The organism is Oceanicoccus sp. KOV_DT_Chl (assembly GCF_900120175.1).
Lineage (GTDB): Bacteria > Pseudomonadota > Gammaproteobacteria > Pseudomonadales > Dasaniaceae > Oceanicoccus.
On the sequence record NZ_FQLF01000002.1, the window covers coordinates 692,058 to 749,728 of the forward strand.

Genomic DNA, 57,671 nt, shown 5'->3' on the forward strand with positions numbered 1-57,671 from the left:
CACCTCAGCCAGTACTATCAACGGCAACATCACCGCCGTTGGCGGTCAGGTCTTTTTACTTAACAGCAACGGTATGATTTTTGGCGAAACGGCGAATATAAATGTGGGTAGCCTGGTAGCCAGTAGTTTAGACATTGGTGACGCAGATTTTTTGGATGGTGCTAACTACACCATGCAAGCCAGCGGCGAAGGTGCGATCATTAATAACGGTAATATCAATGCGTCCAGCGCCGGTGTTGCTTTAGTAGGTAATAGCGTAGCCAATAATGGTGTCATTGTTGCCAATCTCGGTTCTGCTAACCTGATTTCGGGCACAGTGGCCACCCTAAGTTTCGATAACGGCTTAATGTCATTTGCAGTAAACACTGGCGTTAGCAGCAATAATGCAGGTGCTACTGATGCTATTGCGAATACTGGCAATATTTCTGCGCAGAGAGTTTTGCTAAATGCCATCGATGCAGCTGACGTATTCACTAATACGATAAATAATAACGGCATCATTACTGCGACTAAAATCAGTAATATCGGTGGCACCATCCGCCTGACAGGAACCGGCGATATAGTACTTGGCGAAAACTCCGCACTGACTGCTAATGGCGCGATCGCTATCCAATCAGCTGACGGCAATGTGACGAATGCGGGCTCGATTACTACTGATAATGCCGTTCAAATCAAAAGCGGTGGCGATATTATTAACCGCGGTGAAATCAGTGGCGACAAACTAGTTTCTCTGGACGCCGGTGGTGACATTGATCAGTTCGGTGCTATTACTACGGCAAAAGAAGTGATGAAAGCCGGCGGTAATATCGAGTTTGACGCCGATGGTGATGGAGTCGGTGATGACAGCGATGCCTTCCCTAACGATCCCAATGAAAGCGTAGATACCGATGGTGATGGTGTTGGCGACAACAGTGATACCTTCCCTAACGACCCCACTGAAAGCGTAGACACAGATGGTGATGGTGTTGGCGACAATAGCGATGCCTTCCCTAATGACCCCACTGAAAGCGTAGACACAGATGGTGATGGTGTTGGCGACAATAGCGATGCCTTCCCTAATGATCCGACTCGATCAGAAGAGGAGCCTACTGAACCTGAAACACCTGCGCCAGAACCTGAAACTCCAGCACCTGAGCCTGAAACACCTGCGCCTGCGCCTGAACCTGAAACCCCAGCACCTGAACCTGAAACCCCAGCACCTGAGCCTGAAACGCCAGCGCCTGAGCCAGCACAAGTGCTACCTGAGTTTGACTCTACCCTCAATGCCAGCGCCAACACCGGCAATAGCCAGCAGGCTGCCATTGCAGGCACTAACAGCACCGCGCTAGGCTTATATGGTGTCGAAGGTACCGGTATCAAAATGCCAGCTGATCAACAGAGCGAAATGGAATTTATTAACAACTGATAACTCGCTTTATTCATAGCCATCCCCTACTAGCGACCTACGCTAGTAGGGGTTCTCTTATCAGCTCTCCCATATCACCAAAGTTTCAAATCGCTGTCATATCTCTGCAATATTTCATGGCGACAATAGCGGCCATGACAAACAGAGATGAAAAAGACAATGATGCTAGAAACTGAAAAAACTCAGCCCAATAACGCTCTACTGAACAACAAGCAGACGCTAAGGTTCGCCCCCTTTAAGCAAACCAGACGCGATAATATTCTTGACGTTAAAAATTTATGCAGTAGGAAATTACTGGAATTGTTAAGCGCTCATAGCGACGCCCCCCTCACTACGCAACAACAAAATAGCGTACAGCAAGAGCTACTTAACCGCCGGCACTACCTGCAAGAGCTGGAAAAAATTCTATTATCGAAGCATTTCCCAGTCGCCGACTCAGGCACTCACTAACAGTAATAAGCACAACACGGGTAGCAACGCATAAACCAGCAAGGGCAAAGTACTGGCCCAAAACCACAGCTGTGCTATATACGCGTGATAAACGGACTCGGTAATTAGCGCCTGAGCATCGCTAGCGGTAGCAGTCGATTTATCCAGCTGCGCTAACTCAACACCCGCAAGCATTCCGTTTTTTAACAGTGCCTGTGATAATTTATTACCGTTTGCAACCGCGTTATGCACTGCTAAAAAATCATCCACATAGTTCACATCAGGAATTTTTTTCGCGGCTAATTTTAATGACTGCAACAAGGGCAAGCCCGATTCAATACACTGACTCAAATTAGCCAGAAAATAATACCGCTGCGCCAGCGACAAGGTAGTCGCAATTGGAGGAATATAACGATAAAGCCCAAGCGGTTGATAGTGACGAAAGCGCGACACACCATGCTGAATTAACGCCCCCAGCAAATAAAATCCCGCCGCTGTTAGCGCCAAGCGTAAAACGGCACCACTCACAGAAAAATAATTTTGCTCAAGCAACCATAGTAATAAGCCCATCACGATTACCGTCAGTATCAACAACGGTAATTTCAAATGCTGCTTAACCCGAAAAGCTAGCTGCTGTTGCAATAAATAATGATCACGTAAACGCTGATAACTGCCACGAACATTACCGGTAGCCAAGCCCAGCTCGATTAATTTTAATTCCCATGGTAAAAACTGACCGGTTTTTTTTAACCCTTCCAGCACCACCGTCTGCCCTTGTTCCAATTGCTCGGCCAACTCCGGCAACTGTGCCTGCTCAGCCACCCGCTGCCCTTGATTTAACAACTGAAACACCTTATCCCAACCACCTTGCTGGTGATCAAGCTCCAGCAGTGCTGAAAATAATGTTGCCCGATGACTGGCGCTAAGTTCAAGCTTGGTCATTTTATTATCGTTAATAGTAGAAAGGTAAAAACATCATAGCAGAACTCACCGTCAGGTTTCCTATCACCTGCAAATCCCTCTACACTATATGCAAGCCCATACCGACACTCACAACCAGCTCTATTTTTATGGCCGACGATAAACTTCCAGACAAAGCTGCTTCCCGCCAAGTACTCAGTGCGTTCCTTGATTCGGCCAGCCAACTACCGCAGCGGGTGGACAGTGATAGCCGCCAAACCGGCCGCCTGATTTTTGCCTTGGACGCGACTGCCAGTCGTCAACCAAGCTGGGACCAGGCCTGCCAATTACAGAGTGAAATGTTTACTGCAACCGACAGCCTGGGCGGGCTGCAATTGCAGCTTTGTTATTATCAGGGTTTCCATGAATTTCATTACAGCCCATGGCTAAGCGAAAGCCGGTCACTTCGGCGCACCATGAATGCGGTGCAATGTCTGGGCGGATACACACAACTGGGACGAGTGTTAGAGCACAGTTTAAAACAACACAAGCAACAAGCGATTCAGGCGGTGATCATTATCGCCGACGCAATGGAAGAATCCGTAGATGTCTTATGCGACAAGGCCGGACAACTCGGATTGTTAGGCGTTCCCTTGTTTATGTTTCAGGAAGGTAATGATCCCGCAGTGCAACGCTGTTTTCAGCAAATGGCCACCTTGAGCAAAGGTGCCTACGCCACGTTTGATGCGCACAGCGCGCAACAACTGGCACACATGCTGGCCGCCGTAGCGACTTATGCCAGTGGTGGGTTTACTGCGCTGCAACAGTTACAATCGTCGGCAGCACGACAACTACTCACCCAACTTAAGAGCTAAGCCACCCGACCATGATCGTTCGCCTGATTTTATTAATCGCCTTTGTAGTGGTGGTATTGACGCTGATTAACAAAGTCAAAAAAACACCCAAAGCGCAAATGAAAAAAGTGTACTGGAGCTATGGCTTGGGGGCCGCGGCGATTTTACTCATTCTATTGGCCGCCACCGGGCGTATCCACTGGATAGGGGCGATGATTGGTGCCGCCATCCCGTTAGCCAAACAGGCCCTGCCTTATTTGATTCGGTATTTCCCCTACATTCAGCAACACCTGCGCAAACCGGCAGCCGCTAGCAGCAGTAACAATGGCAGCAATCAATCACAGGTGAAAACCGCTGTGTTAACCATGACCTTGAATCACGATACCCAACAGCTATCCGGTGAAGTCAACCAAGGGCCACTGGCCGGACAACAACTGGATGCACTGGAGTTATCGCAACTCCAGGCCTTGTTAGATTACTGTCATCAACAGGACAAAGACTCGGTTAAGTTATTGATGAGCTATCTCGACCACCGCTTTGGCAACCAGTGGCAAAGCCGCCCTCCGCCCAACAACTCCGGAGAAATGAATGAAGATAGCGCCTATGCCGTACTGGGGCTTCCCAAAGGCGCCAGCAAACAAGATGTGATTCAGGCTCATCGTAAAATGATGCAGAAAGTCCATCCTGACCGCGGCGGCAGTGATTATCTCGCCGCGCAAATCAATCAGGCCAAGGATCTCTTACTCAGTCGGCTTTCCTGAGTTTGTGCTAGCCTGCCCCAATAAATCACGTTAAAATCTTCGCGGTAATTTCAGCAACAACGGGTATTTTTTACAGATGAGTAAAGTTTTTGTCGTTCAAAATCAAGACGGTTATTTTGCCACCAAACACAAGGATTGGGAGTGCGGCCGCGACCCTAAACTATTATTTCGTAGCCCCACCGCGATGAAGCTATAAACCTGGTATTTGAACTGAGTTCTAAAGATATCTATCTACGAGCGGAAGCAATCAGCGTTGACATGGATGAGAAAAAAAATCCCATCGTCGAAGTCACCGCAGCGCCTAAACCCAAACCAGAATTGGTCGCTGAAGTCACTGGTGATGAGCCGCAGGCTGAAGACAGTGAAACGAATAGCGAAGCTCTGGCTGACTAGCCCCCGCAATCGCTTAGGGCAGGCGCTACTGCCCTTACTCCTTAAGCTCTTGAAACTTATTTCCCTCACCCCCATCTAATAGCCAGCTTTATCCGTATCAATGGTTGAACGGATAGCTCACTACAAAAGGTACTGCACATCATGCTACGCATCGGTTTATTTTTGATTACCAATATGGCGATTTTATTGGTTGCCAGCATTACCCTCAGCTTGCTCGGCTTTAACTCAATTATGGCGTCAAACGGCATCGACCTGAATTTATCAGCGCTGCTGGTGTTCTGCGCGGTATTCGGTATGGGCGGATCGTTGATTTCGCTAATGCTCTCCAAGTGGATGGCTAAACGCAGTATGGGGGTCAAGCTCATTGAGCAACCTGGCAACAGGCAGGAACAATGGCTGGTCGATACTGTTGCCGAACTGGCACAAAAAGCCGGTATTGGTATGCCTGAAGTGGGTATCTTCCCCTCGCCACAGGCCAATGCTTTTGCCACTGGCTCTAACCGTAACAAAGCACTGGTAGCCGTCAGCGCCGGCCTGCTTGACCGCTTTACACCTGAAGAAGCAAAAGCCGTCATGGCCCATGAAATTGGCCACGTCGCCAATGGCGATATGATTACGCTGACCCTGATTCAGGGTGTGGTGAACACCTTTGTTATGTTCTTCGCCCGTATTATCGGCCACGCCTTTGATCGCATCGTGCTAAAAAACGAGCGTGGTTTTGGCATCGGTGCCTGGGTTGCCACCATGGTGGCTGAAGTGATTTTAGGTATCCTCGCCTCCACTATCGTGTTCTGGTTTTCTCGCTGGCGGGAATATCGCGCCGATGATGCCGGCGCCACCCTAGCCAGCCGCAGCGGCATGATTGCCGCACTGCAAAGGCTGCGCAGTGAACAAGGTCTGCCTAGCGATATGCCCGGAGAAATGACCGCCTTTGGTATTAACGGCGAATTGAAAGAAGGTTTAGCAGCATTGTTTTTAACCCATCCGCCGCTAGAAAAACGTATTAGCGCATTACAAAACAAAGCCTAAGCACATTGCCACTGGATTAATTCAGTGGCAACTCCATATAAATATGGTCCACAACGTTGCCAAAGGCAGACTCTAACGAGCTTCGATAAGTGGCTCGCTCAACAAAGCCCATCTTCGTATACAAACTCTTAGCGCCTGGATTCGTTACTGCTACATCCAAACCCGCTATAGACAGGCCACGCTCTTTTACTTTCAGCAACAACTCTGCCACTAATCGCTTCCCGTAACCCTTGCCTTGGTGCTGCGGTGCAATGCCTAAATGATAAAGAATTCCGACATTTTGTTGCGGTGGTCGAATAACCCGCTCAATCGCCAGCCCTCTGGCAATGACACCGGCACAGGCCAGCAACGGATAAAATTGATAAAAAGAATGGACAGCTGCCAGCATAAAGCCGGTGGTTTGTTTAGCACTTCGCACCGCGCCAACACCAATCAACTCGCCATCTAACAGTACCGCTATATGTTGCTGAAAACCAAACTCCGACTTCCCCCGCACAAATTCCTGACGTAAATACGCCTGCGCCTGATCGGGTCGACGTTCACAAAACACATAATCAAAGGCTGCCGGACCGGAGCTGTATATCAGCGGTACCGCCAAATCTACATCTTCAGGCACACAATGTCGGAAGCTCAACTCAGGCATGTATCACTCTGTGGCCATTGCTTCAGCCCGCTTTTTAAGCGCCGCACCATTGGCAGTAAAACCCCGTAATATTTTTTTCCCGTAGGTCAATTTCAACAACCAACCTAACGGACCAGCAATGCGCTCATAGGTTTGATAACGGGTTTTGCCGTCGGCCTGCGAACAAATATATTGTGAACGCTCAGCCGCAAAATAGGGCTTTATATCGGCGTAGGATAAACAACAATTCTCCTCCCACACGGTTAATCGCTCTCTATTCACAAACCCCGCTTCCGGCAAGGGCTCTTCATACGGCCCCCAACTGGGGCCAAAGGTCACGCTCTCACCCGCTTTAGCTACCGTATCCAATTTGAAAAAACGGTTCATGGGGTTCCATTCCGGGTACTGATCAAAACCCGTCATGATTTGCCACACCAATTCAATGGGGCATCGATAATAACTGGCTCGGCCATAATAATTGACCCCATAAAACCCGGTATAGGCTCTGGCTGCTGGGGATTAAAATGACCAAACGGGTCAGAAAAAAGTGTTGGCGATTGAGTCGAATTCACTGCGTGTCCCTATAGTAAACAACAAAAGAAAACAGCATAACAAAAAAAAGCCCCGTCACCTTCGTACATTCGGGTGACGGGGCTGATGCTTTAACGCTAAAACTACTTGGTTAATTGCAGCATGTATTTAGCCACCGCTAACCGCGCCTCTTCATCCAGATAATTCTGTGGAGGCATTTCCGGATAGTCCTCACGCTTTTTCACTGGCTTGGCAATATAATCCGCCAGCCCTTGTGGATTATCCATATATAAAGCCTGAATCACCTGTACTGGCGGGCCAATCATCCGGCCAGTGTAAGTATGGCAACCGGTACAAATTCCCATATAAGTCAGTTTGCCCTGCTCTGATTTAACTATTTGCCGCGGCGGTACTGGCTCCGCTAACAAGTAATCCTTAACATCATCGGTATTGGTAAACGCACACTCGGCAAAGTCATCTACACCGACGGTGATGTACTGATGCCGATTGATAATACAGCTATCGCGACTTTTACCCACACGAATAATATCGGGGTTACCTTGTTTCAACTCCGTTAACATCAACGCTTTTATTTCATCAATGGTATCCCAACCATTGTTCAGCATAATGTTATTCAGAATTGAAATTTCATCGGCATTCGGTTCTGACTCAGGATCAATCGTTACATTACTCGCACTGTAATGATCCGTAACAAGAATCCCCGCCGTCTTATTATTACTAATAATATTATTCTCGATGATCACCTTATCAGCGGCCATCACCAGAATACCGGTACCTGCTGGAATACCGGCAACGGTAGAACCTGGCGCACCAAAGTTCTCAGTATTATTGTTGACCACAAAATTATTGCGAATAATAACGTCATAAGTCGTTTTAATCGGTAGGCCCGGGGTAATAAACGCCAGAATGCCGCCAGTATTATTGTGGGTGTAATTATTTTCTACGATCGCGTGACGGGAATTTTCAATTTCAATGCCGGCAACACTATCGAACACTTCATTGTGCGCCACATGAATATTGTCAGACATCCCCACATAAATTGCCGCGTCTTCAATACCGGAAATAACATTATGTTCAACCACGCCATTTTTACCCAGCTGCGGGAAGATACCGTAAACGCCAGTATCTACAATCAGGTTATTGCGGATAATAAAATTATTGCCCGCCTGCCCCATAATGCCATTGCCTTTATAGTGAGTGATTTTGAAATTCTCAATAATAATGCCATTACCGGAATACAAAATGGCATCGTTTAATCGAGTTTCACCTTCCAGAGTTGGCCACTTACCTTTTTCAATCACACCCAACATATGGATATTGTCTTTATCGATATAAACCGTTTCGACATAGGTGCCAGGCATCACCTGAATGGTATCGCCAGGCTGAGCTGCAGTGACTGCCGCCTGAATCGACTCACCATTTTTAACTACATGCACTGCACCTTTAACCACGGGTTGCGCTGAACCCGAGGCTGCTGCATCCGCATCGTCAGCGGCGTTATAACCGCCACTAAAACTAGCTCCATCACTACCGGTAATGACCGGCGCTGGACCCTCACCACTTTGGCCAATATAAATACCGGCGCCAAATGCGGCGAGTGCCACCACTATTGCTACCACTTTACCTGCGCTCATCTGCTTTCTCCTTCGTCAGGTGTGACTTTTTTGGTTTGTGTTAACTGTATTTTTTCTTCTGTTGTTACTGTATGACTGATAGGCGTTAAACCGGATGGCACCCGCGAAGGTGTTTGCGGTGTAAAACTTTCATCGGTCAGTGTTTTAAAAAGGCGACTAATAAATCCAATTCATGTTCGGCCAAATTGGGCTCCCAAATATGCCAATGCAAATTCATTTCGACACCATCCGGCACTGCATGACCTCGACCTTTGTTATAAAATTCCACCGTGTCGCGTAAATTATCAAAACGCCCTGAGTGCATATAAGGCGCTGTTTTTTCAATGTTGCGCAAGCTGGGAACTTTAAAACCGCCTTTTAATTTAGCGGCATTAAAGGTTTTTTCAGCACCAATATCCAATGGCAAACCCTCAGGCTCCGGCGCACCAATCACCGCAATTTGCTGATTAGTAAACAAAGGCGGCTGATGACATTCCGCGCAGCGCGCCACAAACGAACGAAACACATTTAAACCTTCAATTTCTGTTGCGGTTAATGCTTGGTGATAACCGTGTGCGTAGCGATCGTAGCGACTATTTAAAGAAATCAATGACGTTTGAAAAGCAGCAAGCGCTAAATAAATCTGATCCAGCGTAATATCGTTAGTTGCTTGAGCCGCAGGAAACGCTTGCTGAAACATATCGCGATAATCGGCATTAGCATTCAATGTTGCTAACAGCTGTACCGGTGTATTGCCCATTTCTTTCGGGTCATACAATGGGCCAAGCATTTGCTCTTCCAAACTACTGGCTCGTGCATCCCAAAAAAAACTGGTTAGAAATGCGCTATTCCATAACGTCGGTGCTGCCCTGCCTACATCCACTCCGGCGACACCGACACTGCGCGCGCGGCCATCACTCAAGCCCTTGTCAGGTTGATGGCAACTGGCGCAGGACATACTGCCATCGCCGGATAAGGCGGGATCAAAAAATAAATAGCGTCCCAAATCGATTTGTTCTGGGGTAAAGCCATCACGTCTTGGCGGTAATGACGATTGCAAACCACCCACTCCACGCCCCTGCACTGAATCATACTGGTCATATAGGGTATGTAATTTACACACACCCTCCCCGGTTTTTTCAAAACTGGGCGGGCAGCGATCTAACAAAACGAAACGATCATTTTCATTACTGTGAGCAACCGCAGAAAAACTTGTGATCAACAGAGCAGTAACAACGGAATAAACTAAGCGCTTCACAGCAACAACCTACCGCGCTATTTATTGTACTGGCAGCGCGTGTAAATACGCCGCCATATCCAATAAATCTTTATCCGAGCGCACGGTATTCGCCATCAATTTCATCTGCCGGCCAAACCGGTCCATTTGGTGAGTACCGCGAATACCCTGTTTGAAATTATTGATCTGCCTGATCAGGTAAGCCTCATCCAAACCCGCCAATCGCGGTGAATTCAACGCCTGATTGCCCTCACCCTTACCGCCATGACAAGAACCACAGTTGCCTTGGTAAAGGTTATTGCCATTGCGCACATCACCTTCAATTTTAGTAGCCACTGCAGTCACCGGCAGCGAAGCAATATACTCAGACACATCGGTAATCGCCTGCTTATCCGCCAGTACAGCAGTCATAGCGCGCATTTGCATGCCCAAGCTATCCTTGGCATCAGCGCCGCGGATACCGTCTTTAAAGTGATTCAGTTGACGTGCCAGATACTCAGGGAACTGCCCATTTAAAGCAGGGGCATTCATCGCAGGGTTGCCTTCGGCATTGGCACCGTGACAAGCGACACAGCTGCTATACAGGGCCTTGCCAGCAACAACATCGGCCGAGGCTAGCATGGGCGCTATCAATAATGAAGCGAGTAATAGTATTTTGGATGTAGTGAATCTTTTCATACGAAAGACCTTCAATAGTAATAAACTCAGTCCGAATTCCTGTGCCACAACATGCCCGACAGGAAAGTTACCATCAGAATAGTGACTGATTATGGTGATTTATCCTTACTAATCTCCTGTATTTCTGCAATCCGTCAGCTTTTGTTTAACTATTTTTGCTTTAAATATAAAAAGGGCTGAAAACCAGCCCTTTGTTATTTTACCTTCCTTTAAATGTCGTCCTTAGAAGTTGTATTTAAACTCAACACCGTAGAGGCGTGGATTATCACGTGTATAGGTAGGCGAGCCATCGGTTATTGACGAAGACAACGAACCACCTAAACCACCTGGATCCATAACATCACCGTGCTCGTCGGTCGCATTAAGCACATACGTCGCCACTTCCCAATCACCCGAACCATCCATATAAGTGACTTTAAGATTCAGCAACTGTCTTTCAGGCTGATCAGGGCAGCTACTTGCGACAAAGTCAGGCTGGCCAGCGCCACCATTAATCTGCTGAAAGACGCCATCAATGGTGTCAAAACCATAGACAGAAACCGAGCCATCGGTATTTTCCTCAACAAACTTACAAGACTCCCTTGAAACACTGTCTTTATAGTTATAGGCCGCATTAAAGTTCAGCTCAGCACCGGAATCCATGAAATAGGCGTAGTTGATACCCAAGCTGTAATTAAGGTCAGGGGTTTCAGAAAAGGACTCACCTTTTTCATCAATATCAGTACAGCTACCGCTGATATCTTTTTCAATAATACGACGGGTGTATTCTGCATCAAGATTACCGGTATTAAAGCTCAGGGTTAAACCTGAGACAGGAATCCAGATCGCCGATAATTCAAAACCCTCACCCTCAACATCAAAGGTATCAAATTCATAGGTGGTAACACCATTGGCCGTACATGCCCCAGTCTTTTCTTCAAGCTTTTGCAAGTTCTCATATTCATAAAGGAAAATGGCACCGTTGACTCGCAAGCTATAATCTAACCAGGAGGTTTTAAAACCTAACTCTAAATTTTTAACATTTTCAGGGTCGAATGAGTCGGCCTCCATATTGACACTGTTAAAGCCACCGGCTTTATAACCTTCTGAGTAACTGAGGTAAGTCAGAATATCTTCGGTAATCCGGTAATCAACAACCGCCCGCGGTGTCACTTCTTCCCATGCTTCACTTTGATCGTACCAACCCAAAGTGCCATTAAAGGGATCAATAGCGTTGGTGCCGGCTTCACGGGACAAATTACCCGAGGCATCTAAAATAGATTGTACTGGGAAGCCGAAGCCTATCCCAAAGTCATTAAATTGTGAAAATCGCGAAAAATCTTTTTCGTCTCGCGTCCAACGAACACCCAGCGTAACATCCAGATCCTCAGTCGCCGCATAAGTCGCATCAGCAAAAGCGGCATAGGATTTATATTTACCACGCACTTTGAATGACTCTTTAAACTCATCAGCCATTAGCGCTTCAGCGCCACTGGCATAGATTCGATCAAACTGCGCATAGCCACTAAGATCGTTTGGGCCTGGCGCAAGAATATAGGGAATAGAGAAGGCCAAATCATAACCAACACCCTCATTGCCCGCATAAGGGGATCCTAAAACTGTTTCCCACAGCGCTTTCTCAAATGAAGTGGGACTGAAGAAAATAGAACTGGTTTGCTCGGCATCTTCATAAGAATAATTAACACCGACAGTAAAGTTCAGCGGCCCGTCTGTAGTAGTATTAATACGCAATTCCTGATTCCAGGAGGCATTATCTTCAAAATTTTCATCACTGAATTTATATAAAGGGTCCGCTGAACCGTCACGCTCTTCGCGATAGGCCGATTCAAATTCACGGTAGGCCGTAATCGAGGTCAATACATACTCCTCGAATTCCCAACTTATATGGACTGAAGCACCAAATAATTCGCGTGTTTGATACGTATCATCATCGGAAGCGACTTTATCAAAATCACTGCGTTTGCCATCTCTGGGGCCAACGGTGGCACTATTTTGAGCACGAGCACCGGTATCCAGTTCGTCGTACTCAAAGCGGGCGATAATTTCCAACTCATCCTTGGGATACCAAGCTAAAGAGGAGGTAATCGACCAATTATCCTCACCATTAAACGTATCAGGACCCGCAGGGCCGACATTATCCACATCACCATCACGTTCATTCCATAAAGCGCCGGTACGTAAATAAAGATTATCGGCAAGTGGGATGTTATAAACCCCTTCCAATTTACGCTTGTCATAGTTGCCTAGCGTCGCTTTTACCCAACCTTGCTCCTCAGCGATAGGTTTGTTGGTAATATACTGCACAGCACCGGCCGCAGCATTTCGACCAAACAAGGTTCCCTGCGGACCGTTTAATATCTCAACACGCTGAATATCATTGAACGCGACTTTAGACGCGCCTGCCCTACCTATATAAACACCATCGATATAAACACCCACTGCAGGGTCAGCACCTACCCCAAAGTCCCGAGTACCAATACCACGAATAGTGTAGCTAGGCTGGTTAGTGGAATTCCGACTCAAGTCAACATTGGGCGCAAACTCGCCCACATCCGCAATATCCTGCGCCACCAGATTATTCAAATCACGCTCGGAGAACGCGGTCACTGCAATCGGTACATCCTGCAAGGTTTCCATCTGCTTCTGGGCTGTGACGATGATTTCTTCAATCGTATTTTGGGCTTGCGCGGCTGTAGAAGTTAACGCGAGTGTAACTGCGGTCGCCAGCACGCTGGCCGCGCTATTTACTACGCGTGAACCTCTGAAACTGTGTTTAATCATTTTGATCTCCAAATGTTCATTATTTTTCGATTGTGCTGAGCAAAACGCCCCCCAAACATCCGTATATTGACCACTCCAGTAACTGCTCGCACCCCGTTTGGGCCCCTAGCGAGTCAGTTGTATCGATATCTCTCATAATAGTAAGTTTTACTGTTAAAGAAAGATAAAGCCTTAAAATTGAGCTGACACATTTAATTCTGCGAACAAGCCTAACCTTTTTTCAAAATACTCATTCGACTCTACTCCGCCGGCAGTGATCGACTCGGTAAAATTAACCCGGTCGGTTTCAACGGTATTATCCAACAAGTTTTTCACATCCAGCCTGACATTCATCTTGCTGGGCAATTGCCATTCAACATAGGTATCCAGATAACCATCACTTTCTGACACGGTATTAATTTCATCAATACGACGATTTTGATAACGGCTTTTATAGGCGTATTTCAAACCAATACTGAGTGGCACTGACAAATCCGGATATTCCTGCTTAATTTCAGCCGTCCAAACATTGTGTCTGACACCACTGATCTGACGAGTGTCTCCGTTAAAAGGGTCGGTGACTGAGGTATCAATCAAATCCAGCTTTAATGTGCCGCGGGTATTTTCCGCCAGTGAAGTATCCAGCTCCACGGCAATGCCATGACGCTCACCATCGCCGATATTACCCAACACCGATTCAGTCGGGCTTACCGGCATTTGATCAACCACGTCTTCGATATCGTGGTAATAATATTTGGCTTTAAGATTGCCGCCATTATTGGCTAATATACGTTCGTACTGGATACGTATTTGCCACGATTTTTCCTGTTCCAGATCAGGATTAGAGGGCCTTAATTCATCGCTATCACTATCAACACTATTAGTGAAATCCGCCAGATTGAGCTGATTCACTTCCCGATTGATACCCAGCAGCCAAGTTTCAGCCGACGATAATCGCCAGTTTAATTCCAGTTGCGGCTTGGGATAGAAAAACTCACGTTGTTGGCGCAGATCACCGCTCTGCCTGACATTGGAATATTCTGCTGAGGAACCTATATCCAGCTGCAATTCAGGTAGTAATTGCCACTGTCCAAACCAAAACATAACAGCGCGCTCCTCTACAATGCGTTGATCACTGTCCTCTGCAACGGAGCTGTCCTCAACCAAAAGCAGTTGTTGATCAATGAAGTTATGCACTAACTCAAGGCCACTTCGACTACTAAAGGCGTCATTGTGGGAAACAAATAAACTCACTTTGGCAATGGTCTCACCGTTGTGGGTTTGTTTCTGTTCCAGGCTATTAAAGTCAGGGCCGCCCGCCAAAATAAACTGGTCATTGATAGCACGCTCAAAATCACGGCTGCTGCGATTTTGAATCCATTGCCACTTCAGCTGCGCGTCCGAGTCCAGTGACATGGCATAGTCTGCTCCCAGCTCCCAGTTGTAACCTAAATCCTGTTCTGACAAATCTCTGAGTTGATCCAACTCAAGCCGCCCAGCTGCTCCGCCAATTGTTGCTGATCCTTGCTGCCCTGATACTGGATATCTTCATACAGCACATTCAGCTGTACATTATTGCTACTTTTGTCGAGCCAGCTCAGCGTTGAACTGAGCTTGCCACTCCAGCCCGCTTCCTGCAGGACACGATCGTAAGCACTCTCAAACTCCTGCTGCGGAGAATAGAGCCACTGCTGCTCAAATTCCGGCTTGCCGCGATCGAATAACTCCAACCCAGCTATCCAGTTACTGCTACCCTGTTGCCGATTGAAAAACAAGCCACCATTGACTGCCTGATGACCCTCTTCATAGCCCGTGACTTTGGCATCCCAGGACAAATCCAGACTGTCCTGATCGCGCAAGACCAGGTTAACCACGGTCTCGCTGCGCTTGATATTTAAACCATCTACGCCACCGCGAATAATATCTACCCGCTCGACATTCTCGGCCGCAATTCTGGCCAGGATCGTTTTGATGCCATTACTCTTTGCAGATACCGGGCGACCATTGATCAACACCAACTGACTATTCTCGTTAAAACCACGGCCACCAGTATCGGCCTTATCAACAACCACCTGGGCACCGGGCACCCGGCTCAAAATATCTTCCGCATTATTGGGGGTGTAAGCCATATAAAAATCTTCCCCATACTGCTGTATCGATTGCTCGGCATTTACGGGGGTAGATATCAGCAGAGCACACAGCAGCAACCAGCCAGGGATGGTTTGATAGAGGGGGAGAACGGGGGGAAATGTCTGATTAATCAACGGCATCAAATAACTCTAAAAAAGGATTGAGTTTCCACACAAGTATTAAAAAATCCTTCTTTAATGGCCTGATCGTGACGGTGAAAGCAAGCATGACACGAAACGCGTCTGTTAGTAGTCGTGGATAATGCCTATGAAAACCGCTAATCACCTACGCATTTTGAAAATCCGTCAGCTTTAGTTCACAAAATCCGTATTTTTTAGAGGATTGTTGGTCAAAACCTATGCCGGAATGGCTAATCAGTTGACCTGTATGACTGAGTCGATAGTTTATTCATCAGCTCCCAGCTGCTGGCGTCGATAAGCCGTGGGGGTAGTGTGGTAGGTATCTTTGAAGGCCTTATTAAAAGAACTCAGCGAGCGAAAGCCAATATCCAGCGCGATGGTTAACACGGGTAATTCTTTCTGTGCCGGATTTGCCAAGCGCTCGGAGGCTTCGGCGATGCGATAGCTATTCAGAAAATCGTTAAAGTTGCGATAGCCAAGACCGGCATTGATCGTTCTACGCAAGCGATATTCCGGAATCTCCAGGCGATGGGCTAGCTCTCCGATAGTCAGTCCCATCTCGCGGTAGACACCCTCCCCTTCAATCAGCGCTTTCATACGGTCCACTAATTCCGGATCAACCTCATCGGCGGATGCTATCGCCGGCTCAGGCGTAGATGGTGCTACTGCCCTATCCACACTTTGCTGCACTGGATGCACCACCAGCTGCTCTGCGGGCACTAGCAAACCCCGCTTGTACTGCAGCAAGATCGCGTTGGTCGCCAACAGAGTGAGCCCCACCGGGAGGTATTGCAAGGTGCCTAACCAATCCGCATCGGCAAATAGCAACTCGCGAAACAAAATCAGTACAAAAATATAAATGCCATTAAAACCACAAAACCACAAGCGCAAGCGACGTCGGGACTCAATCAAATCCACCCGCCAATATCTGGCAACAACCAATAGCGTCAAGCCCAGTAATATGAATTCCAACAACTGTGGCGCGGTAATAAATACCCATTCCACCCACGCTTGATCAAACCCACGGAGCAAGCGTCCAATAATAGGCAAAAACACGGTAGTCGCTACCAGCGCCACCTGCCATCGGTGCAGACGAAAGTGATCATCAAATAAACTGCAGCTAAATAACCAGAACATACCGGGCACCGCCGTTGCTAATGCATCCGCCCAGTTCACCCACACCGAATTTGTCAATGGCGTAATCAAATAAGCAAATACCGCAACCAGCAGCAAGGCAAATAAGCGCTGCTGAATTGACCAGACACCGCCGCCGAGTAACAGCAGCACACTAAGCACTAGTTGAGACATAGCAAAGGCGATCGCAGCGACCAGTAAAGTATCCATAATTCTAATTATCTTATCTGATGAATTGATCCGTTATGGCTGCGAATAGTAGCCAGCTATCCAGAGCAATTCAAAGAATCCCACACAAAAGCTGACGAATTTTAGAATAAACGCAGCATTTGCAACTGAGGGGCGGCATACTCTGGCGAATTCGACCTGAAAGGCTAGAGGCTAGATTCTAATCACCTCGTATCTCGCATCTATAAAAGGAGACATTATGCAGCGCCGATCTTTAACCCAATGGCTGAACGAATACAGTGAAACTCATCAGCACCCAACCAATAAATGGATTCATTTTATCTGTGTGCCGGCCATACTGTTCTGTACGCTAGGGCTGTTGTGGCAGCTACCGACGCCCAACTTTATGCAGGCAATCAGCATCACCAATTGGGCGCTGCCATTGATAGTGGTTTCACTGGTTTTTTTACTGCTCCTTATCCATTGCCTTGACCCTTGGCATGGTCGTTATCGTCGCTGCTTGCGGCTGGGCCTTTGAAGCCTATATCAGCTATGGCCCAACCGAACTGTGGGTGTTATGTATCACAATCTTCACTATCGCCTGGATATTGCAATTCGTTGGTCACGCCTATGAAGGCAAAAAACCATCATTTTTCGAGGACATTCAATTTTTGTTAATCGGGCCGCTGTGGATACTGAGTTTTATTTATCAAAAATTACGTATACCTTATCGCCAAACTGATTAATCGCCCCCCATACACAAGACACTCTTTGCCACCTAACCGAGCACCGGATACCGCCATCATGTCACCCAGCTACAGTTCAGAAGTTCAAAACCTGCACCACTATCACCAACAGGGTCATTGCCACCCCTTAGAGTGGCGCAAGCAACAACTGCAGCAGTTAAAAACCATGCTACTGGAAAACGAAGCAGCGTTTTTACAAGCCCTGAATGACGATTTAGGCAAGCCAGCTATGGAAGCGTGGTCAATGGAAATCGCCTATGTGACCAATGACATTGATCACTGCATTGCCAACCTCAAACGCTGGAGCAAACCGCGCAAAGTGCCAACGCCGCTAGCCGCCCAACCTGCTAGCTCGTTTATCCAACCCGAACCACTAGGCACAGTGCTCATCATTGGCGCCTGGAACTACCCTTTGCAACTCACCCTGGCGCCACTCACGACCACACTGGCGGCAGGTAACTGCGCTGTATTAAAGCCCTCTGAATTAGCACCGGCGACTTCGGCATTAATCGCCAAGCTGTTACCGCAGTATGTTGAGCCGCAAGCGGTAATCGTCGTTGAAGGCGGGGTCGAAGAAACTACCGCGCTGCTGGAACAACGCTTTGACCATATCATTTATACCGGCAACGGCCAGGTCGGCAGAATTGTGATGAGCGCAGCGGCCAAACACCTCACCCCGGTCACGCTGGAACTGGGCGGTAAAAGCCCGGTCTTCGTTGATGACAGTTGCAACCTCAGCATCGCTGCCGAGAGAATTATCTGGGGCAAATTAAGTAATGCCGGGCAAACTTGTGTGGCACCGGATTACATCCTGACCACCGCCAATATGCGCGAGCGTTTAGTGGCTGAGCTAAAAAAAACCATTGTGAGAATGTACGGTGAAATACCGGCACAAAGTGAGAGCTATGGTCGTATTGTCAACCAACGTCACTGCCAACGACTGATCAACTATTTACAGCCTTACCTGAATAGCGAAGCTATCGCTCACGGCGGGGACTATCAACTCGAGGATTGCTTTATCGCTCCCACCATCATCCTAGAGCCTGAGCTGGACGGCCCACTGATGCAAGAAGAATTATTTGGCCCGCTGCTACCCATTATCACCGTGCCGGATTTTGAAAGTGCGGTCCATTTTATTCGGCAGCGGGACAAGCCCTTAGCAGCCTATTTATTCAGTACCAACCCCATCCAGCAGCGGCTTTGGATTCAACAATTGAGCAGTGGCAATCAGGGTATAAACGATACCTTTATGTTTATGACGGTACCTAATCTACCGTTCGGCGGGGTCGGTGCTAGTGGAATAGGACAGTATTGTGGCCCTGGTGGCTTTGAGCGCCTGAGTCATATGAAGGCAGTCATCAAACGTCCTAACTTAAAAGATCTACCGCTGCGATTCGCACCCTATAGCCAGCTTAAATTTAAATTTTTGCGCTGGGTACGCTAAACAAGATTACGCTGCTGATAACAGTTAAGGCTTGCTTTGCTGATCACCACTCGCCGCCAACAACATCACATTGATATGGCGGCGCACGGTATCTTCAATTTTTTCCTGATTGATTTCACTGCCAGCCAAAACCGCTTCCTGCTCCAAGCGCAGCAATACACTAATAGTAATTTGCGCATCGGCTTCCGCTTTATCCGAACCAATTAATTGATAGAACATTTTCAGACTATCAAATTGACCGGCCAAACTTCCATGCACCACCCGTCGTAATTTTTCGCTGCGAGCAGCCTCATGATGAAACGCCAATTCAATCAAACGATCTTCACGGTGCTGGGTAATTTGGTGGCTGACATAGGTAATAGCTAACTCTGAGAAAGTGTTAGCAATATTGTCGCGGAGAGATGTAACTTGTAGCTGCTGTTGATCGAAGTCAGTACCGAGATGTTCTAATATTTTATTTCGAAAGCGGTCTCTATAAATATTGGCACTATGGTTCCAAAAGAGAAATGTTTCGCTGAGGAGCTCTTCAATGTCTTTGAAGTAATAGGTCGTCGAAGCTAACGGGACTTTAGCCTCCTCGGCAATAGCGCGGTGTCGTACTCCGCGTATTCCATCCCTTAATATAACCCTTAATGTAGCTTCTAAAATCTGCTTTCGACGCTTAATGCCACTGGCCCTAACTACTTTACGTAGGCCAGAATTTTCCATGGTCATTTACGAGGTAATCCTTGATAACGCACTAACCTAACTTATCCTGTCGATACTCCAGAGCAACCATGCTCCTGCCGAAATTCGCGGCCTTTATAATTATCAATATAGCCTAACAGGGCTATAAAGGTGCTTTATCATGCACTGATTTTACATCAGTTGCAAAGAAGCTATGATATTGGCAAGGATTCCCATAGTGCCAACAAGAAAACAACGTTAATATGCACCCATAGTAAGCTCAAAGTTAAGCCCAAAACGGACAAGGAATTAACGATGCACTACTCTGAAAATTTGGCAACGGCTGCCAGCTATCTTAAAAAGTCGATCCCCCACATGATGGCCAATGAAGTCCCGGCCAACCCCATAAACTACACGCTTTGGTATAACTACGTTGCCAACCACATTCCTGAACTTAATAAAGCGCTGGATAGCCTGACAAAAACCAAAGGCAACCTCACTCCTCGCCTAAGTGAAGAACTCTATCGCTACTATATAATTAATGAACACCTTGAAGACCACCAAAAAACATTAGAAAGTATAACCCAACTAGCCGCACAATTAGTCAATCATCTCAACGACTCTATGCTGGGTAGTAGCAACTTTGAACTGGAAATTAATGCCAATATCGATCAATTAAATCAAGCCGCGTCGATCGGAGAAATTACCGCTATTATCGATCAGGTAATCAATACCAGTGAATCTATCCGCACCGCCAACCGACACTTCCAGGACAACTTGCAACTCGCCAGCGAAGAAATTAGTAATTTACGACAACAACTCAAGCAAGCTGAAAAACAGGCGTATATTGACCAACTAACCCAGCTTTATAACCGCCACGCCTTTGACCGCCAGCTAGATCAGCTGATCAATACGGAAGGCCTTGCAGAAAACGTATGCTTGATACTGGCCGACCTTGATCACTTTAAATCCTTTAATGATAATTACGGCCATGTGATAGGCGATCGTGTGTTACACCGCATGGGAGAGTTGCTACAGGATTACTGTCCAGACAACGCGATCGCCGCTCGTTACGGGGGTGAGGAGTTTGCGATTATTGTTAACAACTCAACTATTGAAGACGCACAAGCAATCGCAGAAATGCTACGGCATAAAACCCAACAACTCAGAGTCAAAATTAAAAACTCGGATAAGGTACTTGATAGTATCAGCGCCTCTTTCGGCGTTGCCAGATTTCAAACAAACGAAACTGCTGAATGCTTTATCGACCGCACTGACCAAGCGTTGTACCGTGCCAAACATTGTGGCCGAAATCGAGTAGAAGTTTATCAGGAGGGATGGCCGCCAGCTGTCTGATTCCCCAAGCTGGTGGTACTTTGGTACATTTGTTTTTACCGAGGTTTATGACTAAGCTATCCGCAAAAGCCTGTGAGAATAAATCTGTGACTAAAAACTTCCTAGCGCTCATCGCCCTGCTGGCACTAATCACAGCCTGTAGCCAACAAGCCACACTGGACTCGCTGGATACCGGTTCAGCCCAAGCTGGGGCAGGTAAGCAAAAAAGCAAATGGTTATGCAGTAGCGATAGCAATAAACAATGGAGCTGTAAGGATGTCTCCATTGCCGATATCCCTGCAACCACTAATAAAGCTCAATCAAAACCAGCGCAGACAAGTACCTCGCCAACAACCAAAGCGATAGTCACAGTAGCAACCGCTAAAACTATCGATCAAGCCAGCCAGAATAAAGCGCATCCAATGACGAAACCATCGTCTGCGCTAAGCGAATACCCTGATAATTATTATGCAGTGCAGCTGGTGGCCGCCAAACTACAGACCACAATTACTGACTATCTGGCGGCGAACCCGCAACTATCAGACCACAGCCCCATAACCCTAAAATACAAGAGTGACTTGCACTTATTGGTTCTCGGCGTTTACCCTGACTACGCCGCAGCTCAAGCAGCAGTTGATAAAATATCACCCGCATTAAAAAAAGCGCCCTGGATTCGGGCTGTCGGACCACTCAAGAAACATATTCGCCAGTAACCTCTGCATACTATTAACATCAGCCAAACCGCTTTAACTTACTGACTGCTGTAGCTCGCCACCATCCGCAAGCGCCGCCGTTAGATGACACAATATTCATTACTAGGTCACTCAGTTTTCGCGTTAAAGTAACCAATACTTACTGACTTTGCTTAACTAAGCACATACTCAGTCCGATAGGCGATATGCTCGCTGCTTGGACAAACACATCTTAATAGGAGCCATTGGTGGCTAAACATCACTACCCCATTCACCCTGATTTTGAAAAATTCCCGGTGATTACGCTGAGTTTCAACCGAGTGATAATCGGTTTATTAAACAGCTTTATGAAATTGGAATGTTTTTTCTCCCAGCGACAGCGATTAAAGCGCGCCAAGCAACACACACTCACCAACGGCGACGGCAGCCAGTTTAAGGTTCTGCAGTTCACTCCTCAGCGAGACAGCAACGAAAAATTACCTGCCGTACTCATTTTCCACGGCGGTGCCTTTGCCCTTACCTACGGATCCGTTCATCTTTACTCAGCTGAATATATTGCCGAACAAGCAAACTGCGCCGTATTTTTTGTCGACTATCGCCTGGCGCATAAAGCGCCGTTCCCGGCCGGATTTAATGACTGCTATAGCACGCTGGAATGGGTACATAGCAATGCGGAGCAGTTGAATATTGATACGCAACGCATTGCAGTTCTAGGCGATAGTGCCGGTGGCGGTCTAGCCGCGGGCGTTGCCCAGCGTGCCCTCGATGAAGGAAAGATTAACGTGTGTGGACAGGTACTGGTATACCCAACGCTGGATCATCACTGCCAATCCAACACTGCCACGACCTATGTCGACACCCCACTATGGAATGCCACCAACAATCGTCGTATGTGGCGTTACTATCTTCGCGATTACAATACCTATGCTAGTGGCGAAGCAGGAATCGCCCCAAGCTATGCCGCTCCCGGCGGGCGCGAAGATTTAACCGCACTGCCTGAAACCTACCTGGAAACAGCAGAATTTGATCCACTGTGTGATGAAGGGCTGACTTACGCCCGGCGCTTAATAGCCGCCAGCATAACTACCGAACTCAACGAAACCAAAGGCACCATACACGGTTACGATTCAATTTTAAGCAATGAAATTAGTATTGATGCCTTTCAACGCAGAATTGCGTTTCTCACCCGTGTATTTGAGCGCTAACTCTCTGTGATAAACGCGCTAGCTGACATGAGGGTTACGCACTTCATCAGGAATAGTATAGCGCTGCCGATAAAAATCCAGCCGCGCTGAAACCTCATCTTTACTGAGGCCAAAATCCTCCAAGCTGTATTTATGCGAACCATGCTTGTGCTGATTATTAGTATCCAGCCACCCCTGCATACCGGCTAAAGCCTGTTCGTTGAGATCCATACCCAAAAAATCATAGATACCATTCATCGCCTGCCGCCAATCTTTGGTGATATCGGCATATAAGACATCATATTGATTTGCATTGGGGATCATACTGTCGCGAACCCTTTGTGTTTTAGCTAGCATACTTTCTGTTTTAGTCAGCCACTCATTACCCAACCACTGCGGTGACAGCGTGTCGGTATCACGCACCATGCCATTCCACGCCATGGAACACATTGACCCCATAACTTTTACCGGGTCACGGTGCGGAAAAATACATTTTGCATCGGGGAAAACGTTTACCAGACAATCCAAATCCTGCATATGCTGTGGCGACTTTAATACCCAGGGTTTATCGATTGGGTCATCGCGAAACCATGACACTACTTTCATCAGTGTGGCCATATACTCATAAGCAGGCGTTTGATCGTGGGTCATGATGTATTCAGCAAAACTGGGAACTTTAGTACACACTTCAAAAATCTGGCTGGCAAATGCGTGTTGTAATAAACCCACTTCCTCCTCAATCGCATCCGCTGCCAAGGGGTGTACTGCCGCTATTTGTGGGCTCAGATAAAGCACAGCTTTCAGGCCTTGTTGAATATTGGTAAAACGTGGATCGACTTTATTTTCTGCCCTGGCACTAAAACTTTCAGGATAGGGAACCGGGTTAACCGACTCCCAAGCCTTGAGATTCAGGAAGCGCTTATCAGCCCCCAATAAACGATGCAAACGAGTGGTGCCGGAGCGAGCAAGCCCGACAATGACCACCGGAGATTTTATTTCGCGTTCAAGAATTTGCGGCTCGCGCTTTAGCAAGTCCGTTAGTAGCAATCGATGTTTTAATAACCGCACCAGTGAAATACCGGTTAACATCCGGCCAATGGGGTTTAAGTCGGCCTCTTGCTCCAGCGACTTCAATAACACACGCATGGGTACCAAAAAAGACTCGTCACCAAACTCTGTTAATCCAGCTTGCGCTCTGGCTTTTTTTATCAGCGAATTTTCATCCAGCGGATAACGACCAATACCCATAGTATTGAAGCCACCTAAAACCGTATTTAATATTTTAATTGGCGTGCGATGGTATCGGCTAGCAGCTGGTAGCGTCATTTATTAGTACCCATAAATAAAATCTATTAATGTTATTGTACTGTGATTCACTTTAACTGAATGTCACCATAAGATTACCAAAAATAAACAAACTAAAACTGTGAATGGGCTATAGTCAGCAATATTAAAATGTGGGCACACTGATGAATCTGAATGACCTATTAGTAAATTTAATCGTGCCGCTATCGCTGTTTGTAGTGATGGCTATTATCGGCATGGATTTAACCAAAGAAGATTTCAAACGAATTGCACTGTACCCCAAAGCGATTTTAGTGGGCACCGGCGCACAACTGATTACGCTGCCATTATTAGCCGCGGCCATTATATTTACACTGCAGACAACCACATTTGCCCTAAGCCCCGAAAATATCGGTACCCTTATTATTTTCGCAGCCTGCCCTGGCGGTGGTATCTCTAATATTATGACCGCACTCGCTCGCGGCAATGTTGCTCTTTCCGTCAGTTATACTGCTACATCAAGCATGCTAGGGTTAATCACCATCCCGCTAATCGCCGCCATCGGTTTTGATTGGTTTTTGGCGGAATCCACAACTATTTCTGTCCCACTCGCTCCCATGATTGGCCAATTAATACTCTTGGTCTTCGCGCCAATCGCTGTTGGCATGTGGCTTAAAAGCAACCATCCAAATTGGATAGCAAACAATGAAAAAAACTTTAGCCGGATGACTAATGTACTGATCCTTATTATTGTGTCGCTAAGTTTTATGGTTGATAACGGTATCACCGCCGAGAGTTTGGAGAATGCGCTACCTGCCGCGCTAGCCTTTACCTTTGGCTCTATTCTTCTAGGCTTGATAATCACCAGGTTAGCCAAACTAAATAAGCAAGATAGTATCGCCTTATTGATTGAATTTAGCGTCCGCCACGCAGGCATTGCCACTTTGATTATTATCGTTATTCTACAGCGCTTTGATATGATGGCGCTAATGACCGCCTGCGCTATCATTCAATTATTAGCCGTTTTATTAATTGTCGCAGCCATAAGAGGATTTTCAAAACCCACTGAAGTCGCGAGCGAGTAAACCAACATTATTTTGCCGTTAGTGTTTGTTGAGTAAATCCTTCGCGTCGATAAACTATATAAGCGATAAACATCAAGCTTGCTATAATCAACACACTATTCAACTCGCCCCACAGCACCAGCCCAATAATGGGTGCCAATCCCAAGCGAACTAACTCCAGCCCCCAATATCGCCCTTCAAGTAACCAGCCCAACACCATTAAGCTCAGCACCATATAAGCAAATAACACCGAGCCATTGATCATACCCATAGTTTCAAATTGGTACTTCAGCACGACACCCAAAACCACAGCTAATAAAAATTGCAGTATCACATAATTACGCAACCATGCAGCAATGACTGGATCATAATGAGTGCCAGCTATCACCTCCCCTTTGGTAATATCATCAGGCACAAATGCTGTCGCACCAAACCACACTTTTATTTTGTCGCGCCAGGAACGAGTCAGAAAACTATCGCGAAACATACCTACATAGACATGAACATTGGCCCATATTGGATTCCAACTATTCAAACCCCGGGTAATGCCAAAATCTACAGCAATATCTTTGCGTTCAGGCGTATAGGTACCAAACAAACGGTCCCACACAATAAACACGCCGCCATAATTTTTATCAATATACTCTGCATTGCGGGCATGATGAACACGATGATTGGAGGGGGTTATAAACACCCTCTCGATGAGCCCTAACTCAGGAACAAAACGCGTGTGAACCCAGAATTGATAAATTAAATTGAGGCTGGCGACACTGACAAAAACCTCCGCTGGCATACCAATAAAAAAACACGGGATATAAAACAGCCAACTCAATAAAAAACCCGTACTGGTTTGACGCAAGGCTGTACTTAGATTGTATTCTTCGCTTTGATGATGCGAGACATGCGCAGCCCAAAACAATTTTCGTTCATGACTGATACGGTGAAACCAGTAATAACAAAGATCATAGAGCAAAAAGGCCAACAGCCATTGCCAAATACTAACGTGTTGCCAAACAGGTAGCGCCGTCGTTTGCTGCACTAACGCATACACTTTACCGCCAATATCGATTAATACTAAACCACTGGTCGTACTGATCAAGCCCATACTTAAACTGTTGATAGTGTCATTTGCACGGTAATAACCGGTACCGCGCAAATGATCAAACAACAACTCTAGCAATAGAGCCAGTAAAAAAAAGGGAATAGCATAAACGACAAAGTCCATCGTATTAGCTCATCTAAAATTGGTAAGCCGCACTAACGCCCACGGTACGACCAATAGCCGCAACTGCTATAGCTGCATTTAAATCGTATTTAGCCAAACCACCCGCATCCACCAAATATTCTTCATCTGTCAGGTTTTGCCCAAACACGGCAACCGTCCAATGACTCGACGCATCGGTCCAGGCTATCCGCGCGTCCACGGTACCAAAAGCATCCTGGTATTCATCAGGAGTATTGCTCACACTAAAATAATAATCATCTGACCATGAATAAGAAAGTCGTGCATCCACACTGGCTCCGGAATTCAGCATGGTGTCGTACATCAACGTCGCACTAAATTGTAACTCAGGCGCCAGCGGCATTTGATCACCCGCCAAATCAGTGGCTACATTATCAATCGCAGCAACAAATTCCTTAAACTCGGTATCCAGATAATTACCACTTAACATCAGCTGCCAGTTTTCCGATATTAACCAATTGGCATCAAATTCAAAGCCCTGCCCCTGTGCCTCACCAGCATTACGTAAGACGACTACTGCTCCTTCGATATTATTCACCTGCAAATCTTCGTAGTCGTAATAAAACAGAGCAGCATTTAACTGTAAACGGTTATCGAGCCAACTACTTTTATTGCCCAGTTCATAACTCCACACAAACTCTGGGTCAAACGGGTTACCCGGCGCAAAACTATTAAAACCGCCGGATTTAAAACCTTTGGCGATGGAGCCATAAAACATGTTGCTGTCACTTTGATTCCAGCGCAAAACTAAACGTGGCGTCCAGGCGTCCCAGCTCTCATCATTCTCATCCACAGGAAGATCCTGATATACCACACCGGGAAAATTTTCAGTACCAAAAAACACCAATTTATCCGGCTCAGGGCCACGGCTATCTACCATATGCTCTTTTTCATCCAGGGTATAACGCAAGCCAAAGGTCAGCTCCCAATCCTCGGTGAATTTCCAGGTCGCATCACCATAAACCGCATAACTATAATATTCACCGGCGTTTTCTAAATACTCGTAGTAATCGACACCATCGGGGAAATCAACCGCAATAAATGGAAAGATTGCAGGTTGGCGATCCTGAATGACGTACTTAACGGTTTCGTTGGTTGATTCCAGCAGGGAATCCTGTTCAACATCCTCATAAAAAATACTCGTCCCTAAAAACCAAAACAAATCACCGCCATCATCAAAGTTCAACCGAAATTCCTGACTGTATTGTCTGGCATCCACAAAGATATTGGTTCTTAATCTGGCGTCACGACTGCCAGAACCGGTAGTATCCTTGCGCGATTTATAATCTGTATCACGCACACCTGTTATCGACTGAAACTCATAATCGCCCCAGTCCCATCCCAGATGCACTGACGCATCATAAAGGCTGCGTTTTTCCAGACCGTTATCACCAAGGTCACTATTGATATCGTCATAGAAATCACCATTAGCGTAGAGGGGATTGGTAGATTGAGGGCCGCGGGAAATAACGTCAATTTTGTCGTAATTCAGTTTGAACATGGCATCAAAGCCAGCGTCATTATTGAAAACAGTAGTCCAGCGCAATCCTCTATTGTTTTCATCTTCGACGTCAGTGTTATCAAAATCATTATGTTTCCAACCATCGCGACGGTTGTATAAACCGGATAAGCGCATAGTAACAGAATCGGTCACCGCACCTTCGATACTGGCATCAACACGTTTTTTGTTATAACTGCCGGTTTCCACTTTAACTTTGCCGGCGGTTTCCTGGCCCGGCTTTTTAGTGGTGATGCTGATAGCACCTCCAATAGTATTGCGGCCAAACAAAGTGCCCTGCGGCCCTTTTAGAATCTCTACGCGTTCGGCATCAGCCAAATCTGAAATTGCACCAGAGATCCGCCCCACATAAATATCATCAATAAAAACACCAACACTGATATCGCCACCAACGCCAAAATCATTCGAGCCGATACCACGGATATAAATATTAGGTTCACCCTGGGTGCTGGCCTGCGTAGTCAAAGCCGGGGTGAAGCGAGCGAGGTCATCAATTAATTCAGCACCTACCCCTTCAATAAATTCACTTTGAAATGCACTTAGCGCAATAGGGACATCCTGCAAACCCTGCTCACGCTTTTGCGCTGTAACCGTTATTTCTTCTAACTGGGTATCCGCACTTACGCTCAGCGCAGCACAACTCAGCAATAGCGTTATAGAACGCACCGCCATTTTAGTGAAAGTCGTCATAAAATCCCCCCAGCCATTTTGGCCTATTGTTATCATTGTCTAGTATGGCAGTCGATCACCGATCTACAAATAGAATATTGCGCCAGATAGTAGCTGATCATCACCAATGGCATACTCAAGCTAATAGGATCGACAAACTCATTCCACGCCAAGATAAAATCTGATAGCAAAAAACTACAAACGCCGATCACCCCCCAGTGGTTAATCAGCCGGCTGGTCATGGCTATCAGGGCCATTAATGTAATGACCAGCAAATAACTGGCTATAGCCCAAAACAAGCCACCTGCAGAAGGTAAAATCAACACCGCAGCCAACACCATCGCCAAGATGATGGCAGCAGCAACATACTTTTTGGAGAGGGGGATAATCAGTACAGGGGCGGAACGCCATAACAGGATATAAACGAGATGCCCCAGTAAAAATGCAATCAAACCAGGAATAAAATAACCCAGGGCAAGCAAGGCATCACCACTGGCACCCAGCACTAATGCAAGGATCAAATAAGGCCGACCAGGCGCGGCGACTATGGCCCATGCAATCAAACTTAGCAGAGGTAGCACTTTAAACACTGCCGCCCATGGAGCAGGGGCAGCCGCGAAAAACAGCATATAGACGACCGCTAGCAGCCAAAAAGTGCTACTGCGCGCGACGATATCGCCAGCCACTAGACTATACCTACCAAGCAATAAAACTCATTCGCAAGAGCTCCATCTATAACCACTCAAACTAATTCGGCTAGTTTCACCACCGTCGCCTGCGGTGTTTCCACCTCACCTTCAACCAGAAAAAACCGCCAGAACACCAAGCCAAACAGGTTGTTTTCTGTATCAATCCAGTTAGGGTGTCCCGGGTTTTTATTCGCCAAAATTATTTTAAAACTACCATCATCTTCCAGCTCTGTTTGCGCTCTATTCAAAGACGCGCTGCGATTAACGTAATCATAGGTTTGCTGAAAACGGTTCCATAAACAGATATTAGCAAAGCGACATTCCGGCCAGCGACCCGTGATCACTAAAGCTTCATCATGATTGATAAAAAAGGGCGCCATCGAATAATGCGCATCAAAGGCAGCCAAACCAAAATCCCCCGGCGGAACGGGTGTCGGAAATTGATTGGGGATTAAACCGACAAAGTCCGGCTGAGTTTCAGCGTTAGCCATCGGTAACATTTCCAGAGTACGGGTACGGACAAAATTACTGACCCGGTTTATACCGGCAGCGATACTGGCATCATTAGCCGGCTCCGGAGTATCAATATCGCTAAGACATTCAATCGTCAGACGTGGCTCTAAATCAACACGCTTAGCTGCAGGGGTTTTATGTTCATAATAATGACGTGTTGTTACTCTGGATGCGTTGGCAGATAAGGGCAACCAATTCCGCGTTTTGGGCTCACCGCCTAAATAAATAGTGAAATGTCCATTGCTGTCGATATCCAGCTCAGTGTCGTTAATAACACCACCGGTTTTATTGGCCAGCTTGCCGTCCTCGGCACCCTCCTCAATAGTTACCGAAAAATAGGCCGAGCGCTGTACGGTCCCATGAACCACATAAGTGTAATCTGCACTGACCGGCGCATCAAAATAAATGGCATCGCTATTATCACCCGTGAGTTTACGACTGGGTGTTACTATACGACGAAAATTAGGACAGCGGACATCTTGCTCAAAAAATCCGACCAAGCCGGCTTCTAAAATATGCATTAATGCGCGATGGGAGGCAGCCACATCTTCAGCAGAGTTTAAATTCCACTCAGGCCCAGACCAGCGATCATCTACTTCTTGTAACAAACTGATTAAGTCTTTTAAAGCAGTACGACTTTGAGTTTCGATGGTCATTTAACAGGCCTTATTATGTTATCAATTTCGACCTTACGGTAAATGTTCAGGTGAATCACTGTCAATCAACAAACCATGACAATAAAGCAATCATTCGATTTTTGAAAACGTCCAACATTTTATGATCCTGTAAAAAGCCATCAACAATTTTTACTCTGCGATCATGATATAAATTCACCACTTAAAAACCGTGTGCTACTTCTAATCTGTTAAGCGCTCGATACAGTCGGACTAATCAAAACTATCAACCGCCAAAACGATGCCACCTTCAAGACAATACTACTGACAAGCCCCGATAGTACTTCGAGCAAGTAATACTATCGCTGGAACTATTAGCCCCTACCAATGATAAATCTGACCTGCCGGCAGTTGACGTTAACGTAAAGGTAACTTAGTATTACCCATCTTCCTATAGTGGGGCTCGACTATGTCCAATACGTACAATATCTCGGATCTGGCAGCAGAATTTGACATTACCACCCGCACTATCCGCTTTTATGAAGAAAAAGGCCTGCTCAAGCCTGAACGTAATGGCAATAATCGTATTTACAGCCCCGCCGACCGAGTCGCTTTAAAGCTTATTCTGCGCGGTAAGCGGTTGGGGTTTACGCTTGAAGAGAGCCGCGACATCATCACCATGTACCACCCCGGCCAGAATAATGCTGACCAGCTGCATAGTCTGATCAGCAAGATCCGTGAAAAGCGTGGCCAACTTGAGCAACAGTTACACGATCTGGAAGTGATGATGCTCGACCTGGAAAGCTCGGAAGAGAAATGCCTGCTAGCCTTAGCTGAGCTGGCTCCCACATCCTAATATGCCCTTTTACTTTGAAGCGGCCCGTAACAGGTAACCCCCCATGAACACTAGCTACCCCACCCTCAATTTTGACCTCGGTGAAGAAATCGACATGCTGCGCGACACGGTATATCAATTTTCTCAAAATGAGATTGCCCCTCGCGCTGCACAAATCGACACTGATAACGCCTTTCCCATGGATTTATGGCGCAAATTCGGTGATCTGGGTTTGCTGGGTATGACCGTTGCCGAAGAATATGGCGGTACCAATATGGGTTATCTTGCTCACACCGTCGCGATGGAAGAAATCAGCCGGGCATCGGCGTCAGTCGGGCTTTCCTACGGCGCTCACTCCAACCTCTGCGTTAACCAGATTTTCAAAAACGGCAGCGAACAGCAAAAACAAAAATACCTGCCAGCGCTATGCTCCGGCGAGCATATTGGCGCACTGGCAATGTCAGAACCCAATGCGGGTTCGGATGTAGTCAGTATGAAGTTGAAAGCCGAGAAAAAAGACAACCACTATATTTTGAACGGCAACAAAATGTGGATTACCAATGGTCCCGATGCCCATACTTATGTGATCTACGCCAAAACCGATATGGAAGCTGGCGCCAAAGGAATGACAGCGTTTATTGTTGAACACGACTACCCCGGTTTTTCCCGTCACCAAAAACTCGACAAACTGGGCATGCGAGGCTCCAACACTTGCGAGCTGGTGTTTCAAGACTGCGCAGTGCCAGCGGAAAATATTCTCGGCCAGGAAGGTGGTGGGGTACGGGTATTAATGAGCGGTCTGGATTACGAACGCACGGTTCTTTCCGGTGGCCCTGTCGGCATTATGCAGGCCTGCATGGATATTGTGGTGCCTTATCTCCATGACCGTAAACAGTTCGGCCAAAGCATTGGCGAGTTTCAATTAATGCAAGGCAAACTCGCCGATATGTATACCGACTTAAATGCCTCTCGCGCCTATCTTTATGCGGTCGCAAAATCCTGTGACCGCGGCGATGAATCACGTAAAGATGCCGCCGCAGTGATTTTATTTACCGCCGAAAAAGCAACCCAGATGGCCTTACAAGCAATTCAGGCATTAGGTGGCAATGGTTATATCAATGAATTTGCTACCGGACGTTTATTACGCGATGCCAAGCTCTATGAAATTGGCGCAGGCACCTCGGAAATTCGTCGTATGCTAATAGGTCGTGAATTATTTAAAGAAACCAGCTAACCCGGTAACCGGAAAATCTTTCATCACGGCAATAAAAAAGTGAACGGCTATGAGCATGATCAACAACACCATTAAAAGCAAAATAAACACACGCTCTGCAGATTTCATCGCAAATGTTGAAGCCATGCAGCAGCAAGTGGATGACCTCGCCGAAAAAATTGCAGCCATTAAAAAAGGCGGTGGCGAAAAATACCAGCAGCGCCATAAAGATCGGGGCAAGCTACTGGCTCGGGAACGTATCAATGCACTGGTAGACCCTGGCTCACCGTTTTTAGAAATATCACAACTCGCCGCTTATGACGTTTACGATGAAGAAGTAAATGCCGCCGGCGTTATTGCTGGCGTAGGCCGTATCTGCGGGCAGGAATGCATGATTGTGGCGAACGATGCCACGGTCAAAGGTGGCTCATACTACCCATTGACAGTAAAAAAACATTTACGCGCGCAAACGATTGCGGAGGAAAATAATCTACCCTGTGTCTATCTAGTTGATTCCGGCGGTGCCAATTTACCTCGACAAGACGAGGTATTTCCCGACCGCGAACACTTTGGCCGCATCTTTTTCAATCAAGCCAATATGTCTGCCAAAAATATTCCACAAATCGCAGTGGTAATGGGGTCCTGTACTGCTGGCGGCGCCTATGTGCCCGCAATGGCGGACGAGTCAATTATTGTGAAAGAGCAAGGGACTATTTTCCTAGCTGGCCCGCCGCTGGTAAAAGCCGCCACCGGTGAAGTGGTCAGCGCCGAGGATTTAGGCGGCGCAGACTTACACTGTAAAACTTCCGGTGTAACCGACCACTACGCCCAAAACGATCATCACGCCCTACAGTTAGCCAGGCAATCGATTGCTAATCTAAATCGGGTTAAACCTCAGCAACTAGCTACGAGAGCAGTAACGGAGCCACTTTATGAGAGCAAGGAAATCTACGGTGTGGTGCCTAAAGATAGTCGCCACCCCTATGACGTTAGGGAAATCATTGCCCGTATTGTTGACGGTTCCGAGTTTACTGAATTTAAAGCACTGTATGGCACCACTCTAGTCTGTGGCTTTGCCCATATTTTTGGTTATCCGGTGGGTATTATTGGTAACAACGGCATTCTATTTTCCGAGTCTGCACAAAAAGGCGCACATTTTATTGAACTCTGTGCGCAACGCAAAATCCCGCTTATCTTCTTACAAAACATTACCGGTTTTATGGTAGGCCAACAGTATGAAGCCGGTGGTATCGCCAAACACGGTGCCAAAATGGTTACCGCTGTCGCCTGTGCCAAAGTCCCCAAGCTCACTGTTGTCATCGGCGGATCCTTTGGTGCGGGAAATTACGGCATGTGCGGTCGCGCCTACGACCCCAATTTTTTATTCATGTGGCCTAACGCTCGCATTTCGGTAATGGGAGGCGAACAAGCTGCTGGTGTGTTGGCGCAAATCAAACGCGACCAGAAAGAAAACGAGGGTGAACACTGGAGTGCGGAACAAGAAGCCCAATTTAAACAGCCCATTCTTGAAACCTACGAAAAACAAGGTCACCCCTATTACGCCTCAGCCAGATTATGGGACGACGGCGTGATTGATCCCGCGGAGACCCGGATGGTACTGGGCCTATCATTATCCGCTACCTTGAATAAGCCAATTGCGGACACACAGTTTGGTATTTTTAGAATGTAAGGGAGACAGTTATGAAGCTGGATAAAATTACTTCGGTAATCGATGAACGCGGTATTGCCACGGTCACACTAAATAATCCCGATAAGCACAATGCTTTTGACGATCAAATCGTCGCGCAACTCACTCATATTTTTCTCGACCTGAATGCTAACGCAGCAGTTAGAGTAGTCATTCTGGCCGCTAAGGGTAAAAGTTTTTCAGCCGGCGCTGATCTAAATTGGATGAAGCGGATGGCAAATTACAGCGTCGAAGAAAACTTAGTAGACGCGAAGAAACTCGCACTGATGCTACACACGCTCTATAGCCTATCTAAACCCACCATAGCCCGCGTGCAAGGCGCAGCGTTTGGTGGTGGTGTCGGTTTAGTTAGCTGCTGCGACATGGCCATTGCCGCTGAACACGCAAGCTTTAGTTTAAGTGAGGTTAAATTAGGTATGGTTCCTGCCACGATTAGCCCCTATGTTATCGAAGCCATTGGGCCCCGTGCAGCGCGCCGCTATTTTATGACCGCTGAACGCTTTACTGCTGCTACTGCTTTTCAGCTTGGTCTGGTCAATGAGTGTGTGGCGCAAGAACAGCTGGATGCAAGCATTGCCACTATAACCGATGCACTATTAACCAACGGCCCTGCCGCTGTCACCTCGGCAAAACAGTTAATCAGCGAGATAAAATTTCAAGCCATAGATCAAGCACTTATAAAACAGACCAGTGAACTAATCGCAACTATTCGCAGTTCAGCTGAGGGCAAAGAAGGGCTCGGCGCTTTTTTGGAAAAACGCCAACCCAACTGGATTAATGCTGCAACGGCAGGAGAATAAACTGTGTTCGATAAAATATTGATCGCCAATCGCGGTGAAATTGCATGCAGAGTCATTAAAACTGCGCGGCAAATGGGTATTCGCACCGTCGCTGTTTATTCAGATGCTGACAGTAATGCCCTACACGTAGCGATGGCCGATGAGGCAGTACACATAGGCGCTGCCCCCTCACGAGAATCTTACCTGCTAATGGAAAACGTCATCAAGGCCGCCAAACAAACCGGCGCCCAAGCAATCCACCCCGGCTATGGTTTTCTCAGTGAAAATGCCGCCTTTTGTCAATTATGTATAGACAATGGTATTTGTTTTATTGGTCCACCTATTACTGCTATTCAAGCAATGGGATCAAAATCTGCCGCCAAAACTATTATGGAAAAAGCTGGCGTGCCTTTAGTGCCGGGTTACCACGGCGACAATCAGGATGCGGCTTTCTTGAAAAAAACGGCTACCGCTATGGGCTATCCGGTACTATTAAAAGCCGCTGCTGGTGGCGGCGGTAAAGGTATGCGCCAGGTATGGTCAGCGGACGAGTTTGATGAAGCCCTAGCTACCGCCAAGCGCGAAGCCATGAGTTCGTTTAGCGATGACATCATGCTGGTAGAAAAATATTTAACCCAACCCCGCCATGTCGAAATTCAGGTTTTTTGCGACCAGCACAATAATGCCGTGTATTTGGCAGAGCGCGATTGCTCGGTACAGCGACGTCATCAAAAAGTGATCGAAGAAGCCCCTGCCCCCGGCATGTCTGAAAGCTTGCGCCAGCAAATGGGAGCCGCCGCTATAGAGGCGGCTCAGGCTATCAACTATCAAGGTGCAGGCACTGTAGAGTTTTTACTCGATAGTGACGGTTCATTTTTCTTTATGGAAATGAACACTCGACTACAAGTAGAGCACCCCGTCACTGAAATGATTACCGGTCAGGACTTGGTAGAGTGGCAATTTCGCGTTGCGGCGGGCGAACCCCTGCCCTTCCAGCAGGATCAAATACAGATTGACGGCCACGCTATCGAAGTTAGAATTTACGCGGAAGATCCAGCAAATGACTTTTTACCGGCAACCGGCACACTGTCGTTTTTGGAAACGCCGACGGAAGACGAGCATACCCGTATTGACACCGGCGTGCGCCAAGGTGATACCGTTAGTGTTTATTATGACCCAATGATCGCCAAGTTAATTGTCTGGGATGAAGACCGTCCACGCGCACTAAAACGTATGGCTAAAGCACTGACGGAATATCGTATCAACGGGGTCACTACCAACATTGATTTTCTCTATAACCTCTCTACTTGCAAACCTTTTGTGGATGCGGACTTAGACACCGGTTTTATTGAAAAACACCGTGCGGAGATTTTTCATGACAGCGCCCAGGACATGGCCAGAGATATACCGCTAGCGGCTTTATACCTAATTCTAAAACAGCAACAGCAAGCCGCTATCAACAGCAGCCACCAAGATCCGTCATCACCGTGGAATCAAAGCAATAGTTGGCGCTTGAATGAAGCGAATATTCATTGCCTACAAATACAATGCCATCAAAAAATCCTCGACGTTACCGTTGAAGAAACCAGTGTTGCGAATACGCCACGCTATATGATCCGCTATCATGACACTGAAATTGCGGCTCAAGGCCGATTAAACGGCAACATACTCAGCAGCGATATTAATGGCTATCGTTCACGCGTTTCTATTGCTGAAGAGAGCAGTGTTTTCAGTCTCTACTCGCAACAATCCGTGTTTCAATTTAGTGAAGTACTGCCTGATCTTGGTGACGATAACAGCAGCGTAACAGATGGCGGGCTAACTGCGCCGATGAACGGCACCATTGTTGCTTTGTTAGTCAATAGCGGCGCTGCAGTCAAACAAGGCGATCCGCTAATCGTGATGGAGGCAATGAAAATGGAATACACCATTCGCGCGCCCGGCAATGGCACAGTGACAGAATTTTATTTCCAAGCCGGCAGCCTGGTCGATGGCGGCGCTGAACTATTAGCCTTCGAGACAAACGCATGAGTATTTTCTACCCTAAACAAGTTCATATTGTTGAAGTAGGCCCTCGCGATGGCTTACAAAATGAAAAACAAGCGATTGATACCAGCATCAAAGTCGCGCTGATTGAAAAACTGACTGAAGCTGGTGTGCAGTATGTAGAATCCGGTAGTTTTGTTAATCCTAAATGGGTGCCACAAATGGCTGGTAGCGAAGCAGTATTCACGGAGCTAACACGAGTCAAAGGAGTAACCTATGCCGCGCTAACACCGAACTTGCAGGGCTTTGAACGGGCCCTATCCGTGCATGTCGATGAGGTCGCCATCTTTGCGGCCGCTTCCGAAACATTCAGTCAGAAAAATATTAATTGCTCTATTGCCGAAAGTATTTCTCGATTTGAACCCGTAATAGCAGCTGCCAGTGAACATAATATTCCCGTACGAGGTTATATATCCTGCGTCGCCGGCTGCCCTTATGAAGGTGATATTGCATCGGAAGCCGTGGCCAAAGTCGCCGCCCAACTATCTGCCATGGGCTGTTATGAAGTGTCTTTGGGTGACACTATTGGCACCGGTTCCGCTGGGAGCGTCAGTGCCATGCTAGATAAAGTAATAAGCGCAGTACCTGCCGATAAGTTGGCCGTACACTTTCATGATACCTACGGCCAGGCGCTAACAAATATTTTTGTGGCATTACAAAAAGGGATTAGCGTTATTGATAGCTCAGTGGCTGGTTTGGGCGGCTGCCCTTACGCTAAAGGCGCTTCCGGCAACGTGGCTACTGAGGACGTGGTCTATATGCTTAACGGTCTAAATATCCACACAGGCATTAATTTAGACAAACTCATCGATGCCGGTAATTTTATTTCTGCTGCGTTAGGTAGAGATAATCAGTCAAAAGTTGCGCGGGCGCTGATCAGTAAGCGTTAAATTTGGCTGCCAGCAAAGCTTCACCCAGGCGAGTCAGCCCTCACAAACCACAAAAAAGAAGTTTTTAATTACTTGGAAAGGAACATGAAACTGGCTCACCCAATTGATTAAGCGAACCCTTTCAACTACAAAATAATCAACAACGCTGCCACGACTACCCAACAAATTACACTACGGGATAACAAGCCTTGCAGTGCTAACAATTCTTCTCGACCATATTCAATGCAATGTTCAGGATCTGTCGGGCAAGCACGTTTATGACCACTATTGTTGATAGCGGCAACAGCACATTCATCTAATAATTCAGAACTGGGTTGATTGACAAAAAACTGCTGCCAACACTGACTAAAGCTGTTCACAAAATTACCTGTCAATGAGAAAGACAAAACAAGTAAACGCACGGGCAACCAATCAAGGTAGTGCACCAAGCGTAAAGCAAGCTGCCGCTCCTCAGCGTCAACCCACTGTTCACGGCCCAACAAATAACTTAAACGATAAACTAAAGCGACTACTGGTCCCAACAATAAAAACCAGAAAACCACTGCAAACCAACGTTCAAAACCATCGTATAAATACGCCCGCCGTACATGTTCATGTAGCGATTCGTGATCGGCAATAGCATCGCTTTGTTCAAAATCACCAATTGCCATTGCCTGCTCGTAAGCACTTTCAAAATTACCCTGATTCCAGGCAGTTAAATAATGTGTCAGCCGATCACTGTAATCGCCACGTCCCAAGCTGTATAACAATACTACTACTGTAACAATCAGTAATGGCAATCCAAACAACGCATCATCCAAAATTCCAGCTATAAGAATCAGCAAAATAACTGGCATTACCACCACCGCAATCAAACGGCTATGACCGGCGGATAACCAGCCACTGACTCTGTTATACCATTGATGAAGCCATTGATCTTGCTGCACCGGCCCACCAGAGCCCCATACTTGCAACAACCCTAAAACGATTAATAAACTTAGAAATTCCATTAGCAATCAACACTACAGTTGGTTAAAAAAATAATCCCAGTTAAACGCTGGGCCCGGATCAGTTTTACGCATAGGAGCAATATCACTATGCCCGACAATATTGCGACGGATAATTGCGGGATAGGCCTTTATTATCTGGCGAGTCATTTGCCGCAAAGATTTATATTGATGCTCAGTATAGGGACATTCGTCGGTTCCCTCCAACTCAATACCGATACTAAAATCATTACAGCCCGAGCGTCCCTCAAAACAGGACTCCCCCGCATGCCAGGCGCGATAATTCAATGGCACAAATTGGGTCACCCGACCCAGGCGATCAATAAACAAATGCGCAGAGACTTCCAGCCCCTGCAAACTGGCAAAATCATCTCGCTCACTACAATCGAGGCAGTTGGTAAATAGCTGTTCAACACAATCACTACCAAACTCACCCGCTGGTAAACTAATATTATGAATTACCAGAAGGCTGATTTTAGTATCAACGGGACGTTGATTATAGTTTGGCGACGGCACTTGTCGCACCGCAGGTAACCAGTGTGGTTCAGGTAAATTAATTGAATTCAAAGGATTAACTCTTGCAACAAATACCGCAAGAATAGCTTAAGGCTGGGAAGGGAACAAATACAGCCCCTAAACTGTAGACATTACTAATATTTGGCCAAGATTACACCCTAACCATTACCGGTCTTCATGTTACGTAAATTACCAATGACCGACTCCAGCGCACGATCAAACAATTGACCGTCATCCAGCATCCCGATCTGCTCTTTCTTCATCGCTACGGCTAAAGACATCCGCGTATATTCGGCGACTTTCATTCCAGAACGATTGACGAAAATATATTTATTGGTAGCACGGATAATAGCCGCCAAGCGACAGCGGAATTTTTTACCGTCATCCTGGTACAATTCCATCCAAAGTCCCGTCGACATGGCATCAACCTGCTGTAAACAAGGATCATCTGCAGACAAGCTTTCAATCACTGCACCGGTATCTTCGCTAGCGCCATTCACCACCAGTTTCTCAACAACCCGACGTTCGAGTTTGGCATCAGCAGTCTGAGCTGGCGCTTCAGTTTTAACCATTTTTGGCGTCTGTGGATCAAACTCCTCCGCAGCACTGGCCACTAAATCACCCAGCGCATCAAATTCTGCCAGCTGCTGGTCTAATTCAGCATCCAGCTGCTCCAACGACACTTTACCGGCATCACGGCCATCTAACATTTGGTCCAGCGTTTGCTCAATAGCACGATTTTGCTTGGCAATAGTTTGTTGCTTGGCTACTTTAGTTGTAGCGTTTGCGCCCGACTCACCCTGCTGTTTAAACGACTGCAATTGATTGAGATGAATGACTTCGAGATCGGTAAATAACTGATTCATTTCGAAAGGGTCAAACGAAATTCGGGTTAATCCTGCCCGTAATCTTTCTAACAACTTGGGCATCATGGCTAGCAACTTCTGCCGCGACTCCGTGTTTTCTACCGGCTGCACTGTCCACAGCAAGTCATCGACTACTTCTAAAGCCTGCTGCCATTGGTTAGTTTCTTCACCTTCCTTCAAGCAAATAAGAAACAGTACATTACTCCATGCCTGCTCTAGCAATGTAACCACAACCACGGGTAACTCTTTACCAGCAACCTTTTCATTCAGTACTGCCTGCACTCGGTTGCGAGCCGCTTCAGATTTAGCACGACCATCTTCAGCATTAATTGTACGCTGCTCGACCAAGTTGATACGACGCTGATCCATTTCCTGGAAAGCCATAAAATCAGCAAGTACTTCAGGAAATAAATCATTACTTCCATCGTATTCAGCAACGATGCGGCCAATAACATCAGATACTTTTTTATAGAGCGGATCTCGATCAATATTGGCCGTTGGTACCCAACCTAAACTGGCATTGGCAATTTCATTCAATAATTTTCTGGCTGGATGCCCACCTTTACTGAAAAAAGATTTATCTTGCATCGCCACTTTAATAATTGGAATCTGCAGGCGAGCAATCAGTGCTTTCATTGGGGGGGCGAGATTGCGATCATCCAGAATAAATTGAAATAGCATTGCGACCAAATTAATCGCATCATCATCAATCTGACCAATACTTAATGCCTTATTCGGCATTTTCGCATTGAGGATACTACTTAAATATTGCTGCACATCTAATTGCTGAGGGCCAACACCTTGCAGCGCCGACTGCAACTGATTTTCCATGTTGCCCAGCAACGATTTTTGTACCGCTTGCAATAATTGCAATAAAGTTTCACGGGGAATTTGCGGTGCCTGGCCAGGTGCCACCAAACCACTACTCGCATTAGTATTAGTCACTTGCGGCATATGGTGTAATAAGTTTTGCAAATCAGAAAATACATCGGTATTGGTCGAAGACTGTGCCTGAGCTTGCTCAGCAGCCACTGCATTTGTAGGTTTTTTCGCACCATTATTTTGCTGCTGTTCGATATTAGGCATGATGCCGCCATCGACCAGAATATCATTACAGCATTTATATACTGTCGACAAGCCAGACATGACATAGCGATCAAATAATTTAAACAACACCAGTTTGGCTTTGATATCCAGTTCTAACGACTTGCAAATATCAATAAATGACTGACAAATAACCGCGGGACTAAAAGGATTATTCTTCTCTGTAACATCCTGAGAGATAATCAAGGTATTTAAACGCGTGGTGAGCTGCTTCAACTCTAGCGCAAACTGACGCTCTGCCTTGGCAACCATATTGTCTGATGCGACCAACTCTTCCAGCTCATCATCATTAACCAGTGACCAGCTTTCTGTGGAAATCTTGGCTGATTCATTCAGCACAGGCGGCTCATTTGGACTAGCCAACAGAGTGGCAAATGCAGAATCAATACCTTTGCCAAAAGCCAATTCCATACCGCGGCGCTTTATTCTGACTTCCCGCATCGATTCAAAATACATATTTTGTTCAGCATTAGCTTCTGCACGATCAGCCAATTCAAATAACGCATCGTCGATATTATCGAATAAGGACTGTAGTAATGGCTGCAAGGACTGCTTACCTTTATCCTTCATCTGCGCAAATGGTGCAGGCAAACGAACTAATAACGCGCTCGGGTCACTAGTCTTGGCCGCGTGATCGCTAAGTTTTACAACGTTTTTTGTGTCTACCATGGCAATACCCAAAAATGCTAATACGCGAATCTCGACTATGTACTGCTGGTTGAATAAAGACCTAATCGAGAGTGCTTTGGTCTGATAGTATAACAATCAGCAAGCAGCTGTTATGACTGTATGTAAAGTTCGAGAATTCAGTCACAGTTTGCCCTCTCTACATATAATCTTAGTACAATATCGACCATTTGATCAGTCAGGCACCAAACCTACATTAATGAGTACTCCTACCGAACCGAATGCAAGCAATACCCCTAAAAGAATGGGCCTCGCCATGTTTATTCTGGCCTGGCTGGTTTTGCTAGCCATGCTGATCACCTTTTTTGATGGCTGGATAGACGAACAAGTTAACCCTAATCAACAGCCGCTAAGCGAAATCAGCAGCACCGGCATCACTGAAGTCATCCTGATGCCCAACCGGCAGCATCACTATGTCACCAATGGCTTTATCAACGGCCACAAAGTCGTCTTCCTGCTGGACACTGGCGCCACTGACGTAGTGATTCCCAGCAAACTAGCCGCAAGCATTGGCCTGGTTGCTGGTAGAAAACAGCTTGCCAATACTGCGAACGGTACGGTAACTGTAGCCAATACAGAGCTTGATAGTGTACAAATTGGCGGCATCAAACTTTACCGCATTCGTGCCAGCATCAACCCGGGCATGCGCGATAATATGGTATTGCTAGGCATGAGCGCATTACGGGAAATTGAATTTGCCCAGCGCGGCGACGCACTTATTCTTAGACAATAGAAAAGCTGATAGAATGCCCCGCGCAAGCTAATAGCCACTCGAAACCCACGACCAACATGAAAGCATATCCATGAGCCAAGCTAACACCCTCCCTGCCTACGCCCAACAGGACCTCGAAATTACTGTCAAGCGCGCCCTACAAGAAGATATTGGTGACGGCGACATCACCGCGCGCCTGATTCCTGCCGAGCAACAGGCGACCGCTAGAGTAATCACCCGGGAAGCAGCGATATTATGTGGCCAGGCATGGGTCAATGAAGTGTTTCGGCAAATTGACCCCAATGTACAGATAAAGTGGCATGCCGAGGATGGCGCGCAAGTCGAAGCCAACCAAACCCTGTTTGAATTATCCGGATTAGCCAGAAGCCTGCTAACTGGTGAACGTGCCGCCCTTAACTTCCTACAGCTATTGTCTGGCACAGCCACGACCTGCCAACGCTACGCCAATATTGTTAAAGCCACCAAAGTAAAACTGTTAGACACCCGCAAAACCATCCCCGGCTTACGTAACGCCCAAAAATACGCAGTCACCCAAGGAGGATGCTACAACCATAGGATCGGACTCTATGATGCCTTCCTAATCAAAGAAAATCATATTGCTGCCTGCGGCGGTATAGCTCAGGCCATCGCCACGGCTAAAGAGCAGGAACCCAATAAACCTGTCGAAGTCGAGGTCGAAAACCTGGATGAATTAACCCAAGCGCTTGATGCCGGTGCCGATATCGTAATGCTGGATAATTTCACTGAATCACTGATGAAAGAAGCCGTTGTCTTAAACAGCGGCAAGGCCAAACTCGAAGCCAGCGGCGGCATTACCACCGACACATTACTAATGTACGCAAATACAGGAGTGGATTATATTTCTATTGGGGTGCTGACCAAAGACTGCCGGGCGGTGGATTTGTCAATGCGGGTTGGGTAAAGCGAGAAACCAACGAACTAATTAATAAATTTATTTACGGCACATATTCTCGATTAAATCAGCATATTGATTTCCTATAGTCTGCCAATCAAACCGCGCCAAAACAGAAGCACGTGAAGCCGCTTGTAAGCGAGCTTTTAAATCCTGATCAGCTAACAATCTATTTAACGTTTGTCGCAAACTCGCTTGATTAGAAGACTGAAAGAGCAATCCGTCTACGCCATCAGTAACGACATCAGCCACCACAGGTAAATCTGCAACCACAACAGCGCAACCACAAGCCATCGCCTCTACAGTCGTCAAACCCAAGCCCTCCTGATCACCATCGTTAGCTATTTCAAATGGCATCACTGCGATATCAGCCGCATATAAATAATCAGCTATCAGTGTATTGTGAACTGCCCCAAGAAATTCAACCTTTGTATCAAGGTTTAATTTTCTACATAAATCAACAAGCAAAGGCATTAACGGCCCATCACCAATAATTTTGAGGCTCCAATCATCCCTGCCCAGCTCAGCCAATGCCTTCAACAGAGTTGCGACACCTTTCTTATCTACCAGCCGGCCAACAAAAATCATGGCATTGCTAGCACGTAAAACTGGCTGCTTAATGGAAAAACGCCCGGCTATATCCACCCCCATTGGCAATACTGATAGTTTATTAGCTTCAATACCTAGCTGGTTTATACAATAGCTTTGCATTGGACTACTCACCACGGTTATATGATCTGCATTATTAAGAACCCAACATTTTAATTTCACTAATAAATTGCTTTTTAAACTATACAAATCACCACCGTGGGCAGTAATCAGTATTTTCTCTTTTGCTTTGAAAATCTTCTTATAGATAACAGCTACCAAGCCTTGAGGTATTATCCAATGAGCATGCAGGAGATCGATATTGCTATTTCTAGTCATCTTACTCAGCGCAAGCAGCTGCCCTGCCAACAACAAAGGAACTAGCAATAAACGCCATGGTTTTTCCTTTATATTGGCATTAATACCGGCACCATAGCAAAGCTGCTCTAGACCTTTAAAAAAATATCGATAATAAACGACCTTCACCAGACCAACATCAGTATCAACATGTTTATTCATTAGCGAAGATGATGGAGCGAGAACGTTCACATTAATATTTTCTGCTAGACGAAGACAAAGGCTCTGAATAAAATCAGGCTGACAATCCTCTGGACTCAAAGGATATGTTGTCGTCATTTCAACTATAGAAACCGACCCAATTTTTCTCTTACTCTTTTCCAACAAAAAAACCTCGAAAAAACTCTGCAATAATTCCAACCCATTTTGCTATCAACTTCTTACTCTAAACCCCTTAAACACCGAGAAAAATATACAATCAATTAGCTTTTGTTAGCAAAGACTCCAAACACCTCACCTGTTCATCCCAGCCAGAGCCTTTACTCTGCACAGAATAGGGCCGAGTAATAAAAGCCTCTAGCTGCTGCTGCAACGCTTCACTACTACCTGCTGCAAATAATGCCTCAGGGTAATCCTCCAGCACATATTTCGTGGAAGCTGTCGCACTTGCCAGCACCGGCGTACCCGAGGCTAAAGCCTCATAAATCTTTACCGGATAACTGTAATTACCAAAGCTACTATCTTCATTTACTGCAACCAGAACATCTAAACTGCGAAACACATCTACCATACTCTTGTCTTCGAGATAACCTAACCAATGTGTATTTTCCGGCACATTCAATTCAAGATTCTTTCTGCCAGTTAACACAAAATCAACCGCTGGGTTCCTGGCGGCCAGCGAATGGAAAGCCTCAAATAAAACGCTAATACCTCGACTGGAAAATATACTGCCGCAATACCCTATTAATACTTTATCCTTAGGCAGCCGCAAGTGCTCGCGCGCAGCATGCTTATTTCCAGCACAAAACATCGGGTCCGCAGCCATCGCTATCACTTGTGCATTATCAGCATCACGTGGTCGATCTACTGAAATTTTATCTAGCAAACCAGGGCCTGCGGCAGTGAGTGCAGACGCACGTTTTAACGCCCGCCGCCAAAGCCAATGCAATGGTTTTAACCAAGGTATGTAGCTTTCATAATTATCGTAAGCATCTATTAAAGAACGAGCGCCAACACTACCCGCGACACTAACAGCACAAATACCAAAATAGGTATCGGAAAAGCCTAGCAGCCAATCCGTATGAGCTTCTTCTGCAAGCGTTTTAACAAAAGAATAATAAGCAAGAGGGTTCGGCAATAAATTGACCGAGTGCCAGATAATCCCGTCACGCTGTTGCGTAAACTCAATTTGTCGCTTGTAATTAAGCAATACTAAATGAACTTCATGACCCGCCTCGGCCAAACCCTTGGCCAAATTAAAGAATCGACCATAAGGACGTTCCCATAAATCACGGGACAGAGGGCTGCGCTTGGACAAACAGATAATTCTCACTGATTAACCGTCAATTACACAGCTTTCAAACAGATTCAAATACTGTTCAACAACCGCATCAGCACTATATTTTTGCTCTACGCTTTTTCTTGCCTGCTCACCCAATTGAGAACGCGTTGCTTCTTCAAGCGTCCAAGCAATTTCGCTAGCCAACGACGCTGCAGAAAAACACTCTGCCAAAGCCCCATTATGATGATGCTCAATCATATCGGGGAAGCCACCGGTATTGAAAGCCACACACGGCGTACCGCAGGCCATCGCCTCCATTACTGTATTCGGCAGATTATCTTGTAATGAAGGTGCTACAAAGATATCTGCCGCGGAATAAACCAGCGCCATGGTCAGTTCATCATTAAAAGTCCCAAGATAATGTACAGGCAGTGAAAACTCACTCGCCTCCGATGGCTGAGTGGCACCAACAATTAATAATTCAACATCATCAGCTTGAAGCGTTAAACGATTAAGGGCAGTTAAAAGCTGTGAAAAACCTTTACGTTCATCCGCTGTGCTCGATAATGCACCAAACAACAAGTAACGCTTTTCTAAAGATAAGCCTAATAGATTTCTAGCAATTTTTTATCGATGGGTCGAAATAATTCAAGATCAATACAGTTAGGAATAGATCGCACCTTATGATTACGCAGTAAAGCACTCTGCTCTACACACTGCGCTAGCCACACACTGGGCGTCACAAAATTAAACGGCTTTTTACTCCAGTGTTTGAATTTACGTTGCCAAACCCAGCGATCAAGGTCAAATCTTCCCCGGTGAGATTGGGAAGCCGGGTATCCCGCCTTATAGCGTTCTGGCTGGGCAAGGTCATCATAATGTTCAGCCCCACAAAAAGCCCACATATCATGCAACGTCCAGACAATTGGGTGGTGAATTTTAGCTATTTCAGCAACCGACATCATTTCCCGGTTGATCCAATGCAGGTTGACTACATCCACATCCATCGCATTAATTTTCTTATGTAAACCACTAGGAAAAATATTGTAGGAATGTAAATTACGATTAACTGCATCATGCAACCAGTGCAGGGGTAAACTTAAATAATTCCTCAAATCTGCCCATGTATTAGCAGGATTGGAATCGGGCCCCAGTACAGAATAATCACCGCTCATTTTTTTAGCTACCAGCATTTGGGATTGCACACCACGCTGAAGTAAAGCCCGGTGTAAACGATAGGCAGCGCGAGCAGCCCCGCCATGAACATCCGCCTGTGACACCACCAAAACTTTTAAATCAACTGCTTTCATCTGAATATTTATTCTCAATTACCAAAAAATGAATCAAGCTTCTCACAATATCAAACACCACATTTTTCACCGAAACTATTAGGTTTCACCCGGCCTTTACCTGTAAGCGTAATAAGGCCTGCTGAAAATCACTACTAAAGTCTTTTTCTAGTGGTATAACTGGAGAGGGATTTATACCACTGAGCATGGCTTTAAGTTCATCTGCTATATTTTGTGCGGTAATTTCTTCAAGTGACAAATGAGGAATTTTCATTCGCTTAGCCAAAGTACTGACTTTACCTTGGCCCAAGGTATAATCAAGAACCAATACCGGGCTTTGCATTTCTATAGCAAAAACCATAGAGTGAAATCGCATAGCCAACACGGCATCAGCGCCAGCAAATAAAGTGCAGGCTTGTTGGGGCTCAACCTCGTGGGTCAAATAAAAAGTATCAAGACAATCTTTAAAGCTATCAACCAGCGGATTATTTCCGGAAAATAAACGCCGATAATACCAGCGATCATCACCACCATGATGATTAGTACACATTGGAAAAGGAATAATTCGCAACTTCGGATCATCCTTTACCAATAGACCTAATGCAAGCAACAACTGCTCTTCATATTGTTTCTTTAATACCCGCGCCTGCTGCTCTGAATAATTGGAATACTGCTGATGAGGCCATTCCCTAAGACCAAGTATCAAATATTTTTCACCGGTATCAACCTTGTTCACAGCGGACTTTCGGGATCTCAGCCACACATGCGCAGGATCTTCAGTAACAATATCATCACGGGTATTAACGCCTAGCGCTGCGGCAGCGGCTTTTGATTTTTCATCACGATATAAACGTATGGATGACAACGAAAGAATACGCTCAATATATCGGTTATGTAATTTGCTGCCCAAGGGACCAACGCCACACCCCGATAAAATTGTAGGCACCTGCGCACAAGCCGCGCGCTGAAACAATGCCAACATATCCAATATGGCATTCACCGCCATCAATGGACCGCCTCCAAATAACAACAAATCCATCTGAGATACTTGAGTTAGGGCCTCTTGCAAATGGATTACCTTAATGCCTGACAACTCCGGCATTTGCTGGCAGGTAAAATCAGATATATAAGGATCTAAACTTACCAGGCATATCTCAACATCCGGCAATGTTTGACACAGGCTGTGCACAACCCCACCAAGAATCGCTTTATCTCCCAGCGTCTCTGTACCGTACCATCCACAAATCATCACTTGTCTGGGTTCATCTTTGGAAAGCAGTGAAAATGTCTGTGCGGGTTTTGGATCAACCTTATCTAAGCCATAGTTCTTTTGCTGCTTTAATAATTTCGCTTGCCGTAGCACCTGACCTATTGGCACCAGTGCCTCGCCTTTAATAAATTTTCGCAAGGGCAACCCTAGTCGATCAGCCACCTCGATCGTACACTGTTTTAAAAATTCATTTCCTGGCGGAATGCCACCGTAATCGTGTTTACAATTATCACATTTACTCTGCAGTATTTCGTGTAAGTGTGGCGCATTAGAAAAATACAGTTGCGAGCTATCTTGATCGATGACACTTCCCAGCACATCACTTTCAACAGCGCAGTACATAAGTTCACCACGCGCAGAGAGGGTAATACCACGATGCTGCCAGTTACACCCTGCCTTACGTGGCTCTTGGTACATGATCTGATCAATAAGCGAACGATAAAAGAAACGCTGGGGCTCTGACTCCTCATATTCCTGAATCAAATTCTCCAGAAAAATACATAAATCGTATTTCTCTTGAAAATTAAGCGCAAATGGCTCGGTGACATTGTCGGTATACAATCGCTGGTGTGGCACCGCCAAGCGATACTTGATATGCACATCTTGGGCAATCGCGTAATCAAGTAAATCATACAGTCCGTAGACATTATCTTTAATAACAGTACATGCCAATTGATAGCTTGCAACCGCACGGGAATGTTTAGCATGCGCCAGAACTTTCTCGGCATTTTCAAAATTTCCTGGCCTGCCACGCACCAAGTCATGCACATCACCCACACCATCCAAAGAAATCATCACATCCAGATTCCCAGCGTAACGCTGCGCCATTTCACCTACAGCATCGATACTGGCTATGACTTTTTTAGACACCAGCGCATTTGTAATCAAGCTGATGGTTTTTAACTGCGGGAGATTTTTATAGAGCACCTCAACCAACTCAGGCAAATCTTTCCTTAAGGTTGGCTCACCACCATTGAGCCCGACACTTCGAACATCGGTAAATAAATCATTCTTTAAGGCATCGGAAAGCTGCTCAACACTTATCTGGGTATCAAGTTTTTGCTTCCATATTTCACACATTTGACAGCGGGCATTACAGATATCATTCACCGGAAATTGAATGACACGGGGCTTCACCAAAGGCCATGGCTTGGACTGATAAGAACGAACAATATCTTCGACGGCATTAATAATTGAACGCACATCTATCTCCGTAACTGGCAACTCGCATTTGTAATACTTTCAAACTTACTCCTCTTTCAATCATAATGCCCTTTAACATACCCCTCGATTCCAATATTCTGCTTACCGTTTTCCGTACTCCTAAGGAGCTTTAGGTAAATAACTCTTTAAATATCCTATTAAGCCTTGCAAAAAAAGCGCTCTTGTTTTCATAAAAAACAAAGGCCGCATTGCAGCATTAAACAGATCGAATAAATAAAATGCGACAAACAGTGATATTACTGTCGCCATTGCCGCTCCAATTCCTCCATAAAGTGGTATTAGCACTAGATTTAACAGCACATTACATACTGTACCCAGCAGCATCCTGTACAAAGACAATATAATTTTACCTTCAGCAAAAATCCATGAGCCGGAACACAAACCTATTGCTACAGCAGGAAGACACCAGATATAAATCATTAAAATACTAGCAGCTTCGACATATTGTTCCCCAAAAAGTGTCTCGATCAATACAGGAGCAAGTAACATTGTAGGCAATACAATGGCATAACTCATCGCCGCTAATATTAAGAATAGATTCTGCAAGCTCTGCATATAATCATGTTCTGATGTCGCTCTAACGGCAATAATAGCGGGAAAGGTTGTACTAACAATTGCAGCAGGAATAAAGTACCAGGCGTCAGATAATCTTGCCGCAGTAGCGAACACCCCCACCGCTTTAATACCCACCATCTCCTCTAGCATCAGCTGATCTAAACGCATACAAAGCATTGTACCTACTCCTGCCACAACTTCAGGCCAACATTCTGCGATCATTTTTTTGCTAGCTGCAACACTAAACTGACCGAATAACAGCTTATGATGTGCATGCCTATAGGCAATCAGCGCAAACAACCCCACCAGCATTAACTCACCACTAATAACTGCTGCAAAATATAGAAGGTCAGCTTCTAAAAATACTAGTACCAGATTTACAGCTGACGCCGTAACAAAGGCAATGCTTTTGTAGATTGTGGAATACTTGGCCGCGACCTGTGACTGAAAAAAGAACTCAATGACATCGAATGCACGAAACAGGCTACCAATAGCAAGAACCACTATAAGCAACCGGGCCTCGGGCGGCCCCACCCCCAACACCAGGCTAACAACAAGCAACAATAAAAAACAAACTACTGCCACAAAAAGTTTACAAACAAAAACTGACGCTATGATTTCATCACGCTTCTCAGGAAACCTGACCAGATCCCGAACTAACATCCGGTTTAAACCTAATGCAATTAGCGGCTCGGTTACTGCCACCAGTACAACTGCAAAATTAAGCAAACCAAATTTTTCAGGACCCAAGTAGCGCGCTATATATGCAAAAAGAAAAATGCCTATAGTGATTCGAGCAACTTTCTCGGCCAACAGCCAGAGAGTGTTATTCAAATAGGGTCTTATTCGTTCGATTTTCAAAATTTATTGTTGTCCTGCCGCGTGCTTTGAAAAGCCATTTCTACTTCTCCAACAACTATCAATTACTAACTTTCAAAAACCCAAACCCTAAACCCGTTTATAACTTTGCTTACCGCCACTACGCATTCTTTTCTTCATCCTTATAGAGAAGAGTCGTTATTTGTTCAGAGACCAGCCCCATTAAAAAAACCAGCATTGCACTAATAAAAAGCAGCGCGCTCATATTAGTAAACCGCCCCATCGTAGTGTAGGTATATCCGTAATAACAAACACCTGTTATAAAAAACATTATCGATATGGGGAAGAATATTTTTAATGGCGAATACAATGTTCCAACCTTAAATATTATTAGCAAAAACTTGGTTCCATCTCTAAGCAAATTAATATGACTCGAACCTAAACGCTTTTCAGCTTCGATCGGAATATACTTGACCGTAAAGCCAGCTCTAAAAAAGCTCATAGTAATGGTTGTTGGGTAAGAAAACCCATTAGGCAACATATAAATAAATTGCAGAAATTTATCTTTACGCACCGCTCTAAAGCCTGAAGTCAGGTCTTCTACTTTATGCCCTACCATAAAGGTAGCAAGGCGATTATAAATTTTATTGCCTGCCAAACGGCTAACACTGGCTTGCGAACCATCATTACGAGCCCCAACAACCATATCGTAGCCCTTATCAAACTCTGCCAATAAGCGAGGGATATCATTCGGTTTATGCTGCCCATCACCATCCATAAAAACAATGACGTCGCCAGTCGCTTTTTTAGCACCTGATTTAATAGCTGCACCATTACCCTTGCTATAGGGATGCCGCACCTCAACAACCTCGCAGGTCTCACAAACCGCCGAGGTATTATCATCCGAGCCATCATTAACTACGATGAGCTCAGCCATGGGCATGGCCACTTTTATAGCCGGCAAAAGTACTAGCAATGATTCAGCTTCATTTTTTGCAGGTATTACAACAGACACTTTCATTAGGTCACCTTGACGTATATAAATTCACTTAAGCAGTTGGCCGCACTCACTCACCGCAGCAGTTGTTAATCTGTAGCGATAAACGCTCAATATCCTCTAAATATTTATCATTAGCAAAGCCTTTTATAATGGCTAAATATTCCCTGGCCTCATCAACTTCTTGTGAATGAAGAGCCAAATCTGCTAAAGCTATATAACCTTTAGCATTAGGCGATATCGCCATTGCTTGCAGCAACAACTGTTTACTTTCTGCTGAACGCCCACGCTCGAACTCAAAAATTCCGTAGCCGCTTAACACATTCGAGCGCGCCCAATTACTCAAGGACTGATTATCCAAAACATTCAAAAATATGGCCTCAACCACATCAGCCTTAGCATAACAATCGCTATTACGATAACAAACAACCAGCTGGCTAAGATAGCTATCAGTACTCACCCTATACGTATTACTCTTCAAACGCTTTAATAGCTCTGCCATTATTTGCGGTGAAAACATCTCATTATAACGAGAATGAAACACTAATAACCCCAAGTAGGATGCCACATAATCTGCATCTGCCTTGGCGGCCAGATTGGCACGTTTAAGCGCCTGCTGATATAAACTTGCGGCTTCTGCCGCGCGCCCAGCTAGAATTTCTACCTCACAGGCTTGCAGATATAACATCCCCAACTCCCATTGTGATCGCGCAGAATCAGGGTGCCTTGCTGCATCTGCCTGCATCTGTCCTGCCGCTGTTGACCATTCTGCCGCACGGAGAAATGTCATACTCGCAGTAAACATTAACAACGGCAGCGCAATCAGAATAACCCGTTGAGATGTTATTAAATTCCTTTTAAGTAACTCGGCTACAAGCATTACAACGATTAAAACAATCCCTACCGAGGGCAAATAGTTCCTATGCTCATACATAATTTCCAACGGTATAAAACTTGATTCAAGGCTATGCCCGATAATAAAAAAACTGATGCCAAAGCCAAGCCAGACAAACTTTTTCCTGCAAACTATCGCAGCCAAGACTAACAACGCTAAACCAACAATTGAAATCACAGTAGAAACAGGCTTAAACAACTCCGTAGAAAATCTAAAATCATCATGATGCAAGCTATACTGACTAATATTAGGTATCACAATCCAGTTCAAATATGACCAAAGCACTCTTGGCTCGGTAAGCAAACGCTCGTATTGAGTAAACTGACGCATTTGGTAACCATCAACAAACCATGACTTAACAAATTGCAGGTAATACAGGATCACTAATACGGCAGCACCAGTTACAATCCAAAAAAACTGCCGGTAACGCTTTTCACGTAGTGATGTAGGCTGATCATTAAAGAAGTAGTATTCGATGAGAACAAAAAATACCGGCATTAGTATTGCATTTTCTTTACTTAATACGCCAAGCGCTAAACAGCTGGCGATCAAAACAGGGGACAACCACTGCCTCTTGCCTGGACTTTCTAACTGCTGCCGCCAGCGGATATAACAAACCAACCCTAACAGCGTGAACATCCCTGACAATAAGGTCATCCTTTGAACCACATAAAAAATAGTTGATATATGTAGCGGATGGATAGCCCAGAGCAAACCCACACTAAACGCCAATAATGTTATACGTTTCGGAGTAAGCCATTCATTGTTTTTTGCCTGTAACTGGAGCAGTAATATTGAAAGTACAACAACGACTAGCGTATTGAGCAGATGAATAGCAAGATTGGCCATTTTAAAAGCAGGAGCAGAAAGGCCACTAAAATAATACGACAAGGAAAAGCTCAGCATTGATACCGGCCTGCCAAAATTTCCTGTCTTCCCTGAATCCCACCCCTGCATCAGGCTTTGCCAGCTGGTACTTTCTATGCGAATGTCTTTATTAAGCTCAATATTTATCCGATCATCAAAAACAAAATCGCCATTAACCGCAGAGTACATTACCAGCACGACAATCGCAGCCAAACCAACAGCATATGCAGCTAAATACTTTCTCGATACGGATTCATTTTTAAGACTAAAACTCATTCACTGCACTCTGTATAAAATCGTCAACTACTTTTCTGATTTTTTAAAATCAAAATTAATGCCTTTATCGCAACATATAGCAACATATTCACTTAACAACTCAATTTGCTTTTTCGATTCAGCGCTATCACTGACGATTAACTTGTACCCCGCAAGGTATAACTCCGCTTTATCTTTATTACCCAACTCCAAACTATGCACAACTAATCGGGTATAAGTACTTTCCAGTGGATAAAGTGCTAACGACTGTTCAAACAATGTATAGGCTTTGTTAATATCCCCTCTTGCATACACATACTCAGCATATACATACTTTAATTCTGCCAATAAATAATCACTGATCTTTGGGTTGGAAAACACTGCATTAAATATTCGTCCAACAATAGGCTCTAATGCTTTTGCATCAGTTCGCTGCAACGCACAATCAACCAGAGTTTTAAATCCTTGATGATTCTCTACTCGATAAGGATAAACTAACCTCTCCTCCAAACTTACCACCCAACGCTCATCAATGGACTCACCTGTTTCACAACGAGTAGCCACCAGCCCGATTAAAGCCAATGACGACCTGGGATCAGCTGCCATTGCATACTCAGCATACTCCAGACCCTTTTCATAAAATGCGGGTTCTCTACGATTTAAAATGACACTTTTTTGATACTCTGTCAGATACCAACGCCCCATCTCCCATTGGGTACGAGCAGAATTGGGGTGACGCTCGGAAGCCGCAAGTAACTGTAAATGGTAGTTACCCCACTCACTGGAACGCATCAACGTGGCTGCAGCTAATACCACCAACCAAATCACCACTAGAGGCTTTTGAATAGCGCTTACCGATGACTGCCCGAGCGAACTGCTAACTAGCAAAACCAGACAGAAAATCACGCCAAAGCTAGGCAAATAATTACGGTGCTCAAACACCATCTCTAACGGGATAAAGCTGGATTCCAGCACATGGCCCATCAAGAACCAGCCCACACCAAATGCCAGCCAAGGCTTTTTAGCCCTGAAAATGCCAGCGACAATCAACAATACCGACCAAAACACCGCCGACAGCAGTGTGGTCTGAGGGCGTAACCAAGCGGTTGATTTGAGTATATCGTCATGAAAGAAACCATACTGGCTTATATCCGGAATGATTATCCACTGTAGATAGTGGGTTAATACTCTGAGCTGGGTAAGCAATCGTTCATACTGACTAAAGTCTCGCTGCAAGTAACCACTGCTAAACCAGGCAGCGTAAAAATGCAGGTAGCACAACAGGGCAATAAAACTAACCAAAGCAGCACTGAATACTATTTGACGATAGACTGGCCCATTTTCTTTTGAAAATATCCAGCTTTCTATTAAAAGAATAAAGCCAGCCAGCAAAATAGCATTTTCTTTACTTAAAAATGCCAGTGCAGAAAGTAATAAAAAAAGCGGAACCGCCAACCATGCCGACAACACGCTACGCCGCCACTCAACATAAACCCAAAGCGCATACAGACTGAACAGTGCAGCCAGCATCGCCATCCGCTGCACCACATAAAGCACACTTGACACCTGCAAAGGATTTAGAGCCCACATCAAGGCAATAATTATCGCCAGGCTAAATACCTTTTCGTGCTTTACCAATCCTCGCACTGCCAATACCAGCAACAGACTCCGGCTTAGACCAAAAACACCTATAAATGTCACTACATGAACGAGTATATTGCCTAACTTAAAGGCCTTTGGATCAACATCACCGGCTAAATAGTAATTCAAACCAAAACTCAACATGGAAACAGGCCGCCCTAAAATACCGGGGTCACCTGCCATAAGCCATTGCTGCAAACCATCAAGACTTAGTTGATCAACGCGCAATTGCTCATTAAGGACAATGCTATTGAAGTCATCGAAGATGAATGCTCCCGTGATTCCAGGTACAAAAGCAAGGAAAACAATGAAGCTGACGATTAGCAGAGCTAGCCAGATTTGATAAAAGCGCATTATTTTAATTAAACCACCTATCTATATAACTCAAACCGCGAACAACAAACCAAACAGATGACAAAATTTGTCACCAGCTGTCATTATCAGTCATAAAAAGCTTCACTTGAAAACTACGTGCCTGCTTGATAATAGCCTAAGCCTATTTTTTTTCCATAAAAAACAAAGAGTTAAAAAAAACCTAAAATTGGCACGGACCATGCTATGTACTTAGTAACGGCGAATAGCCTACAAAGTTTTCTCTTTAACTGGCGAACGAGCCTAAAGCGACTACGCTATTTATCGAATTAACCCTTTTTGCTTTAACCACGAGGAACGACCCATGAAAAACACACAACAGGGCTTCACCCTAATCGAACTGATGATCGTTATTGCCATTATTGGTATCCTGGCTTCAGTAGCAATCCCACAGTATCAGGTTTACACACAGCGTTCTGAAGTAACCACTTCTATCAGCGCAATTCGCCCATTACAGTTAGCCATTCAGGAATTTGCTGCATTGAATGCAACATTGCCAGCAGCACTTACTGATATTGCACGCTTCGGTGCACCATCTAATGCGACTAGCTATGCTTCAGGTATTGTGGCTTCAGCGGCAATGACCAATGGCGATATCACCATTACCTTTAAAGGTGCAGGTAGTGCCCCAGCTGATGTAGCAGGTACAACACTTATCCTGGATGCCTCTATCAGTGGTGCAGGTAATGTTAGCTTCAGCGCCAACGGTGGTACTCTTGAGACTAAATTCCGCCCTAACATGAACAACTAATACCCTTGTTCTAGTGCTCCAAGCGCTGCTCGTCAGAGCAGCAACCTAAATGCCCATACCCTTGTATGGGCATTTTTGTTTATAGCTATTACTACTTCTCAACCTTCATTTGCCTCTCGCAAAGACTCCTTGCGCCATACATCACAAACGCCACTAAAATTAATCACAAACCCTAACATGTTGTAGAAATTAAACTACAATCAAGGGGTTAGTTACTTTTTTGTATTTTTTAAGTTTTTCTTTGCAGGCTCAAAAACAATGAATGCGATTCCTCTTAGCGGCCTTGCCCGTCGACTGGTCAGGGACAATATACTCACCGAAGAAACCGCTCAAAATGCATTCCAGAGTGCCAGCTCTGGAAAAACACCTTTTGTCTCTTATTTGGTGTCGGAAAACCTCTGCGATAGCGCCCATATCGCAGAAGCCGCTTCTGATGAATTTGGAGCACCGCTATTCGACCTATCAGCATTCAACATGGAAATGTCGCCACGTGACCTGGTTGATATCAAGCTCATTCAGCAACACCACACACTACCTCTCTACCGTCGGGCAACCGACTATTTATCGCAGTTTCAGATCCAACCAATTTACGCGCACTCGATGAAAT

50 protein-coding genes and 1 pseudogene (2 of these 51 cut by a window edge) are annotated in these 57,671 nt (G+C 45.8%); 23 read left to right on the forward strand and 28 right to left on the reverse strand.

What is annotated here, in order from left to right; all coding sequences use genetic code 11:
* A protein-coding gene (locus UNITIG_RS06910; protein WP_101757719.1) for a filamentous hemagglutinin N-terminal domain-containing protein crosses the window boundary here: on the forward strand, nt 1-1,405 show its 3' portion. 341 nt of this gene lie to the left of the window's left edge; the window shows 1,405 of its 1,746 coding nt (coding positions 342-1,746); its start codon lies beyond the left edge, outside the window; the stop codon is at nt 1,403-1,405.
* A gap of 147 nt (nt 1,406-1,552) precedes the next feature.
* Entirely contained in the window at nt 1,553-1,855 is a 303-nt protein-coding gene (locus UNITIG_RS06915; protein ID WP_101757720.1) for a hypothetical protein, read from the forward strand.
* On the opposite strand, the gene UNITIG_RS06920 is transcribed toward UNITIG_RS06915, so the two are convergent.
* Nucleotides 1,841-2,776, reverse strand: coding sequence for a hypothetical protein (locus UNITIG_RS06920; protein ID WP_101757721.1), 936 nt, complete (start codon nt 2,774-2,776; stop codon nt 1,841-1,843). The two genes, UNITIG_RS06915 and UNITIG_RS06920, sit on opposite strands and share 15 nt — an antisense overlap.
* 128 nt (nt 2,777-2,904) lie before the next feature.
* Between UNITIG_RS06920 and UNITIG_RS06925 the strand changes: the two genes are divergently transcribed.
* From UNITIG_RS06925 to htpX, 4 genes are all read left to right on the forward strand, one after another.
* A complete protein-coding gene (locus UNITIG_RS06925; RefSeq protein ID WP_101757722.1) occupies nt 2,905-3,609 on the forward strand; it encodes a hypothetical protein in 705 nt (234 codons plus the stop codon).
* An 11-nt stretch (nt 3,610-3,620) separates the two neighbouring features.
* Nucleotides 3,621-4,349, forward strand: coding sequence for a DnaJ domain-containing protein (locus UNITIG_RS06930; RefSeq protein ID WP_101757723.1), 729 nt, complete (start codon nt 3,621-3,623; stop codon nt 4,347-4,349).
* Between the two features lie 258 nt (nt 4,350-4,607).
* Nucleotides 4,608-4,742, forward strand: a complete 135-nt coding sequence (locus UNITIG_RS25015; protein WP_255399453.1) for a hypothetical protein — start codon at nt 4,608-4,610, stop codon at nt 4,740-4,742.
* Nucleotides 4,743-4,883: 141 nt separating this feature from the next.
* Nucleotides 4,884-5,771 carry a protease HtpX gene (htpX, locus tag UNITIG_RS06935; RefSeq protein WP_101757724.1) on the forward strand — a complete coding sequence of 296 codons (888 nt, stop codon included), beginning with the start codon at nt 4,884-4,886 and terminating at the stop codon, nt 5,769-5,771.
* A 16-nt stretch (nt 5,772-5,787) separates the two neighbouring features.
* On the opposite strand, the gene UNITIG_RS06940 is transcribed toward htpX, so the two are convergent.
* The 9 genes from UNITIG_RS06940 to UNITIG_RS06980 all read right to left on the reverse strand — a co-directional run bounded on the left by UNITIG_RS06940 (nt 5,788) and on the right by UNITIG_RS06980 (nt 16,847).
* Nucleotides 5,788-6,414, reverse strand: coding sequence for a GNAT family N-acetyltransferase (locus UNITIG_RS06940; protein WP_101757725.1), 627 nt, complete (start codon nt 6,412-6,414; stop codon nt 5,788-5,790).
* Between the two features lie 3 nt (nt 6,415-6,417).
* Nucleotides 6,418-6,816, reverse strand: a complete 399-nt coding sequence (locus UNITIG_RS06945; RefSeq protein ID WP_101757726.1) for a hypothetical protein — start codon at nt 6,814-6,816, stop codon at nt 6,418-6,420.
* Between the two features lie 251 nt (nt 6,817-7,067).
* A complete protein-coding gene (locus UNITIG_RS06950; protein ID WP_101757727.1) occupies nt 7,068-8,579 on the reverse strand; it encodes a parallel beta-helix domain-containing protein in 1,512 nt (503 codons plus the stop codon).
* A 136-nt stretch (nt 8,580-8,715) separates the two neighbouring features.
* Complete coding sequence (locus UNITIG_RS06955; protein ID WP_369809151.1) at nt 8,716-9,816, reverse strand: cytochrome-c peroxidase; 1,101 nt, start codon at nt 9,814-9,816, stop codon at nt 8,716-8,718.
* A gap of 21 nt (nt 9,817-9,837) precedes the next feature.
* Complete coding sequence (locus UNITIG_RS06960; RefSeq protein WP_101757728.1) at nt 9,838-10,473, reverse strand: c-type cytochrome; 636 nt, start codon at nt 10,471-10,473, stop codon at nt 9,838-9,840.
* A gap of 222 nt (nt 10,474-10,695) precedes the next feature.
* Nucleotides 10,696-13,254, reverse strand: coding sequence for a TonB-dependent receptor (locus UNITIG_RS06965; protein ID WP_101757729.1), 2,559 nt, complete (start codon nt 13,252-13,254; stop codon nt 10,696-10,698).
* Between the two features lie 171 nt (nt 13,255-13,425).
* On the reverse strand, nt 13,426-14,718 hold the full coding sequence (locus UNITIG_RS06970) for a TonB-dependent receptor (RefSeq protein WP_159931114.1): 1,293 nt from the start codon (nt 14,716-14,718) through the stop codon (nt 13,426-13,428).
* Nucleotides 14,682-15,503 carry a TonB-dependent receptor plug domain-containing protein gene (locus UNITIG_RS06975; protein ID WP_101757731.1) on the reverse strand — a complete coding sequence of 274 codons (822 nt, stop codon included), beginning with the start codon at nt 15,501-15,503 and terminating at the stop codon, nt 14,682-14,684. The genes UNITIG_RS06970 and UNITIG_RS06975 overlap by 37 nt, the downstream gene beginning before the upstream one ends.
* A 264-nt stretch (nt 15,504-15,767) precedes the next feature.
* Entirely contained in the window at nt 15,768-16,847 is a 1,080-nt protein-coding gene (locus tag UNITIG_RS06980; RefSeq protein WP_101757732.1) for a helix-turn-helix domain-containing protein, read from the reverse strand.
* A gap of 217 nt (nt 16,848-17,064) precedes the next feature.
* Between UNITIG_RS06980 and UNITIG_RS23440 the strand changes: the two genes are divergently transcribed.
* From UNITIG_RS23440 to UNITIG_RS06990, 3 genes are read left to right on the forward strand one after another with little or no spacing between them, the layout of a single operon-like run.
* Complete coding sequence (locus UNITIG_RS23440) at nt 17,065-17,343, forward strand: Mpo1-like protein (protein WP_200821215.1); 279 nt, start codon at nt 17,065-17,067, stop codon at nt 17,341-17,343.
* Nucleotides 17,306-17,551 (forward strand): Mpo1-like protein, encoded by a 246-nt coding sequence (locus tag UNITIG_RS25505; RefSeq protein WP_200821216.1) that lies wholly within the window; start codon nt 17,306-17,308, stop codon nt 17,549-17,551. Before UNITIG_RS23440 ends, UNITIG_RS25505 begins: the two co-directional genes overlap by 38 nt.
* A 25-nt stretch (nt 17,552-17,576) precedes the next feature.
* On the forward strand, nt 17,577-18,995 hold the full coding sequence (locus UNITIG_RS06990) for an aldehyde dehydrogenase family protein (protein WP_200821217.1): 1,419 nt from the start codon (nt 17,577-17,579) through the stop codon (nt 18,993-18,995).
* A 24-nt stretch (nt 18,996-19,019) separates the two neighbouring features.
* On the opposite strand, the gene UNITIG_RS06995 is transcribed toward UNITIG_RS06990, so the two are convergent.
* Nucleotides 19,020-19,709: a TetR/AcrR family transcriptional regulator gene (locus UNITIG_RS06995; protein ID WP_101757734.1), complete on the reverse strand. Its 690-nt coding sequence runs from the start codon at nt 19,707-19,709 to the stop codon at nt 19,020-19,022.
* A gap of 267 nt (nt 19,710-19,976) precedes the next feature.
* Here UNITIG_RS06995 and UNITIG_RS07000 point away from each other — a divergent pair, with 267 nt between their 5' ends.
* The 3 genes from UNITIG_RS07000 to UNITIG_RS07010 all read left to right on the forward strand — a co-directional run bounded on the left by UNITIG_RS07000 (nt 19,977) and on the right by UNITIG_RS07010 (nt 22,893).
* Nucleotides 19,977-21,017: a GGDEF domain-containing protein gene (locus tag UNITIG_RS07000; RefSeq protein ID WP_101757735.1), complete on the forward strand. Its 1,041-nt coding sequence runs from the start codon at nt 19,977-19,979 to the stop codon at nt 21,015-21,017.
* 47 nt (nt 21,018-21,064) lie between these two features.
* The gene (locus UNITIG_RS07005) at nt 21,065-21,709 is read left to right on the forward strand and encodes an SPOR domain-containing protein (RefSeq protein ID WP_145999113.1); all 645 of its coding nucleotides are present in this window, start codon (nt 21,065-21,067) and stop codon (nt 21,707-21,709) included.
* A gap of 227 nt (nt 21,710-21,936) precedes the next feature.
* Nucleotides 21,937-22,893: an alpha/beta hydrolase gene (locus UNITIG_RS07010; RefSeq protein WP_101757737.1), complete on the forward strand. Its 957-nt coding sequence runs from the start codon at nt 21,937-21,939 to the stop codon at nt 22,891-22,893.
* 18 nt (nt 22,894-22,911) lie between these two features.
* Here the strand turns inward: UNITIG_RS07010 and UNITIG_RS07015 are convergent, their stop codons facing one another.
* The gene (locus UNITIG_RS07015) at nt 22,912-24,198 is read right to left on the reverse strand and encodes a sulfotransferase (protein ID WP_101757738.1); all 1,287 of its coding nucleotides are present in this window, start codon (nt 24,196-24,198) and stop codon (nt 22,912-22,914) included.
* 143 nt (nt 24,199-24,341) lie between these two features.
* Between UNITIG_RS07015 and UNITIG_RS07020 the strand changes: the two genes are divergently transcribed.
* A complete protein-coding gene (locus tag UNITIG_RS07020) occupies nt 24,342-25,241 on the forward strand; it encodes a bile acid:sodium symporter family protein (protein ID WP_145999114.1) in 900 nt (299 codons plus the stop codon).
* A gap of 7 nt (nt 25,242-25,248) precedes the next feature.
* On the opposite strand, the gene UNITIG_RS07025 is transcribed toward UNITIG_RS07020, so the two are convergent.
* From UNITIG_RS07025 to UNITIG_RS07040, 4 genes are read right to left on the reverse strand one after another with little or no spacing between them, the layout of a single operon-like run.
* On the reverse strand, nt 25,249-26,445 hold the full coding sequence (locus UNITIG_RS07025; RefSeq protein WP_101757740.1) for a sterol desaturase family protein: 1,197 nt from the start codon (nt 26,443-26,445) through the stop codon (nt 25,249-25,251).
* 13 nt (nt 26,446-26,458) lie between these two features.
* Nucleotides 26,459-28,672 (reverse strand): TonB-dependent receptor, encoded by a 2,214-nt coding sequence (locus UNITIG_RS07030; protein ID WP_159931115.1) that lies wholly within the window; start codon nt 28,670-28,672, stop codon nt 26,459-26,461.
* A gap of 32 nt (nt 28,673-28,704) precedes the next feature.
* Complete coding sequence (locus UNITIG_RS07035; protein ID WP_101757742.1) at nt 28,705-29,337, reverse strand: lysoplasmalogenase; 633 nt, start codon at nt 29,335-29,337, stop codon at nt 28,705-28,707.
* A gap of 56 nt (nt 29,338-29,393) precedes the next feature.
* Nucleotides 29,394-30,509: a DUF1214 domain-containing protein gene (locus UNITIG_RS07040; RefSeq protein ID WP_101757743.1), complete on the reverse strand. Its 1,116-nt coding sequence runs from the start codon at nt 30,507-30,509 to the stop codon at nt 29,394-29,396.
* A 427-nt stretch (nt 30,510-30,936) separates the two neighbouring features.
* Here UNITIG_RS07040 and UNITIG_RS07045 point away from each other — a divergent pair, with 427 nt between their 5' ends.
* From UNITIG_RS07045 to UNITIG_RS07070, 6 genes are read left to right on the forward strand one after another with little or no spacing between them, the layout of a single operon-like run.
* Nucleotides 30,937-31,323, forward strand: coding sequence for a MerR family DNA-binding transcriptional regulator (locus tag UNITIG_RS07045; RefSeq protein WP_101757744.1), 387 nt, complete (start codon nt 30,937-30,939; stop codon nt 31,321-31,323).
* Between the two features lie 43 nt (nt 31,324-31,366).
* Nucleotides 31,367-32,536 (forward strand): isovaleryl-CoA dehydrogenase, encoded by a 1,170-nt coding sequence (locus UNITIG_RS07050; protein ID WP_101757745.1) that lies wholly within the window; start codon nt 31,367-31,369, stop codon nt 32,534-32,536.
* Between the two features lie 55 nt (nt 32,537-32,591).
* Entirely contained in the window at nt 32,592-34,205 is a 1,614-nt protein-coding gene (locus UNITIG_RS07055; RefSeq protein ID WP_369809184.1) for a carboxyl transferase domain-containing protein, read from the forward strand.
* A gap of 11 nt (nt 34,206-34,216) precedes the next feature.
* On the forward strand, nt 34,217-35,023 hold the full coding sequence (locus tag UNITIG_RS07060; protein ID WP_101757747.1) for an enoyl-CoA hydratase/isomerase family protein: 807 nt from the start codon (nt 34,217-34,219) through the stop codon (nt 35,021-35,023).
* 3 nt (nt 35,024-35,026) lie between these two features.
* Nucleotides 35,027-37,033, forward strand: coding sequence for an acetyl/propionyl/methylcrotonyl-CoA carboxylase subunit alpha (locus tag UNITIG_RS07065; RefSeq protein ID WP_101757748.1), 2,007 nt, complete (start codon nt 35,027-35,029; stop codon nt 37,031-37,033).
* Nucleotides 37,030-37,938: a hydroxymethylglutaryl-CoA lyase gene (locus UNITIG_RS07070; protein ID WP_101757749.1), complete on the forward strand. Its 909-nt coding sequence runs from the start codon at nt 37,030-37,032 to the stop codon at nt 37,936-37,938. The genes UNITIG_RS07065 and UNITIG_RS07070 overlap by 4 nt, the downstream gene beginning before the upstream one ends.
* Before the next feature lie 125 nt (nt 37,939-38,063).
* Here the strand turns inward: UNITIG_RS07070 and ampE are convergent, their stop codons facing one another.
* The 3 genes from ampE to UNITIG_RS07085 all read right to left on the reverse strand — a co-directional run bounded on the left by ampE (nt 38,064) and on the right by UNITIG_RS07085 (nt 42,079).
* Nucleotides 38,064-38,927, reverse strand: a complete 864-nt coding sequence (gene ampE / locus UNITIG_RS07075; protein ID WP_101757750.1) for a regulatory signaling modulator protein AmpE — start codon at nt 38,925-38,927, stop codon at nt 38,064-38,066.
* 12 nt (nt 38,928-38,939) lie between these two features.
* A complete protein-coding gene (gene ampD, locus UNITIG_RS07080) occupies nt 38,940-39,491 on the reverse strand; it encodes a 1,6-anhydro-N-acetylmuramyl-L-alanine amidase AmpD (protein ID WP_235015299.1) in 552 nt (183 codons plus the stop codon).
* A 107-nt stretch (nt 39,492-39,598) separates the two neighbouring features.
* On the reverse strand, nt 39,599-42,079 hold the full coding sequence (locus UNITIG_RS07085) for a DUF1631 domain-containing protein (RefSeq protein ID WP_101759213.1): 2,481 nt from the start codon (nt 42,077-42,079) through the stop codon (nt 39,599-39,601).
* 217 nt (nt 42,080-42,296) lie between these two features.
* Between UNITIG_RS07085 and UNITIG_RS07090 the strand changes: the two genes are divergently transcribed.
* Nucleotides 42,297-42,830: a TIGR02281 family clan AA aspartic protease gene (locus UNITIG_RS07090; protein ID WP_235015300.1), complete on the forward strand. Its 534-nt coding sequence runs from the start codon at nt 42,297-42,299 to the stop codon at nt 42,828-42,830.
* 70 nt (nt 42,831-42,900) lie between these two features.
* A complete protein-coding gene (nadC, locus tag UNITIG_RS07095; RefSeq protein WP_101757752.1) occupies nt 42,901-43,752 on the forward strand; it encodes a carboxylating nicotinate-nucleotide diphosphorylase in 852 nt (283 codons plus the stop codon).
* A gap of 30 nt (nt 43,753-43,782) precedes the next feature.
* Here nadC and UNITIG_RS07100 read toward each other — a convergent pair whose 3' ends face one another.
* From UNITIG_RS07100 to UNITIG_RS07140, 9 genes are all read right to left on the reverse strand, one after another.
* Entirely contained in the window at nt 43,783-45,012 is a 1,230-nt protein-coding gene (locus UNITIG_RS07100) for a glycosyltransferase family 4 protein (RefSeq protein WP_145999115.1), read from the reverse strand.
* Between the two features lie 94 nt (nt 45,013-45,106).
* Nucleotides 45,107-46,180, reverse strand: coding sequence for a glycosyltransferase family 4 protein (locus tag UNITIG_RS07105; RefSeq protein WP_145999116.1), 1,074 nt, complete (start codon nt 46,178-46,180; stop codon nt 45,107-45,109).
* A gap of 3 nt (nt 46,181-46,183) precedes the next feature.
* Nucleotides 46,184-46,711: a glycosyltransferase gene (locus tag UNITIG_RS07110; RefSeq protein ID WP_159931116.1), complete on the reverse strand. Its 528-nt coding sequence runs from the start codon at nt 46,709-46,711 to the stop codon at nt 46,184-46,186.
* Nucleotides 46,712-46,734: 23 nt separating this feature from the next.
* Nucleotides 46,735-47,439 carry a glycosyltransferase gene (locus UNITIG_RS07115; protein ID WP_101757756.1) on the reverse strand — a complete coding sequence of 235 codons (705 nt, stop codon included), beginning with the start codon at nt 47,437-47,439 and terminating at the stop codon, nt 46,735-46,737.
* Nucleotides 47,440-47,524: 85 nt separating this feature from the next.
* A complete protein-coding gene (locus UNITIG_RS07120; RefSeq protein WP_101757757.1) occupies nt 47,525-49,891 on the reverse strand; it encodes a polysaccharide pyruvyl transferase family protein in 2,367 nt (788 codons plus the stop codon).
* 120 nt (nt 49,892-50,011) lie between these two features.
* The gene (locus UNITIG_RS07125) at nt 50,012-51,328 is read right to left on the reverse strand and encodes a flippase (protein ID WP_101757758.1); all 1,317 of its coding nucleotides are present in this window, start codon (nt 51,326-51,328) and stop codon (nt 50,012-50,014) included.
* Between the two features lie 118 nt (nt 51,329-51,446).
* Entirely contained in the window at nt 51,447-52,307 is an 861-nt protein-coding gene (locus tag UNITIG_RS07130) for a glycosyltransferase family 2 protein (protein WP_101757759.1), read from the reverse strand.
* Between the two features lie 46 nt (nt 52,308-52,353).
* Nucleotides 52,354-54,321 (reverse strand): tetratricopeptide repeat protein, encoded by a 1,968-nt coding sequence (locus UNITIG_RS07135; RefSeq protein ID WP_101757760.1) that lies wholly within the window; start codon nt 54,319-54,321, stop codon nt 52,354-52,356.
* A gap of 27 nt (nt 54,322-54,348) precedes the next feature.
* Nucleotides 54,349-56,295 carry a hypothetical protein gene (locus UNITIG_RS07140; RefSeq protein ID WP_101757761.1) on the reverse strand — a complete coding sequence of 649 codons (1,947 nt, stop codon included), beginning with the start codon at nt 56,293-56,295 and terminating at the stop codon, nt 54,349-54,351.
* A 322-nt stretch (nt 56,296-56,617) separates the two neighbouring features.
* On the opposite strand from UNITIG_RS07140, the gene UNITIG_RS24150 reads away from it, so the two are divergent.
* Both UNITIG_RS24150 and pilB read left to right on the forward strand, forming a co-directional pair.
* Nucleotides 56,618-57,064, forward strand: coding sequence for a pilin (locus UNITIG_RS24150; protein ID WP_101757762.1), 447 nt, complete (start codon nt 56,618-56,620; stop codon nt 57,062-57,064).
* Between the two features lie 258 nt (nt 57,065-57,322).
* Nucleotides 57,323-57,671: pseudogene (gene pilB, locus UNITIG_RS07150) on the forward strand (type IV-A pilus assembly ATPase PilB) (it continues 1,360 nt past the right edge of the window).

What these genes read in the sequence shown, in the direction of transcription:
- UNITIG_RS23440 (WP_200821215.1), top strand. Translation starts at nt 17,065, where the DNA reads ATGCAGCGCCGATCTTTAACCCAATGGCTGAACGAATACAGTGAAACT.
- htpX (WP_101757724.1), top strand. Translation starts at nt 4,884, where the DNA reads ATGCTACGCATCGGTTTATTTTTGATTACCAATATGGCGATTTTATTG.
- UNITIG_RS06925 (WP_101757722.1), top strand. Translation starts at nt 2,905, where the DNA reads ATGGCCGACGATAAACTTCCAGACAAAGCTGCTTCCCGCCAAGTACTC.
- UNITIG_RS07025 (WP_101757740.1), bottom strand. Translation starts at nt 26,445, where the DNA reads ATGGACTTTGTCGTTTATGCTATTCCCTTTTTTTTACTGGCTCTATTG.
- UNITIG_RS07135 (WP_101757760.1), bottom strand. Translation starts at nt 54,321, where the DNA reads ATGAGTTTTAGTCTTAAAAATGAATCCGTATCGAGAAAGTATTTAGCT.
- UNITIG_RS07070 (WP_101757749.1), top strand. Translation starts at nt 37,030, where the DNA reads ATGAGTATTTTCTACCCTAAACAAGTTCATATTGTTGAAGTAGGCCCT.
- UNITIG_RS25015 (WP_255399453.1), top strand. Translation starts at nt 4,608, where the DNA reads ATGGATGAGAAAAAAAATCCCATCGTCGAAGTCACCGCAGCGCCTAAA.
- nadC (WP_101757752.1), top strand. Translation starts at nt 42,901, where the DNA reads ATGAGCCAAGCTAACACCCTCCCTGCCTACGCCCAACAGGACCTCGAA.
- UNITIG_RS07115 (WP_101757756.1), bottom strand. Translation starts at nt 47,439, where the DNA reads ATGAAAGCAGTTGATTTAAAAGTTTTGGTGGTGTCACAGGCGGATGTT.
- UNITIG_RS07090 (WP_235015300.1), top strand. Translation starts at nt 42,297, where the DNA reads ATGAGTACTCCTACCGAACCGAATGCAAGCAATACCCCTAAAAGAATG.
- UNITIG_RS06995 (WP_101757734.1), bottom strand. Translation starts at nt 19,709, where the DNA reads ATGACCATGGAAAATTCTGGCCTACGTAAAGTAGTTAGGGCCAGTGGC.
- UNITIG_RS06915 (WP_101757720.1), top strand. Translation starts at nt 1,553, where the DNA reads ATGAAAAAGACAATGATGCTAGAAACTGAAAAAACTCAGCCCAATAAC.
- UNITIG_RS07000 (WP_101757735.1), top strand. Translation starts at nt 19,977, where the DNA reads ATGCACTACTCTGAAAATTTGGCAACGGCTGCCAGCTATCTTAAAAAG.
- UNITIG_RS07040 (WP_101757743.1), bottom strand. Translation starts at nt 30,509, where the DNA reads ATGACCATCGAAACTCAAAGTCGTACTGCTTTAAAAGACTTAATCAGT.
- UNITIG_RS25505 (WP_200821216.1), top strand. Translation starts at nt 17,306, where the DNA reads ATGGTCGTTATCGTCGCTGCTTGCGGCTGGGCCTTTGAAGCCTATATC.
- UNITIG_RS07030 (WP_159931115.1), bottom strand. Translation starts at nt 28,672, where the DNA reads ATGACGACTTTCACTAAAATGGCGGTGCGTTCTATAACGCTATTGCTG.
- UNITIG_RS06930 (WP_101757723.1), top strand. Translation starts at nt 3,621, where the DNA reads ATGATCGTTCGCCTGATTTTATTAATCGCCTTTGTAGTGGTGGTATTG.
- UNITIG_RS06960 (WP_101757728.1), bottom strand. Translation starts at nt 10,473, where the DNA reads ATGAAAAGATTCACTACATCCAAAATACTATTACTCGCTTCATTATTG.
- UNITIG_RS06980 (WP_101757732.1), bottom strand. Translation starts at nt 16,847, where the DNA reads ATGGATACTTTACTGGTCGCTGCGATCGCCTTTGCTATGTCTCAACTA.
- UNITIG_RS07085 (WP_101759213.1), bottom strand. Translation starts at nt 42,079, where the DNA reads ATGGTAGACACAAAAAACGTTGTAAAACTTAGCGATCACGCGGCCAAG.
- UNITIG_RS06975 (WP_101757731.1), bottom strand. Translation starts at nt 15,503, where the DNA reads ATGCCGTTGATTAATCAGACATTTCCCCCCGTTCTCCCCCTCTATCAA.
- UNITIG_RS07015 (WP_101757738.1), bottom strand. Translation starts at nt 24,198, where the DNA reads ATGACGCTACCAGCTGCTAGCCGATACCATCGCACGCCAATTAAAATA.
- UNITIG_RS07005 (WP_145999113.1), top strand. Translation starts at nt 21,065, where the DNA reads ATGACTAAGCTATCCGCAAAAGCCTGTGAGAATAAATCTGTGACTAAA.
- UNITIG_RS07045 (WP_101757744.1), top strand. Translation starts at nt 30,937, where the DNA reads ATGTCCAATACGTACAATATCTCGGATCTGGCAGCAGAATTTGACATT.
- UNITIG_RS06945 (WP_101757726.1), bottom strand. Translation starts at nt 6,816, where the DNA reads ATGACGGGTTTTGATCAGTACCCGGAATGGAACCCCATGAACCGTTTT.
- UNITIG_RS24150 (WP_101757762.1), top strand. Translation starts at nt 56,618, where the DNA reads ATGAAAAACACACAACAGGGCTTCACCCTAATCGAACTGATGATCGTT.
- UNITIG_RS07055 (WP_369809184.1), top strand. Translation starts at nt 32,592, where the DNA reads ATGATCAACAACACCATTAAAAGCAAAATAAACACACGCTCTGCAGAT.
- UNITIG_RS06940 (WP_101757725.1), bottom strand. Translation starts at nt 6,414, where the DNA reads ATGCCTGAGTTGAGCTTCCGACATTGTGTGCCTGAAGATGTAGATTTG.
- UNITIG_RS07060 (WP_101757747.1), top strand. Translation starts at nt 34,217, where the DNA reads ATGAAGCTGGATAAAATTACTTCGGTAATCGATGAACGCGGTATTGCC.
- UNITIG_RS07050 (WP_101757745.1), top strand. Translation starts at nt 31,367, where the DNA reads ATGAACACTAGCTACCCCACCCTCAATTTTGACCTCGGTGAAGAAATC.
- UNITIG_RS06965 (WP_101757729.1), bottom strand. Translation starts at nt 13,254, where the DNA reads ATGATTAAACACAGTTTCAGAGGTTCACGCGTAGTAAATAGCGCGGCC.
- UNITIG_RS06920 (WP_101757721.1), bottom strand. Translation starts at nt 2,776, where the DNA reads ATGACCAAGCTTGAACTTAGCGCCAGTCATCGGGCAACATTATTTTCA.
- ampE (WP_101757750.1), bottom strand. Translation starts at nt 38,927, where the DNA reads ATGGAATTTCTAAGTTTATTAATCGTTTTAGGGTTGTTGCAAGTATGG.
- UNITIG_RS07130 (WP_101757759.1), bottom strand. Translation starts at nt 52,307, where the DNA reads ATGAAAGTGTCTGTTGTAATACCTGCAAAAAATGAAGCTGAATCATTG.
- UNITIG_RS07020 (WP_145999114.1), top strand. Translation starts at nt 24,342, where the DNA reads ATGAATCTGAATGACCTATTAGTAAATTTAATCGTGCCGCTATCGCTG.
- UNITIG_RS06950 (WP_101757727.1), bottom strand. Translation starts at nt 8,579, where the DNA reads ATGAGCGCAGGTAAAGTGGTAGCAATAGTGGTGGCACTCGCCGCATTT.
- UNITIG_RS07140 (WP_101757761.1), bottom strand. Translation starts at nt 56,295, where the DNA reads ATGCGCTTTTATCAAATCTGGCTAGCTCTGCTAATCGTCAGCTTCATT.